We start from the raw sequence: 56,237 nt of genomic DNA, 5'->3' as shown, positions 1-56,237 counted from the left end.
CCGTGCGCAGCTCCGGGTCCGGGTCGTAGCCGTGGACCGAGCGTTCGAACATCATCGCGTAGCGGGCCGGGCTCTCCAGCGCGAACCGGCGGTAGGCCAGCGCGACCTCGAGGAGATCCGCGACGCCGTCGTCGGTCTCCGGCGGCACGTCGAGCAGCTCGTCGCGCAGGAGGTCGAACGCGCGCTCGTACAGCGCGTCGAGCAGACCGGTGCGGCCGCCGAAGCGCGTGTAGACGGTGATGGTGGACGCGCCGGCCGCCTCGGCCACCCCGCGCACGGTCAGGCCGCCGACGCCGCGGTCGGTGAGCACGGTCAAGGCGGCGTCGAGGAACCGGCTCCGGTTGTGCTGGTCGGCAGGCTGCGTCGACAGATGGCGGGTGGCCACGACCGTTCCCCCCTTCGCCCGTGCCGCGCAGGACAGATCCGCGTCTCGCCTGCCGAAGATACGATATTCACGCTCGCTTGGGAACTTCGCCATGCGGCCGGATCTGTGGGATCTTCGTCCTGTGGACCTCGCCACGGCGTGGCACCACTTCGTCCACAAGCGACGTTCGGTTAGGTGGAGCGGCGCGGTGGCGCCGTCGAGAACCCCGAGCAGGAGGAGACCGGATGACTGAGCCGGAACCGGGCACTGTTGTCGTCAGCGAAGCAGGCGAAGGCCGCTTCACCCAGCACGTGACCGCGGGCGGTTTCGAGCTCGTCGTGGACGAGCCCAAGTCGGTCGGCGGCGACGGCACCGGCCCGACTCCGTACGACCTGCTCCTGGGCGCCCTCGGCTCCTGCACGGCGATCACGCTGCGGATGTACGCGGACCGCAAGAACATCCCGCTGGCGAACGTGAGCATCCGGCTGCGTCACGACCGCATCCACGCTCGTGACTGCGAGCGCTGTGAGACCGAGGTCGGCATGGTCAGCCGCATCACCCGCGAGATCGAGCTCGAGGGCGACCTCGACGACGAGCAGCGCGCGCGGTTGCTCGAGATCGCGGACAAGTGCCCCGTGCACCGCACGCTGGAGCACGAGATCGACGTCCAGACCAAGCTGGTCTGAGGAACGGGGTGCGCGCCATGGAGCGGAGCGAGCGGGTCGTCGTGGTCGTCTACGACGCGGTGCGGCTCCTGGACGTGACCGGGCCGCTCGAGGTGTTCGGGATGGCCAACGAGCACGGCGCGCGGTACGAGCTGCTCACCGCGTCGCCGGGCGGCACCGACGTGCGCACCACCACCGGCACGCGCCTCGGTGCCGACGTGGCGCTCGAGGACGTTGACGTCGAGGGCGGCACGCTCGTGGTGCCGGGCAGCCCGAACTGGCAGATCACCGTGACCGACGAGCACCTGCTCGACGAGGTCCGCCGCCTGTCCCGCCAGGCGCGGCGCACCGCGTCGGTGTGCGCGGGCGCCTTTACGCTCGCGGCCGCGGGCCTGCTGGAGGGTCGCCGCGCGGCCACCCACTGGGAGCTCGCTGACCAGCTCGCGCGTCGCTACCCGGGCGTCGAGGTGGACTGCGAAGCGATCTTCGTGCGCGACGGTCCGGTGATCACCTCGGCCGGCGTCACCTCCGGCATCGACCTGTCGCTCGCCCTCGTGGAGGAGGACCTCGGCTCCGAGGCCGCGCGGCTCGTCGCGAAGCACCTCGTGGTGTTCCTGCAGCGGCCCGGCGGGCAGTCGCAGTTCAGCGTGCGCCTGGCCGCCCAGCCCGCCCGCAACGACCTGCTGCGCGGGATCATGGACCGCATCACCGCCGACCCTTCGGCCGACCACAGCCTGTCGCTGCTGGCCGACGACGCGGGCGTCAGCGTCCGCCATCTCACGCGGCTGTTCCGCGACCAGATGGGCACCTCGGTCGCCCGGTTCGTGGAGAGCACGCGCCTGGAGGCGGCGCAGCAGCTGCTGGAGACGGGCACGGACCCGCTCGACGTGGTCGCGCGCCGCACGGGCTTCGGCTCGGCGGAGACGCTGCGCCGGGTGTTCACGCGTGAGCTGGGGGTGCCGCCGAGCGCCTACCGCGCGCGCTTCCGCACCACGGGCACACCGGCGCTGGCCGGTGCGGGTCGGTAGGTCAGGCGGGCACCGCTCAAGACGTCGAGACGACCGGAACCCAGATGCGTTCCAGAGCCGCGGCGCGGGCGCGGCGGCGGAGGCCGGCGAAGCTGTGCTGGGCGGGGACGAGCAGGGCGCTGAGCCACGTTCGCCGGTATTCGGCGAGGGCTTCCGCCACGGGGCGGTAGCCGACGCAGTGCACCAGTCCCGGCGTTCCGAGCCGGTGCTTCCCGACGTGCTTTTCCGCCATCGTTCCTCCGTGTGGGCGACCCTTCCGCCGCGCACGGTACGCAATCGCGCCGGTAAATCCGCGGAGCCGCCCGGCGTGTCACCCGGATCAGTCAGCGAGTTCCGGACAATGTTCTTGATTTTCGACTGGGGGTGTGCGTGTACCCGTGCGAGTGCACGTGCAGGGCTCTGACGTCCCCTGATCGGGTGGCGCCCGGGTCTGGCTAGGGTGAGGTCATGCTGCGAGTGGGTCTGACGGGCGGGATCGGCGCGGGGAAATCGACGGTGGCGAACCGGTTCGCGGAACACGGCGCCGTGCTGGTGGACTCCGACCGGATCGCGCGCGAGGTGGTGGAGCCGGGCACGCCCGGGCTGGCGGCCTTGGCGGAGGCGTTCGGCGAGGACATCCTCGCCGCCGACGGGTCGCTCGACCGGCCGGCGCTGGCCGCGAGGGCGTTCGCCGACGACGAGTCGCGCAAGCGCCTCAACGGGATCGTGCACCCGCTGGTCGGCAGGCGGACGGCCGAGCTGATGGCCGAGGCCGCCGACGACGCGGTGATCATCCACGACATCCCGCTGCTCGTGGAGGGCAACCTGGCGCCGGCGTACCACCTCGTGGTGATCGTCGACGCGCCCGTGGAGGTCCGCGTGCGCCGGCTCGTGGAGGTGCGCGGCATGGCGGAGGCCGACGCACGGGCGCGGATCCGCGCGCAGGCCAGCGACGAGCAGCGCCGCGCGGTCGCCGACGTCTGGCTCGACAACGGCGGCGCGCAGGACGCCGTGCTCGCCGAGGTCGACGCGCTGTGGGCCGACCGGCTCGTGCCGTACGAGGCCAACCTGCGGCTGCGCAAGCCGCGTCCGCCGATGTCGCCGATGATCGCGCCGTCCGACCCGACGTGGCCGCTGCAGGCCGAACGCCGGCTCGCGCGCCTGCGGCAGATCGCGGGGGAGCGCCTGCTGCGCGCCGACCACATCGGCTCCACCGCCGTACCCGGGCTGCCCGCCAAGGACGTCCTCGACCTGCAGCTCACGGTCCCCACGCTGGCCGACGCCGACGCGCTCGCCGAGCCTCTGGCCGACGCCGGCTTCCCTCGTCTGGAGGGCGACTGGTGGGACGACCCGCAGGACGGCTCGGCGTCACCGTGGCCGAAGCGCTTGCACGTGGGCGCCGACCCGAAGCGCCCGGTGAACCTGCACGTCCGCACGCCCGAGACGCCGGCGTGGCGCCTCGCGCTGCTGTTCCGCGACTGGATCCGCGCGAACCCGGCCGAGCGCGACGCGTACGCGGCGGTGAAGGAGCAGCTCGCGCGCGAGCACGCGGCCGACGGCACCGTCGCGCCGTACGCCGACGCCAAGCAGGGCTGGGTCAACGACGCGTTCACCCGCGCGGAGGTCTGGGCCGGGCAGACGTCGTGGCAGCCGTGAAAACCGGGTGCGCGGCCGGTGGCGGCGCTGTTAGCGTCGCCGGCATGCAGCGCTCGGCCAGCACGACGACGCCGGACACCGTCCCGGCGCGCTGAAACCTGAGCGAACCAAGCCCCGGGGTGGTCACCCCGGGGCTTCGTCGTGTCCCCGGGTGCCCGCCTCGGCCGTCCACGAGGAGACCCCGATGCCCGACCACCGCAGGATCGGCCGTGAGCTCGGCCTGTTCGGCACCGACCCGCTGCTCGGCGCCGGTCTGCCCTACCTGCTGCCCGACGGTGCCGTGATCCGGCACGAGCTGGAGGAGTACGTCCGCGACGTCGAGCGCCGCGCGGGCTACCGCCACGTGTACTCGCCGGTGCTCGGCAAACGCGAGCTGTACGAGATCTCCGGGCACTGGGCGCACTACCGCGACGACATGTTCCCGCCGCTGGACGTGGGCGGCGAGCAGCTCGTGCTGCGGCCCAGCCTGTGCCCGCACCACGCGCTGATCTACCGCTCCCGGTCACGCAGTCACCGCGAGCTGCCGCTGCGGATCGCCGAGCTGGGCGGGATGTACCGGGCGGAGCTGTCCGGGGTGCTCAGTGGGCTCGGCCGCGTGCGCGCCATCCAGCTCAACGACGCCCACCTGTTCTGCTGCCTCGACCAGGTCGCCGACGAGGCCCGCGGCGCGCTGGAGCTCATCCGCCGCGTCCACGCGGACCTCGGGCTGCGTCCGGCGCGCTACCGGCTCTCGCTCGCCGGCGGCTCGGGGGACTACGTGGGTTCCGCCCAACACTGGGCGCGTGCCGAAGCGCTGCTCGTCGAGGCGCTGGACGGCTTCGACTACGACGTGGCGCCGGGCGAAGCGGCGTTCTACGGCCCGAAGATCGACGTCCAGGTCATCGACAGCGCCGGGCGCTCGGCCACCCTCTCCACCGTCCAGGTCGACTTCCACCAGCCCGAGCGGTTCGACCTCGGCTACGTCGGCCCCGACGGCGCCGTCCACCGGCCCGTGCTGGTGCACCGCAGCCTGCTCGGCAGCCTGGAACGCGCGATGGCTCAGCTGCTCGAAGAGCACGGCGGCGCCTTGCCGCCGTGGCTCGCGCCGGTGCAGGTGGTGGTGCTGCCGGTGTCCGACGCCGAGCTCTCGCAGGCCGACGCGCTCGTGCGGCGCGGTCAAGCAGCCGGTCTTCGGGTGGAGCTCGCCGCACCCGATCGCGGAAGCCTCGGTGCCCGGGTCCGGGACCACCGGCTCGTGCCGTACCAGGCGGTGATCGGCGCCCGGGAGGCTGAGTCCGACCTCGTCGCACCCCGGCTGCGTGATGCCCGGCGCCTGGATCCCTTGCCCGCGGCGGAGTTCGTGGCCGCGGTCGCGGAGCGAGTCGCGGCCCGTGGCGCGGTGCTCTGGCCCTGACGCCTCAGCCGAGCGGGTTCGCCGCGATCCGGCCCTCGATGCCGTGTGCGACGGCCCCGCCGGCGGCGCTGTCCGGCTTGCGCGCCGCCTGGTCTTCGAAGCACGCCAGGAACTCCGGGCCGAAGTCCAGCCGCGGGTAGCGGGTGAGGGCCTCCGCCCGCACCTCGAGCGGGAACTCCTCCGGGCGGCTGCCGGAGACGTCCCAGCTCGTGGCGACCTGGAGCAGGTGGGATTCGGGGTCGGCACTCGCGGGCACGTCGGCGCGCATGTGCAGCACGATGATCTCCTCGACGCGTGCGGCGCGGTCCACCGACCATCCCGCGGCGGCCCCGAACACCCACGCCAGGTGGCCGCCCGCGTCCTCGAACGGGAGGCGGTGGTTGTCGAACTCGGCGGTGAGCCCGAGGTCGTGCAGCAGCGCCGACACGTAGTAGAGCTCGTCGTCGAACGCGATCCCGTGGGCCGCCGCGTAGTGCGCGCCCCAGAGGTACGAGCGGACGGAGTGGTTGAGCAGGGCGGGCGAGCAGAACCGCGTGGCCACGGCCAGCGCGGCCGCGGCGGCGGGCGTCTCCGGGAACATGGGCTCAGCTTCGCACAGGAATCAGCTGCCGAGCAGGCCTCGTTCGAAGGCCACGGCGACCGCGGCGGCGCGGTCTTTCACGCCGAGCTTGGCGTACGCGTGGATCAGGTGCGTCTTCACCGTCGCCTCGCTGATGAAGAGCTTCTTCGCCGCGTCCTTGTTCGTGGAGCCGCGCGCGACGAGCGTGAGCACCTCGATCTCGCGCTGCGACAACGGTTCCTTCGCCGGCGCGCGCATCTGGCCCATGAGCCGGCTCGCGACGGCGGGGGAGAGCACGGCCTCGCCGCGGGCGGCCGCGCGCACGGCGCGGAAGAGCTCTTCGCGCGGCGCGTCCTTGAGCAGGTAGCCCGTGGCGCCGGCCTCGATGGCGGGCAGGACGTCCGAGTCGGTGTCGTACGTGGTCAGGACCAGCACGTGCGCCGGGTTGCCGAGGCGGGCGAGCTCGGTGATGGCGGAGACGCCGTCGGTGCCCGGCATGCGCAGGTCCATCAGCACGACGTCGGGTTTGAGCGACGCCGCGAGCGTCACGGCCTCGGCGCCGTTCGCGGCTTCGCCGAGCACCTCGAAACCGTGCTCGCCGGTGAAGATGCCGCGCAGGCCGTCGCGGACGATGGGGTGGTCGTCGGCGATGAGCAGCGTGACGGTCATGCTGACGCCCCCTGGTGGTCGATCCCGCCGTCTTTCAGCCCGCCCAGTGTGGCAGCCGGGACGGCGGGCAGGTTCACCGAGATCGCCGTGCCGCCACCGGGTTCCGACTCCACGTGCAGCGTGCCCGCGAGCCGTTGCACGCGGCTTCGCATCCCGGGCAGCCCGAAGCCGCCTTCGCTCGGGGGCGGGTTGTCGGGGTCGAAGCCGACGCCGTCGTCGACCACATCGAGCGTGACCTCGTCGCCCATGTACGACAGCGTGAGCCCCACCCGGCCGGCCTCGGCGTGTTTGGCCACATTGGACAGTGCCTCCTGCGTGATCCGCAGCAGTGTCGCCTCGATCTCGGGGTGCAGCGCCTCGGCCGTGCCCGTGGTCGAGAACCCGGCGGGCACCGCCGTGCGCTCGCTCCACAGCCGCGCCACCTCGGCGAGCGCGTCGGGCAGCGTCGCCGACTCCAGCGGCTCCGGCCGCAGCGCGTGCACGGACCGCCGCGCCGCCGTCAGGTTCTCGCGCGCGAGCGCCTTCGCGGTGTCGAGGTGCCGTTGCCACTCGGCGGGGTTTTCCCGGGCCTGCGCGGCGGCTTCGAGCTGCGTGATGATCCCGGTGAAGCCCTGGGCGAGCGTGTCGTGGATTTCCTGGCTCAGCCGCTGCCGCTCGTCGAGCACCCCGGCCTCGCGCGCCTGGATGAGCAATTGCCGTTGCAGGCCCCGGTTTTCGGCCTCGGCGGCGGCGAGCTGGTCGAGTGCCCGCTTGCGTTCCGCACTCTGCCGGCCGACGGCCGCGAACACCGCGCCGCCACCGCCGATCGCGGCCGTCTGCACGATCACCAGCGTCACCCAGATCGCCGGGGCCGTGGCCAGCGCCTCGATCGGGCCGCCGTTGGCGACGGTGTTGATGAGCAGCGACGTGATGGCCACGCCGAGGATCGACATCACCAACGGCCGCATCCGCATGGCCGCGAAGAAGCCGTGCACCATGAAGATGAGGAAGTACGTCTCGCGCGCTTCGAGCGCGGAACCGAAACTCACGACGCCCGCGAAGCTCAGCGCCGCGAAGGCAGCGTTCTCGCGTAGCTTGTCGCCGGGCAGCTTGTGGGTCAGCAGGAGCCACACCGCGGCGCCGGCGGCGATCGCGAGCGTGGTGAGCCGGTGGGCGCCCGTCTGGTCGATGCGCAGCAGGCTCAGCACGGTGGGGATCGCCAGCAGCACGAACGGGGCGGTCGTCTCGGCGCGGTTGAACCACGAATGCCACCGCAGCGGCGGATCCCCTTCGCGCGGTGACAGGGGCGCCAGGAGCGAGCCCCGCCAGTCGAGCTTCACGTCCCGCACGTCCTCCGGCTTCATGCCTTCAGATCTTTCACCTGAGGCCAGATCACCGGCCAGCTTTCGGTGCGACCGGTGAGCAGCCAGATCGGCAGGTGCTCGCTCGCGTTGAGCACGCCCAGGCGGTTCTGCACCGAGCCCACGACGCGGGCGTCGCGGAAGTGCGGCGCGAGCTTCGCCGGGTCGGCGCCGACGAACAGCACCGTGTCGGCGTCGACCGAGTTCTCGCCCGGCCGCCCGAAGTACCAGAAGCCGCGGCTGCCGCTGTACGCCTGGGGCAGACCGGCTTCCGGGCCGTAGCGGTCGAGCGCGCCGGCCTGCCAGTAGCCCGCGGTCACGAGCGCGGTGTGGGCGCGCTGCTCGGGCGGCAGCAGCCGGTAGACGTCCGCGACGGAGCCGGCCAGGTCCGGCCAGCCGACCTCTTCGGTCGCGTACGCGGGATGCGGTGCGTCGGGGTGCTCCACGAGCCACTGCACCGGCCACACCGGCAGCGCGTACGGGAGGCTGTAGAGCGCGGAAAGCACGAAGACCGGCCACGTCGGCACCCACCGCCACCACAGCGCGGGGCGGCGGTCCTGCAGGTGCACGGCCGCGGCGGCCCACAGGATCGGGAACATGCCGGCGGCGTAGTAGAACCGGCCGTTGGCCACGAGGAACACCGCGACCACGCCGATCGCCGTCCAGCCGAGGAACCGGTACGGCCGCAGGCTTCGCGCGGCGAGCAGCACACCGAGGCCGTAGCAGACGCCGAGGGCGCCGATGACGAGCCCGGCGCCGGCGAGCAGGCCCGGCAGGAACTCGGTGCGGCCGCCGCCTTCGGTGACTTCGCGCGAGACCGCGTCGCCCATGCCCAGCTGCGGCCAGCCGTTGAGCGACTGCCACAGCAACGTCGGCACGCAGGCGAGCGCCGCGATCCCCGCTCCTGCCCAGAGTTTGGGCCGGCGCAGCAGGTCGCGCGGGCCGAAGACGAGCGCCGTCACGGCGGTGATCGCCCAGAACGCGCCGATGAGGAACTTGACGTTCAGCGCGACCGCGGTGACCAGGCCCAGCCACAGCAGGAGGTTGTCGTCTCGGGTGCGCAGCCAGCGCACGAGCAGCCACAGCACGAGCGTCCACAGCAGCGGGTCGACGGTCGACGTGGCGAGGTAGTGGCCGCTGCCCACGAACTGGCCGCAGATCGCGAACGCGGCCGCGGCTCGGGTCTGCGCCTTGCGGCGGCCGCCGAGCTCGCGCGCGATCAGAGCGGTCACCACGACCCCGGCGGCGGTGGCGAGGATCGCCGGGATCCGGAACACGACGAGCGAGCCCGGCGCGATCGCGTTCATCAGTGCGGCGAGCAGGGGCAGAACCGGCGGCTGGTCGGCGTACCCGAACGACAGGTGCTTGCCGGCGGCGAGGAAGTACAGCTCGTCGCCGAAGTAGCCGTAGCGGCCAGCCGTGGCCAGCAGGACCGCCGCGGTCCCGGCCGCGAGCAGCGTCACCGGACGCCGCGCGAACTCGGCGACGGCCACGTCCGGCCTGGTGGGCGCGCCTGCCGTGGTCACGGCTTCCATCGTGCTCCCTGTCCTCGGTCGGGCAAGTCATCGGTCGGGCAAGTCGGTCGGGCACCGTCACTTGGTCGGGCACAGTCGCCGGGTCGGGCCTGTTGCGCGGCACCCTACGGGCCGGGGCCCGGCGCCACCGGCTGGTGTGTGGCGCCGGGCACACCCCGGGGTCAGTTGTGCGTGTTCACCAGGTGCGGCCAGATCTGCTGCCACGGCTGCAGGCGCCCGGTGGCGAGCCACAGCGGCGTGTCGTCGGCGACGCTCGGCAGGGCCGTGCCGGTGTCGACCTTCCCGATCCGGTGCAGGTCGGCGAAGTGGCCGAGCAGCGGCTGCGGGTCCGCGCCGATGAACAGCACGCTGGTGTCGGAGTCCGGCGGCACGACGAGCGTCGCGTAGCCGCGGTTCGGGCTGGCGGGCTCGGGCAGGCCGAGCGGGCGGCCGTAGTGGTCGAGCGCGCCGGCCGACCAGTAGGACTCGCCGACGAGGGCCGTGTGCGCCGGGTCGGGCAGCTTCGCGAACTGGTTCGCCACCGAGCGCGTGGCCTCCGGCCAGCCGATCTCGGCGAACGCGAACGTCGGCGAGGGCAGGTTCGGGTTCGCCACGAGCCACGGTTGCGGCCACACCGGCAGGGAGATCGGCAGGGCCAGCAGTGCCGCGACGGCGTACACCGGCCAGGTCGCGAGCCAGCGCCACCAGCGCGAGGCCCGGCCGGTCTCCAGCTCGACGGCGGCCGCCGCCCAGCACGGGGCGAACATGCCGGCGATGTAGTAGGAGCGGCCGTTGACCGCGATGAACACCACGGCCAGGCCGAGCGTGGTCCACGCCAGGAAGCGGTACGGCCGCAGCTGCGGCGAGCGCAGCAGGCGCCACACGCCGTAGCAGAGCAGCGCGATCCCGATCGGGAACCCGGCGGTGAGCAGCGCCGAAGGCAGCCACAGCAGGCGCCCGCCCCAGGTCTGCTGCACCTCGGCCGAGATCGCCTCGCCCATGCCGAGCTGCGGCCAGCCGTGCGTGGCCTGCCAGATCAGCGTCGGGACCAGCGCCGCCACCGAGATGGCCGCGCCGACCCACAGCTTCGGCCGGCGCAGCAGCTCGCGCGGCCCGAAGACCAGCAGGGCGACGATCGCGACGGCCCAGAAGCCGCCGATCAGGAACTTCACGTACAGCGCCACCGCCGTGACCACGCCGGCCCACAACAGCAGGTTGTCGCCGCGGGTGCGGATCCAGCGGATGAGCAGCCAGATCACCACGGTCCACAGGAACGGGTCCAGCGTCGAGGTGGCCAGGTAGTGGCCCGAAGCGATGAACTGCGTACTGACCGCGCACGTCGCCGCGGTCAGCGTCTGGGCCTTCGCGCGGCCGCCCAGCTCGCGGGCGATGAGCGCGGCGAACACCACCGACGCGACCATCGCGAGCATCGCCGGGAGCCGCAGCACGAACACCGAACCCGGGGCGATCGTGTCCATGGCGCGCGCGATCAGGGGCAGCATCGGCGGCTGGTCCACATAACCCCAGGCCAGGTGCCTGCCGGCGGCGAGGAAGTAGAGCTCGTCGCCCATGTAGCCGTAGCGGCTCGCGGTGAGCAGCAGCGCCACGCCGAGCAAGCCGGCGAGCACGAACACCGGGACCCGGGCGAACGGGGCGGCCACGCGCTGGGCGGCCGGCAGCGTCGTCACGGACATGGTCACTCCCACCGGAAGGTGCGGGCCGCGATCGCCGAGCAGACCACGGCGAAGGCGACGAGCGAACCGAGCTGCAGCAGCTCGGGCGAGTTCCCCGCGGCCGCTTCGCGCAGGCCGTTGATCGTCGCGCCGAGCGGGAGGACGTCGGCCACGTGCTGCAGCACCGGAGGCAGCTGCTCCTTCGGCACCCAGACGCCCCCGAGCGCGAGCATCGGGAAGAACGCCGCGGCACCGATGCCGCTGGCCGCGCGGTTGGTGGGCGCGAGCGCCGCGATCAGCGTGCCGACGGAGAACAACGCCAGCGCGCCGAGCACCATCACGAGCAGGAACCCGCCGAGGTTCTCCGGCAGCGCCATCCCGAGCGCGATCCTGCCCACCCCGAGGACGAGCAGGATCGCGACCGCGGCGGCGGCGAGGTTCACCAGCAGCTGCGCGGCGAGCAGCCGTCGGGGTGGCACCGGGCTCGCGGACAGGCGCTTGAGCACGCCCTTCTCGCGGTAAGTGGCCACGGCGGCCGGGAACATCATCACCGCGAGCATCGCGATGAGGATCGCCACGGCCATCGGCGCGATCAGGGTCGGCAGCGGCGCGTGCCCGCCGAACTCGGCGCTGGGCTTGCCCGAACCCGGCATCAGGCCGAACACGAGCAGCAGTGCGAGCGGGATGCCGACCACGGTGACGGGTGCCGCCGGGTCACGCAGGAACAGCTTCGCCTCGACGGTGGTCATCTTCGTGAGCATGGCTTCGAGTCCCCTCAGTCCAGTTTCCGGCCGGTCAGCGCGACGAACGCGTCGTCGAGGTTCGCCTGCTCCACGCGCAGGTCGCCCGCGAGCACCTGCTTGCGGGCGAGGAACGACGTCACGGTCTGCAGCGCGCTGGCGCGCCCCGTGACCACGAGCTGCGAGCCGTGGCGCTCGACCTCGAGCACGTCGGGCAGCGCCTTCAGCTGTGCGAGCTCGACCGGCGCCGACGGGCGGAACCGGATGCGCTGCTCGTCGCCGACCTGGCGGACCAGCCCGGCGGGCGTGTCGATGGCGACCACCCGGCCCGAGTCGATCACGGCGATGCGGTCGCAGAGGCGCTCGGCCTCGTCCATGAAGTGGGTGACGAGCACGACCGTCACGCCCTCGTCGCGCACCGCCTCGACCAGGTCCCAGGTGTCACGGCGGGCCTGCGGGTCGAGGCCCGTGGTGAGCTCGTCGAGCACCGCGATCTCGGGGCTGCCGACGAGCGCGAGCGCGATCGACAAACGCTGCTGCTGCCCGCCCGAGAGCTTCTTGTAGGCGGTGTCGCGCTGGTGCGTGAGCCCGAGCAGGCCGAGCAGCCGCTCGGTGTCGGCCGGCTTGCGGTAGAAGGACGAGTAAAGCTCCAGCGCCTCGCTCACGCGCAGCCGTTCGGGCAGCCGGCTCTCCTGCAGCTGCACGCCCAGGCGCTGGCGCAGCTCGTGGCGCTCGCGCCGCGGGTCGAGCCCGAGCACCGACAGCGTGCCGCCGTCGGGCGTGCGCAGGCCTTCCAGGCACTCGACCGTGGTGGTCTTGCCCGCGCCGTTCGGGCCGAGGATCCCGAAGATCTCGCCCGGCTCGACGGTGAACGACACGTCGTCCACCGCCACCTTGTCCCCGTAGGTCTTGTGGAGGTGCTGGACCTCGATCACCGGCATGTCCGCCGTCCCCTCTCGAGCTCTTCTTCCGTCGTGAAAAAGAGTCCCGTGGGGAAGGGGTGCGGCGGATCGCCGGAACGGCCAGATCCGGCATCCACCGCCAGGCGGCGGGCATCCACCGATCGGTGGACCCGGTGGCCCTTAGGGGTGCCGGCGCCAGGTCGCGGTGATGTCCTTTGTGGACAGCCAGGCCGCGAGGTCGTAGCCGTGCGCGGCCAGCCCTTCCACGGTGGCGTAGGCGGTTTCGAGCGCGTACTCGCCTTCGGTCTGGGGCAGCAGGCCTGCCGAGACGGCGGCGAGCAGCTCGTCGGAGTCGATCACCCGCACGGAGACCTTGTCCTTGAGCACGAGGTCGAGGTAGAGGTCCGTGGACAACCACCGGGTGCCCTCGCGGCGCACGCGCACCACGTCGAGGTAGAACGTCTGGTCGCGTTCGTGGCCGGGGTTGAACCAGAAGTCGGTGATCCGCAGGCCGAGGTCGGGCAACAGCCAGGACTCCAGGTAGCGGAACTGGGCGCGCCCCGGCGTCGGGCGCGCGAGGTACAGCCCGAACGGCTCGGTCCGGAACTCCTCCACCTGCCGCTCGATGCCCTTGGGGTCCACGTTGACGCCGGCGGCCGGGTCGAAGCTCTCCACCTTCGGCGGGTGCACGTCGGTCATCCGCCCATCCTGCCGGGCGCGGGGCGATCCGAGCGGTTCGCCGGGGCCGGTGTCCGCGAAATCCACCCGGTTGCCGGGGGCGGTCACGGCTCGGCCACTTCCGCACCGGATGTCCGGTTCGCCGGTTGCGTTGACCCGGACCTGGGGAGGGATCGTGTTCGGAATCATCCGGCCGTGCCGGCACCGGCTGTCCGCGCGGCTGCACGCCGACTGGTTCGCGCACCTGTGCGGGCTGTGCCTCGCGTTGCGACGAGCACGGGCACCTCGCGCGGGTCGTGACGAACTACGACTCGCTGGTGATCTCCGCTCTCGTGGAGGCGCAGGCCGCGGGCCGGCGCCGGCCCGCGGGGCCGTGTGCGTTACGCGGGATGCGTTCGGCGTCCGTAGCGCGAGGCGAAGGGGCGCAGCTCGCCGCGGCCGTGTCGCTGGTGCTGGCCTCGGCCAAGGTCGAGGACCACGTGGCCGACGGCGACGGTGCCCTCGGCCGAGGTGCGTTGCGGACACCGGCGAAGAAGCTCGCGGCCCGGTGGTCCGCGCAGGGCGCCCGCACCGGCGCGCGCATCGGCTTCGACACGTCGGTCCTGGTGGCCGCGGTTTCGCGGCAGAGCGCACTGGAGGACGAGGTGACCGCGGGCGACTCGCTGCTGCTGGTCACCGGGCCGGCCGAGGCGGCCGCGTCGGCGGCGTTCGCGCAGACGGCGGTGCTGGCGGGGCGCCCCGGCAACGTGGCGCCGCTCGCCGAGGCCGGACGCCTGTTCGGGCGGGTAGCGCACCTGCTCGACGCGGTGGAGGACCAGCCCGCGGACGACGCGGCGGGGAGCTGGAACCCGTTGACGGTCACGGGAACGGCGCTCGCCGAGGCGCGGCGGCTCGCCGTGGACGCGGTGCTCGGAGTCGAGCTCGCGGTGCGGGAGGCGTCGTTCGCGCAGCCGGAGCTGGTCCACGCGTTGCTGGTGCACGAGTTGCGCCAGGCCGTGAACCGGGCGTTCGGGCACCGGCAGGAGCCGCCGCCCGGATGGCTCGGGCCGGGACCGGTGCCGCCCGGGGTGCCGCCCGCTCCGGCCGGTCACCCCGCGTGGGGGCCGCACTCGTCGGTGCCTCCGCCGCCGCCTCCGCCGAAGCCTCCGAAGAAGAAGCGCAAGCCGGGGGAAGGGCCCGAGGACGGCGACGGCGGTGGCTGCTGGGTGCCGAGGTTTGCCGTGCCGCCCCGGCCGCGCGGGTTCTTCGAGGGCTGCGCGGTCGCGACCTACATGTGCTGCAGCTGCCAGTTCTGCTGCCGGGACCCGTTCCCGGGCCCGTGGAGCGGCAAGGTGCGGCAGAACCACTGCGATTGCGACCCGTGCGTGCTGCTCTGCGCCTGCTGCGACGGTTGCTGAACGGGGTTCCGGCCCAGGTCAGCGGGCCTGTGGTGGCGCCTCGGCTGAAAACTGTCGGTGGGTCGGCCTACTCTGGTGGACGTGGCTTTCGCAACCGAACACCCCGTCCTCGCGCAGTCCGACTTCCGGCCGGTTTCCGACGTCCCCCGTTCCGGCGGCCGGTTCGAAGTGATCAGCGAGTACACGCCCGCCGGCGACCAGCCGGCGGCCATCGACGAGCTCGAACGCCGGGTCAAGGCGGGCGAGAAGGACGTCGTGCTGCTGGGCGCCACCGGTACGGGCAAGTCGGCCACCACCGCGTGGCTGATCGAGCGCGTGCAGCGGCCCACGCTGGTCATGGCGCCGAACAAGACCCTGGCCGCGCAGCTGGCCAACGAGCTGCGGGAACTCTTCCCGAACAACGCGGTCGAGTACTTCGTCAGCTACTACGACTACTACCAGCCCGAGGCGTACATCGCGCAGACGGACACCTACATCGAGAAGGACTCGTCGATCAACGACGACGTCGAGCGGCTGCGCCACTCGGCCACGATGAACCTGCTCTCGCGCCGCGACGTGATCGTGGTGGCCAGTGTGTCCTGCATCTACGGCCTGGGCACCCCGCAGTCCTACCTCGACCGCTCGACCAAGCTCGCGGTCGGTGCGCAGGTGGACCGCGACGTGCTGCTGCGCGCGCTGGTCGACGTGCAGTACACGCGCAACGACATCGCGTTCGCGCGCGGCACCTTCCGCGCGCGGGGCGACACGGTGGAGATCATCCCGGCGTACGAGGAGCTGGCGATCCGCGTCGAGTTCTTCGGCGACGAGATCGAGAAGCTCTACTACCTGCACCCGCTGACCGGCGACATCGTGCGTGAGGTCGACGAGGTGCGGATCTTCCCGGCCACGCACTACGTCGCGGGGCCGGAGCGCATGGAGAAGGCGATCAAGGGCATCGAGGCGGAGCTGGAACAGCGCCTCGCCGAGCTGGAGAAGCAGGGCAAGCTGCTGGAGGCGCAGCGGCTGCGCATGCGCACGGCCTACGACATCGAGATGATGCGCCAGGTCGGGTTCTGCTCCGGCATCGAGAACTACTCGCGCCACATCGACGGCCGCGAGGCCGGGTCCGCGCCCGCGACGCTGATCGACTACTTCCCGGACGACTTCCTGCTCGTGATCGACGAGTCGCACCAGACCGTGCCGCAGATCGGCGGCATGTTCGAGGGCGACATGTCGCGCAAGCGCAACCTCGTCGACTACGGGTTCCGGCTGCCGAGCGCGGTCGACAACCGGCCGCTGACGTGGGAGGAGTTCTCCGACCGCATCGGGCAGACGGTGTACCTGTCGGCCACGCCGGGCCCGTACGAGATGGGCCAGACCGGCGGCGAGTTCGTCGAGCAGGTCATCCGCCCGACCGGCCTGGTCGACCCGAAGGTCGTCGTGAAGCCCACCGAGGGCCAGATCGACGACCTGGTGCACGAGATCCGCGAGCGCGCCGAGAAGGACGAGCGGGTGCTGGTCACCACGCTCACCAAGAAGATGGCCGAGGACCTCACCGACTACCTGCTGGAGCTCGGCATCCGCGTGCGGTACCTGCACTCGGAGGTCGACACGCTGCGCCGCGTCGAGCTGCTGCGCCAGCTGCGCGCGGGCGACTTCGACGTGCTGGTCGGCATCAACCTGCTGCGCGAGGGCCTCGACCTGCCGGAGGTGTCGCTGGTGGCGATCCTCGACGCGGACAAGGAAGGCTTCCTGCGCAGTGGCACTTCGCTGATCCAGACGATCGGCCGCGCGGCGCGAAACGTCTCCGGTGAGGTCCACATGTACGCGGACAAGATCACCGACTCGATGCAGCACGCCATCGACGAGACCGACCGCCGCCGCGCCAAGCAGGTCGAATACAACGAGGAACGCGGCGTCGACCCGCAGCCGCTGCGCAAGAAGATCGCCGACATCCTCGACCGCGTCTACAGCGAAGCCGACGACTCCGACCAGGCCGTCGCCGTCGGCGGCTCGGGTCGCAACACCTCGCGCGGCAAGAAACCCGAACAGGGCGACCGCGTCCGCAGCTCCGGCATGCTCGTGGACAAGGACGTGTCGGGCATGCCGCGCGCCGAGCTGGCCGACCTCATCCAGCAGATGACCGACCAGATGATGCAGGCCGCCCGCGACCTGCAGTTCGAACTCGCCGCCCGCCTGCGCGACGAGGTGTCGGACCTGAAGAAGGAACTCCGCGGCATGGACGCGGCCGGCATCCGCTGACGCCTTCCGGCGGTCCGCTGCCCTTCGGGTGCGGCGGGCCGCGGGGAAGGCCGCCCCGGGCCGCGGGCGGAGGCGCGACTGCTTCGGTCGGGTCTCGCCGGGGTTGGACGGAGGTGAGCGGCGTGCGGGTCGACGAGGTGATCGAGCACTGCCTGGGCAAGCCGGGGGCCGTGGAGACCTATCCGTTCGGGGAGCACGTGCTCGTGGTGAAGGTCGTGGGCAGGGCGTTCGCGTTCATCGGGCTGGAGCGGCCCGGCTCGGTGGGGCTCAAGGGCGGCGCGAACCGGGAGGAGGCGGCCGAGCTGCGGGAGCGTTATCCGGAGTCGGTGGCTGTACTCGACTATCTCGGGCGGTACGGCTGGAATCGCGTGGACCTGGGTGCGAGCCCAGCCGCTGCGGTGCCCGACGAGGAGCTCAAGGAGCTGCTCGACGCGTCCTACGAGGCGGTGCGGGCGAAGCTGCCCAAGGCGCGTCGGCCGTGAGCGGTCAGGAGACAGGGCGATCCGGAGCCGGAGCGTTCTCGTCCGGCTGAAGGACGCCGAAGATGTTCCCCTCCGTGTCCTTGCAGTACGCGAGCCAGCCGACGCCCGGGACGGGGTCCTTGGCCAGCGCCATGGTGCCGCCGGCTTGGGCGACGGCGTCGATGGTGGCGTCGACGTCGGTGACCTCGATCGTGTTGATGAAGCCGGAGACCGGGGCGTCCTCGGCGGGTGCGGGGCCGCGGCGGGGGAGGAGGCCGCCGTCGATGCCTTCGCCGTCGCCGGTGGAGACGACCCAGTACGGGACCTCGCCCCACTGTTCGATGTGCCAGCCGAACACGGCGGTGTAGAAGGCGACCGCGCGCTGCGGGTCGCCGGCGTGGATTTCGAAGTGGACGGGCCGGGGCATGGTTGCCTCCTCACACCGGGCCGACAGGGCGCGCCCGAGACTACGCGCCCCCGCCGGTCCTCACCCGGCGAGCGAGCCGGCCAAGATCCACAAAGGACTCACAGGCGAGGGCGGTCCGCCAGAACCTGGTTCGCGTCGAAGTCCGGGAACCCCGCCGGCTCCGTGGCCGCAGCCAGCGATCGCGACGAAGCGGCCGGCAGACCGGCCCAGCGGCGGATCGTCGCGGTCGCCTCCGCGGCCTGCGCGGCGGGCAGCTGCGCGATCGTCGAACCGTGGTTGCCGCCCGGCACGAAGTAGCGGTACGAGTCGCGCGAGCCGTACCCGAGCTCGAACGGCTCCGCGCCCCACGGGTCGTTCGAGCCGTACACGAACAGCAGCTGCCGGCCGTGCGCCTTCACCCAGAAGTCGACGTCCGGCATCGCCAGGAAGTCGAAGCGCGGCAGCTTCACCGACGCGGGCACGAACGTCGAAGGCACGTCCGTGCCCGGGTAGCGCAGCAGGTCGCGCAGGTAGCTGTCGTACGCCTCGGGCGAGCCGAGCTGCACCGCGGCCTGGTAGTAGTACGGCACGAACGGCTCGAGCTCCTGGTCGGAGTACGTGTTGAGGCTCTCCACCTGCTCGAACCACGCCCACACGTCGGAGGCAGCCGCACCCGCGCGGGGGATCGACGCGCACGCCGACGCCGGCTGGTACTGCCAGAACGCGAAGTACGAGTCGATCACCGAGATCTCGAGCGACTCGTCGATCGACCCCACGGTGGTGAACGTGTAGCCCTTGTGCGCGGCGTCGTCCTTGGCCAGCGCACCCAGCTCGTCACGCCGTTTCAGCGCGTCGCGCTGGATCGCCCTCAACGATGCGCGGCACGCGGGGTCGCCGACGTTCGCGAGGAACCGGTTGTACTTGTCGATCGGGTCGATCACGTCGTTGGGCGCGACGTAGGGGATCGTGCCGTTGACGTCGTCCGGGAAGAAGCGGCGGAAGTACGTGGCGGTCATCCCGCCCTTGCTGCCGCCGGTCGCGAGCCACTTGCCCGGGTAGATCTTCTTGAACGCCTGCACGGCCGCGTGCTCGTCGGCCGCGGCCTGCCAGATCGTGAGGTCACGTGACCAGTTCGCCGGCTGCGGCCGCGAAGGCGTGAAGTAGCGGTACTCCATCGAAAGCTGGTTGCCGTCCACGATCCGCGTCGGCTCGGAGCGGTTCGGGGACAGGGACACGTTGTACCCGCTGGTGAACGCGACCGTCGGCGCGGAGAAGTCGCGGTGCAGCAGCGTGTACCGCTGCTCGAACTTCGGCCCGTCGGGCCGGCGGTGGTCGGCCGGCTGCGTGAACGTCAGCTCGAAGAACCGGTACCCCGCCGGTGCCGGGTCCTCCTTCACCACCGTCAGGCCCGGGATCGTGGCCAGCGCGGCCGCGATGTCCTCCTCGCCGGCCGCGCTCGCGACCGGCGTGAGCCCCACAGCAGCCAGCACGACGGTGGACAGGACGGTGAGCAGCCTGCGCACGTGGTTCCCCCTCGACGGCCCCGAGATCAACTTCCGGATCCTCACAGACCCGGCCGCGCCCGGCAAGGCGCGCCATCCGGTCGGGCGCCGACTTCCGTAGGGTCCGCGGCTAGCGCGTCAGCACACGGTCCACATAGGACTTGATGCGCGCCAGCGACTCCGCCGAACGCCACATCCGGTCCACGTGCACGTCGTCGGCGGCGCGGTTCTCCGCGATCCGTTCGTGGTAGGGCTGGCGCAGCTGCGCCTTGGTGTGGGCGAACGCCTCCGCCGGCAGCTCGCCGAGTCGGGCGGCGAGCTCACGCGCCCGGCCGAGCACCTCCTCCGGCGCCGCCACCTCGTCGACCAGGCCGCGGGCGAGCGCGTCGTCGATGGTCAGCGTGGCGCCGCTGTACATGAGCGCGGCGAGCGGGTTCGTGCCGTAGGCGCAGCGCAGGATCTCCGTCGCGGCCAGCGGGAACGGCACGCCCACGAGCAGCTCGGTCACGCCGACGCGCCCGGGGCCGGCGGCGGCCACCCGGTGGTCGCACCCGGCGGCCAGCACCATCCCGCCCGCGATCGCGTGGCCGTTGACCGCGGCGACGAGCGGGTGCGGGAAGCCGAAGACCGCCAGCAGCGCGTCGGAGAGCGCGGGCAGGAACCCGCCGACGTAGCTCGCACCACCCGCATCGAGGCTGAGCAGGTCGACGCCGGCGGAGAACATGTCGCCCGACCCGGTCAGCACCGCGGCTTTCGTGCCGTCGGCCGCCTCCTCGAGCTTGAGCACGAGCTCCCGGCAGGTGGCGGTGTCGAGGGTGTTGCCGCGGCCGTGCTCCAGCGTGAGCACGGCGACGCCGTCTTCGACTGCGAGGTGGATGGTCACGCGAGGAGACGTTACCGGCGTCCGGCCGCCCGTGCGGGACGGCCGGACGCCGGGCGGGTCAGCTCGTGATGTCCCGCGTGGCGAACCGGCGACCGGCCAGCAGCAGGAACACCGTGGTGTAGATGAGCGACGAGAGCACCCCACTGGCCATGTTCGACCAGTCGATGTCGGTGGAGATCAGGTCGATCCAGGCGAACGAGTAGTGCGTGGGCAGGTAGTTGCGCAGCCCTTCGAGCGCCGTGATCTGGTCGAGGATCTGCGACAGGATCGCCACCAGCACCGTGCCGCCCACCGCGCCGAGCGGGGCGTCGGTGGAGACGCTGAGCAGCAGCGCCAGCCCGGCCACCCACGCCAGCTGGATGATGATGTACACAGTGGACAGCACGAGCGCGATCATGCTGTCGCCGAAGGTGACCGCGTCGCCCGTGGGGCTGATCGCGTCGCCCGCGCCGTACCAGATCACGCCCACCAGCAGCGACACCAGCGGCAGCAGCACCAGCGCCGCGGCGGACAGCAGGCCCGACACGATCGCCTTCTGCCGCAGCAGCCGGTGGCGCGGCACCGGGATCGCCAGCAGGTACTTCAGGCTCGACCACGACGACTCGCTCGCGATCGTGTCGCCGAAGAACAACGCCACGATCATCGGCAGCAGGAACGTGCCGGACACGAACAGGGCGAGCACCACGAAGTTCGGCGCGCTCGCCGTCGCGAGGTCCACGAACCCGCCCGAGCGGCGGTTCGGGTTCGACTGCCCGACCTCGAACGCCACCACGAGGATGAACGGCAGGATCGCCACGAACCCCAGCACCAGCTGGGTGCGCCGCCGCTTGAACTGCCGCTTCAGCTCCACGCCGAGGCGCAGCGTCCGCTCGGCGCGGTAGCCGGCGACGGCGCCGTCCGGGCCGACTTCGGCCTGCTCGGCCTTCGCCAGCTCGCTCAGCTCCCGCAGGGCGGCGGGGTCGGTGTGGACCCCGCCCGAACCGTTGGTGTTGCTCATGAGTTGTCTCCGACCAGCTGCAGGAACGCGTCTTCCAGCCGGCGCCGGGGCCCGGCCTGCTCCACCGCGACACCCGCGCGCACGAGTGCCGCCACCACGTCGGCGCGCGGCATCCCGTCGAGGTTCGCGTGCACGAGGTCACCCTCGACGTCGATGTCCGTGACGCCGCTGAGGCCCTTGAGCGCCGCCGAGGCCGCCGCCGGGTCGCCGACGCGGAACGTCGCCTCGCCGCTCGCGGCCGCCAGCTCGCCGACCTCGCCCGAGGCCACGAGCGTCCCGCGGTGCATCACGACCACGTGCGAACAGGTCTGCTCGACCTCGGCCAGCAGGTGGCTCGAGACGACGACCGTGCGCCCGGTGGCGGCGTAGCGCTGCAGGACCTCGCGCATCTGGTGGATCTGGGGCGGGTCGAGCCCGTTGGTGGGTTCGTCGAGCACCATGAGCTCCGGCAGCCCGAGCATCGCCTGCGCGATCGCGAGGCGCTGGCGCATGCCCTGGCTGTAGTTCTTCACGCGGCGGTTCACCGCGTCGCCCAGGCCCGCGATCTCGAGCGCTTCCGAGAAGTGGGCCTTCTCGGTGGGCCGCCCGGTCGCCGCCCAGTACAGCTCGAGGTTCGCCTTGCCCGACAGGTGCGGCAGGAAGCCGGAACCCTCCACGAAGGACCCGATGCGCGACAGCACGGGCGCGCCGGGCGAGATCTTGTGGCCGAACACGCGGATCTCGCCCGCGGTCGGCGTGATCAGGCCCATCAGCATGCGCAGCGTCGTCGTCTTTCCCGCGCCGTTCGGGCCGAGCAGGCCGAGCACCTGGCCCGGCTCCACGCGGAAGGACAGGTCCTTCACGGCCACGAACCCGCCCGCGTACTGCTTGCGCAGCCCCTTGATCACGAGCGGCGTGTCCGCCAGGTCCGGGTCGACGTCGTGCGCGCGCCGGCGGCGGATCGCGGCGAACACGAGCGCGATGATGCCGACGAGCAGCGTCACGCCGATGCCGATCAGCTGGCCCTTCGGCGCCGGCGTGCCCACCGACGTGCCGGGCACGACCGGCACGGCGAGCGCCGAGCCCGAAGCCAACGCGATGCGGAACACGCCCGGCGCGGTCGGCGTCGAGAACGACTGGTCGGTGGTGCCGACCACGAGCCGCAGCGAGTGCCCGGCCTCGATCGGGCGCACGATGCCCGGCAGCGTCACCGTCACGTCCACCGGGGTGCCGTTCGCCGGCAGGTTCGCCACGCGGAACGGTGCCACGGCGTTGGCCGGCAGCACGCGGGTGCCGTCGGGACCCACGTCGTAGAGCTTCGCGAACAGCACCGCCTCCGGCAGCGGGTGCGCTGGATCGGTGGCGACCTGCAGCCGCACGGTGCTGGAACCCGCGATCAGGACCTGACTGTCGAACGGCGCGCTGCGGAACTGCGCGGCCTGGCCCGGCGGGTCGGTGCTGAACAACGGCGCCAGGCGTGACGAACCCGCCGCCAGCCCGTTGAGACCGGGGATGCCGCTCACGGCCGCGGGGTTGGCGCCCGCGGGCCGCACGGCCGGCTGCGGCGGACCGGCGAGCGCGATCTGGCGGCGTTCGGTGCCCGCGCCCGCGAGGCCCGGGTACGCGTCGGTGCTGACCGTGCGCACGGACGGCGCGCCGTTGGCCCGCAAGGTGCCCTGCACGTCGTAGCTGAAGCCGGTGCCCGGGTCGCCGTCGCCGGTCAGCGCCGACCACAGGAAGTCACCGATCTTCGCCCGCAGCTGCGGGCCGGGGACGCCGCCGTCGTGGCCGCCGGTGTACCAGATGGTGCGGACCTTGCCGCCGGCCGCGGAGATCTGGCGCGCGGTGGCGTCGGACTGGTCCAGGCCGAACAGCGTGTCGCTCTCACCCTGCACCAGCAGCGTCGGCACCGTGATCTTGTCCGTGACCGACGCGGGTGAGACGCGGTGCAGCAGCGCGACGGTCTGCGCGCTCACCTTCCCGGTGGTCGCCAGCTCCGTGTACGCCTGGCAGACCTGCGCGGTGAAGCGGCCGCACGGGTCGGCGGCCGGCGCCTGGCCCGGCTGGGCCTGGCCGGGGACCGGGGCGAGGGCGGCCTGCGCGTCGCCGCCGCCGCCGGTGCCTCCGGTGCCGCCGACCGAGCCGCCGTTGTCGTCGGTCTCCTGCCCGGCCTCGGGTGCCTCGGCCGAAGAGGATGCTCCCGCGCTCGGCGCGCCCGAGCCGGAGGAGAAGAAGATGCCCGCCCAGCTCTTCTTGAACACGCCGTCGGGCGCGAACTCGCCCGCCGCCGGGGTCTTCGCTGCGGGCGGCGTGGTGGCGCCGGCGTTGGGGATCAGGCCCTGGGCCAGGTCGTTGTAGGTGATCACCGGGGCGACGGCGGCCACGCGTTTGTCGGTGCCGGCGAGCAGCAGCGACAGCGCGCCGCCGTAGGACGCGCCGGTGATGGCGATCTCTGGCGCACCGCCCGCGCGGGTGGCGACTTCGTGGCTCGCGACGAGGTGGTCGATGAGCCGGCTCGCGTCGGCGACCTCCGCGTCGGGGTCGTTGAGGCCGATCTTGCCGGTGCTGCGGCCGAAACCGCGCGCCGACCAGGTCAGCACGACGAACCCGCGCTGGGCGAGCTCGCGGGCCTGGGGGTCCACGCTGGACTTGTCGCCGCCGAAACCGTGGGCCAGCAGCACGGCGGGGGCGGGCGTTTTCTCGGGGTAGTAGGTGGTGGTGTCGATGCGGACCTGCTCGGCCGAGCCGGGCGCGGCCGGCATCGCCAGGAAGGCGTCCTGGGTCCGGACGGGAGCGGGCTGCGAGCCGCTCGTGGTCCAGACGGCCACGACGGCGGCGACGACCACCACGACCGCGGCCAGCGCGGCCAGCCGGGCACCGCGCGTGCGCGGCAACGGGATTCGGGGCACGTGCTGACGTTATTTGAGCTTCGCTGAGAGCCGCGCGCGGGGCTCACACGGATCAGACATCTTCTTGCCAATCCGACCAATGCAGGCCGCCCCCACGCAGCACGTAACCGTTGCCACGAAGCCATTCGGCCGTGACGGTGGTCGGATTGGCAACGATCGGCACAGTTCACGCGAGCACGGGCGTTTTTCGGCCTCGGTGACGGAGGTAACACCACCGGTTCGGTGACGAGGGCAACCTCCGCTGGCGTTCGCGCGCCGTAACCGGCAAACTGGACGCGCTGTGAGGGGAGTATTCCTTCGCGGCGGTGTCGTCAGCACGGTGGCGTGGCCCCCGGCACCGTCGGCCGGTAGAAAGGAACCGGCGGAAGAGACCTCCGGTTAGTTGCTGCTACGCGCTACCCGGAGGTAATTGCTGTGATGACTGTCCCCCTGTGGTTGTGGATCGCCACGGTCGGCGGCCTGCTGGCCCTGATCGCACTCGATCTGGTGATCGTCGACCACAAGCCCCACGCGATCAAACCGGCCGAGGCCGCGCGGTGGGTGATCTTCTACATCGCCTGCGCCGTCGTGTTCGGGATCGGCGTGTGGGTCTTCGCCGGGCACGACCCGGGCGTCGAGTTCTTCACCGGGTACATCACCGAGTACTCGCTGAGCGTCGACAACCTGTTCATCTTCATGATCATCATGGCGTCGTTCAAGGTGCCGGCGATCCACCAGCACCGCGTGCTGCTCGTGGGCATCCTGCTCGCGCTCGCGATGCGCAGTGTGTTCATCGCGGTGGGCGCGGCGCTGATCGCGCAGTTCGTGTGGGTGTTCTTCCTCTTTGGCGCGGTGCTGATCTGGACCGCGATCAGCATGCTGCGCAAGAAGGACGAGGAAGAGGAGTACCACGAGAACGCGGTGACCCGGTGGGTCCGCAAGGTCGCCCCGGTGACCGACGACTTCCACGACCACAAGTACACGGTCAAGGTCAACGGCAAGCGGATGATCACGCCGATGCTCGTGGTGATCGTCGCCATCGGCTCGGCCGACCTGCTGTTCGCGGTGGACTCGATCCCGGCCATCTTCGGGATCACCCAGGAGGCCTTCCTGGTGTTCACCGCCAACGCGTTCGCGCTGATGGGCCTGCGCCAGCTGTACTTCCTGCTCGGCGGTCTCGTCGAGAAGCTGGTGTACCTGTCCTACGGCCTCGCGGTGATCCTCGCGTTCATCGGCGCGAAGCTCGTGGTGCACGCGCTGCACGAGTACCACGTGGCGCCCGACTGGCTGGACATCAACAACTGGGTGTCCCTCGGCGTGATCGTGGTCGTGCTGGCGATCACCACGGTGGCGAGCCTGGCCAAGGCGAAAAAGGACGAACGGGCGCGCGTCCCGGCGGAATAAGTCTTTCGCTTTGCTAATGATCCGGTACGGTCGTCGGCATGCGACCAGCCGACATCGAAGCCCTCGTCGTCCCCGGCCGCCCCGCACTCCGGGGTGACCTGCTCCTGACCGCGGTCAAGCACCCCGACCTCGAGTCCAATGCCAACCACAGCGCGTTGCGCCGGGTGGGACTCGGGGGAGGGGACACCGCTTGGACGCAAGGTCCGCACGACGCGGCCCCGGCGATCTCGCCCGACGGGCGCTGGGTCGCGTTCCTGCGGGCGGGCGAGGGAGAAGGCGCCGACGGCAGTGCGCAGGTGCACGTGATGCCGGCCGCGGGCGGCGAAGCGAAGCGGCTGACGTCGCTGCACCTGGGCGCCGACGCGCCGGTGTGGGCGCCGGACTCGCGGCGGCTCGCGTTCACCGCGCGCGTGCCGGAGGCGGGCCGCTACGGCACCGAGGACGCAGACGGTGAGAAGCCGGAGCCGCCCGCCGAGGCGCCGCGCCGGATCACCCGCTTCGACTACCGCATCGACGACGTCGGGTTCCTGCGTGACCGGATGAAACGGCTGTTCGTGCTCGACGCGGTCAGCGCGTTGGACGCCGCCGCGCTGCCCGAGTTCGAGCCGATCTCGCCGGTCGCCTACGACGTCGACGATCCCGCGTGGACGCCCGACGGCGAGCGCGTGGTCGTCACCGTGGCGCAGGACTGGGACCGCGTGGAGACCGACTACCGCGACCTGGTCGCGTTCCCGGCCGGTGGCGGGGAGCCCGAGCTGCTCGTGGCGTGCCACGGCTACGCGGAGCAGCCCGTGTTCGGTCCCGACGGCACCCTGTTCTTCTACGGTTCGTCCTACGAGGACGGTCACCGCGAGGCCTGCAACACCGGCCTCTACGCCGCCACGATCGGCACCGGCGGTCCGGCGAAGGCGCGGCGGATGACCGACATCGAGACCGTCGACGTGGAGAGCGGCTCCGGCCCCGCGATTCCCGTGAACGGCGAGGTGCTCGTGGCCGTGCGCAACCGCGGCGCGGTGGAGCTGCGCGCGGTCCCGGCTTCGGCCGACGCCGCCGTGCTGGCCGACTTGCGCGTGCTGCACGACGGCCACGTGGTGGTGCGCGGCTTCGCGGCCGACGGCGACACGATCGTCGCGGTGGTCGCCACGCCGGAGACCTCGGGTGACGTCGTCGTGCTCGACGCCGGCGGCCCGCGGGTGCTCACCGACTACTCGAAGCCGTTGCGGGACAAGGGGCTGCGGCCTGTCGAGGAGCTCACCACGACCTCGCCCGACGGCTACCCCGTGCACGGCTGGCTCGTGCTGCCCGAGGGCGAAGGCCCGCACCCGGTGCTGCGGGTCGTGCACGGCGGGCCGTTCGCGCAGCAGGACTGGGCCGTGTTCGACGAGGCCCAGGTCTACGCCGCGGCCGGCTACGCCGTGGTGCTCGGCAACCCGCGCGGTTCGGCGGGCTACGGGCAGGGCCACGGCCGCGCGATCACGTTCGGCTTCGGCACCGTCGACGTCGACGACGTGCTCGCGCTGCTGGACAAGGCGCTCGAACGCCCCGACCTCGACTCCTCGCGCGTCGGCATCATGGGTGGCTCGTACGGCGGGTTCATGACCAGCTGGGTCGCCTCCCACCACCCGGAGCGGTTCAAGGCGGCGTGGAGCGAGCGCGCGGTGAACGCGTGGGACTCGATGGTCGGCAGCTCCGACATCGGCTACTTCTTCGTCGACTCCTACATCGGCACCGACCCGGAGGTGCTGCGCGACCGCAGCCCGCTGACCTACGCGGCCGACATCACCATCCCGTTCGCGGTCGTCCACTCCGAACAGGACTGGCGCTGTCCGCTGGAGCAGGCGCAGCGCATGTTCGTGGCGCTGCGCCGCGCGGGTGCCGACGCGGAGTTCCTGCTGTTCCCGGGCGAAGGCCACGAGCTGTCGCGCGCGGGGCGCCCGCGTCACCGCGTGCAGCGCTTCGACGCGGTGCTGGAGTGGTGGTCGCGCCACCTGGGCTGAGCGCTCAGTTGAGGAGCGTGTAGTTCAGCTCTTCGCAGACCCGGCCGAGCGGGACGTCGAGCCCCGGGTGGTCCAGCGGCAGCAGGACATCCGGGGCGATCGGCAGCGCGGCGCCCGCCGGCGGGTCCCACAGGCACACGGACGGGTCGCCGGAGTCCATCGACGAGCGGTACCAGAGCCCGTCGAGGTCGGGCAGCGCGCTGCGGATCGCGCGCGCCCAGGCCTGGGTGATCTTCTTCGGCCCGCTGGAAATTTCCTGCGACGCGCCCACGCGCGTGGGCCACAGGCCGGTGAGGTCGAGCAACCTCAACGGCCGGACGGGGCGCACGACCACGAGCCGCGGCCCGCGTGTCTTGCGGTCGACCGTCGAGCTCGTCTGGAACACCTCGGCGACGCTCGTGCGCACGGTGAGGCCGAAGTACAGCACGCCGTTGCCCGGGTCGGTCACGGGCTGGCCGCCGCGGCCGGGCGGCTGCTGGTCGAACCGGCCGTGCGGGAGCGGGCCGGTGTAGCGGAACGAGTTCCACTGCTGCGGGTGGTTGCCGTGCGCGGTGAAGATGCGGACCAGCCTGGTCTCGGGCTGTACCGCCACCACGTCGTGGGCGCGGTCCAGCTCCTTGACCAGCACGGATCGCGCGGGCGGCAGGGGGAGCCGGGCCATGCGTCGGGGGTCGTCCGTCCTGTGTCGGTGATCTTGGGCGTCGGGACAGCCTAGAACGGCGAGCCGAGCGTGGCGACGAGGCGCGCGACCTGCTCGGGATCACCGCCCGAGAGGAGCCACTGGCGCGGCGTGGCCGGCCGGTCGCTGATCACCAGATCGTCCTGCGGGGTGTTCATGAAGGCGGCGACGACGAGCGCGGGCTGGTCCTCGGGGATCGCGCGCAGCACCGCCTCGAGGCCGGGCAGCACGCCGGAACCGTTGAACTGCCACGACGGCAGCCGCCAGCCCTGGTCCTTCCAGCCCGTGAGCCGGCCTTCCTTGAGGCGGTGGCGGATGCGGCTGTCGTCGATCTTCAGCGCCTTCGCGGCCTGGGTGACGGTGAGCGCCGAGTCGGCGAGCACGGCGTGGGCGGCCACGGTGCGCGCGCGGAAGTCGGGTTCGTCGTCGCCGTGCGGCGTGAGGTCGAGCCCCACGTCCGCCAGCGCGGCCTGCTGGTCGGGCGAGAAGTAGTGCGACGGATCGGGGTTCGGCGGTGACAGCCTGCGCGCCGCGTCCTCGACGAGCGTGAGGAACTCCGTGGCGTCGGCCTTGAGCCCCGCCTTGGCGAGGACGTTCTCGAGCGCGACTGACATGCGCTCAGACTAGCCCGCGTGTGCGGGTTCGTGCGGTTGGTCACCGGATCTGTGGGTGAATTCACCAGAGATCGACACTCAGTGCACAGAACCCAACACGCGGCGTAGGCGATTTCGCGTCAGTCTGCCCGGCCGGTGGTGGTGCTGTCCAGGCTTTCGTGCCCTTGACACTCCGCCGTGGCCCCTTTACGTTCGGTTGGTAATCGATTTCCCGCCTCGTGCTGTTGCGGGCTCCGGCGGTCTCGGCCGCCGGTGCTGGGGGGACAGGGGGTGGGACGTGCCTGGTGCACCGGTACTGGCCGGTCCACCAGGCACGTCGTCTTTTTTCAGGGTTTCGGCCGCTCACGGGTTCACGGCCCGGGACCGCCAGAAACCCAGGTTGTGGCGGGCGGTCCGCGTGATGCGGTGGTCGGGTCCGCACGTCCGGCTCGCCTCCTCGAGCACCTGCCCGAGCTGGGCGGCCGCGTCGGCCGGGTAGCCGGCGATCCCGAGCCAGCACGCCAGGATGCGGCGGACGGACAGCTCGCCCTCCGCTTCACGGGACGCCGCTGCTTCGGGTGACTCCAGGATCTCCCGCCAGAACCGGGCCATCGCCAGGGCGTCGCCGGCGGAGGAGGCCGAGCTGACGGCCGCCTTCCGCTGCGACAGGTGCCAACCGGGACCCCAGATCCGTTCGAACTCGTCGAAGACTTCCCAGCAGGCGCTGTGCCGGCGTTCGTCGTGCAGGCGGCGGAGGCCTTCGAGGTCGCGGTCGTCCGGCGTGAACACCCTGACCGCGTCCCGGAGCACGCCCTCGAGCTGCGCCAGCGCGCCGACTTCGTCACCGGCTTCGGCCCACGTCGCGGCGAGGTTGCGCCGGACGGCCAAGGTCTCTCGGTGATCGGGGCCGAACGCCCTCGTGAAATCCGCGAGCACGGAGCCCAGTTCGTCCGCGCCGTCGAGCGGATCGTTGCCCGGAAGCCGGAGCACCGCGAGGTTGTGGCGCGTCACCAGTGTTTTTTCGCTGTCCCGGCCGAGCACCCGCCGCTGGTCCGCGATCAGTTCTTCCAGCGCACCGAGGACGCCGGTCTCCTCTTTCGCCGCGCGCGTCTCGAGGACCAGCTGCCGGGTGTACAGCGTGTACGGATGATCGTGCTTGAGCGCTCGCCGCTGGTCTTTCTCCAGCTTCTTGAGCTCGCGCAGCGCGCCATCGAGGTCGCCCGACCAGAAGCGCAGACAGCCGAGGAAGTAGCGGGTGAGGAGGGTGTCGGCGTCGGTGCGTCCCAGGATCCTGCGCTGGTCGTCGAGGACCTTCGCGAGTTCCTCCTCGCCGCCGCGATCACCCGGCGTGGTGGAGGCTTGGGCGAACGCGACTTTGCCGCGGGTGGACAGCGTCGCCCGGTTGAGGGGACCGAGCGTCCGGGTCTGCTCCGCCAGCAGCTCCCGCAACGGGTCGGCGTCGTCGTGCACCAGCAGGCCGCGCACGACGAGCAGGTGACCGCGGATCTCGTGGGTGTCCGGATGGTCCTGGCCGAGGCGGCGCACCGCCTTGCGATGGAGGTACTGGAAGTAGAGGGCCGCGGGCTGCGTCAGCCCGGCGTCCTTGAGGGCCGTGCCCGCCCGGATCAGGACCGGGTGGCATCGGCCCCGCCACAGCTCTTCCTCCGCCCACGAACGCAGTGCGCGGGCGGCGGAGAAGAACACCTGGTGCGGCCCGGCTTCGCCACGAGGCTCCGGCCACGCGTCCAGCAGGGCGTCGCCGGCCGCGCGTTCGCCCAAGGCGGGTGGGTCGGGCGCGCTCGCCGCTGCCAGCCAGGCCGCCGTCACGTCGTTGACGCCGGGTGGCGGTGACCACTGGTCCACCAGTGCTTCGCGGGCCTGTTCCCGGGCGAAGTACAGGTGCTCCAGGAGGATCCGGCGCACCCAGCCGTCGAGGCGGACCGAGCGCCGATCGTCGACGGTGACCAGCCCCAGGCGGGCCGCCTGGTTCACCGCGTGCCGGACGTCGTCGGTCGTCATGTCGCGGCCGGTGCTCGTGGCCAGGAACCGGGAAAGCGCCGGCGATTCGAAGAACGCCATCGGGACGGGACCGCCGGCCACCCGCGCGGCGAGGTCCAGCACCGGCCTGACGAGCCCGTCGGCCAGGTCGAGCATCAGCGCGCAGGTGGCGACCACGTCAAGGTGCACGGTCTCCGAAAAGCCGTTCTGCAACGGCATGTTCGTGTGCGCGAGCGCGCTGTGCACGGGGCGGAGCCGATCGCGGCGCGCCGACCACGCGTGCAGGAACTCGGCGTAGGTCGCATCGCGCAGCGCGACCCACGAGGCGGCGTGCGCGAGGGTTGGGGGAAACCCCAGCAGCGCGTTCGCGAGCTCGTCCGCGCCCGCGGCGCGGCCCGGGCTGCCGGCCTGTCTCGACCGCAGGTAGGCCACCGCTTCGGTCTCGTCGAACGGGTCCACCCGGATGCGCCGGACGCCGGGCGGGAAGACGGCGTCTTCTTCCCGCGTGGTGACGACGGTCTGCCCGGTCTTGTGCCGCGGTGGCCACAGCTCGCGCAGGTCCTCGACCTCCATCAGGCCATCGAGGACGACCAGCCAGCTTCGGCTCGTCTCGGCCAGCCACGTCAGGAACCGCCGGATCGCCTGTTCGCCAACGGCTTCCTCGCCGAACACGGCCGCGGCGGCCGCGAGGTAGCCGAGCTGCACCGCCTCGCGCGATTCGGCGGTGAGCCACACGAGCAGGTCGAGGTCGCCCCGTTCGAGCAGCTGCCCGGCGTGGCCCACGGCCAGCTGGGTTTTGCCCGCACCGCTCATCCCGGCGAGCACCACGGTCCCGCCGGCGCCGAGTTCGCCGGCGATCCCGCGGTATCGGAAACCCGCGGCGTGCGGGGGCACGAAGCCGACGAGTTTCGGCCACTCGTCCCGCGACTGCTCAGGAGCGGCGAACTGCTGGTTGACCGTGACGCTGATGTCGCGACCGGCCCGGACCTCGCGGAGCCCGAAGGAGGGCGTCGCCGGACCGGTCGCTCTCAAGGGCGGGCCGGGTTGTCACCTTCTTCGACCCGGATGCCCTCGATCACGATGCTGCCCTGGGCCTCGACGCGGCTGAGCTCGACGCCGGTGGCGTTGCCGCGAACGGAGACATTGCTGATCCTGATCAGCTGGGCCGCCACGTCGTCGAGGTCGACACCGACCGCGCGCGCGGCCGCGGCGTCGTGCTCCTGCACCGCGGTGACCACCCGCTGCGCCGCTTCGAGCACCTCCGCGTCCTCGGCGGCGCCGGCGTCGGCGAGATCCTCCTCGAGCGACTGCTGCTTCGCCGCGGATTCGGGCCGGCGCTCCACCGGAGTGACGTCGACCTTGTGGCGACCCGTGATCAACTGCTTCAGCGCACCGTAGGCGTCGCGCACGGCCGATTGCGCCTGCTCCTTCAGCCCGGCCGTCGCACCGGCGACCACTGCCGCGACGATCAGTGACACGGGTTCCATGTTCGGACGACCCCTCCCCGTTCGGCCAACGCGAAAAATCTATACCGAAGCGGCCGCGGCCGGGTGACCTCCGCGGAAGTCACCCCCGCCGGCGCGAGCTCTGCCGTTCGATGAGCCGCGCTTCCAGCGTCGTCGTGGTGGGGCGGCGGGTGCCGTCGGTGATGCGGGCGAGCAGAAGCTGCGCGGCGACGCGGCCGACCTCGTAGGCGGGCTGGGCGACGACCGTCAGCGGCGGGTCGATCAGGGTTGTCCAGGGGGCGTCGTCGAAGGAGACGATGCCGACGTCGCGACCGGGGCGCACGCCGCGGCTCGCGAGGGTCTCCAGGACGCCGATCGTCATGGTGCTGTTGGCCACCAGCAGCGCGTCCGGGGGATCCGGCAGTTCGAGCAGTTCGGTGGCGGCCACGCGCGCGCCCTCGGCGCGGTACTCGGCGCGGCGGAAGAGCGCGTTCTCCTCACCGACGGCGTCGAGGTAGCCGGAGAGGCGGTCGTCGGCCGTGCGGACGCCGGCGGGACCGGTCAGGCACGCGATGCGGCGGTAGCCGCCGGCCACGAGGTGGCGGGTCGCGTCGCGGGCGGCGCGGCGGGTGTCCACGAGGACCTGGTCGCCGTCCGGGCCGGTGAGCGGCCGGTCGACCGCGACCACCGGCGTGCCCTGGCGGCGCAGGCGGTCGACGTTGGTGGAGCGGCCCGTGGGGGAGAGCACCACGCCGGCGACGCGTTCCTGGAGCGCGACGTCGATGTAGCGGCGCTCCTTGTCCTCGTTCTCGTCGGAGTTGCACAGCACCACGGAGTAGCCCGAGATCTGCGCGAGATCCTCGACGCCGCGGGCGATCGCCGTGAAGAACGGGTTCTCGACGTCGGAGATGATCAGCGCCAGCACGGCCGTCTCCTGGCGGCGCAGGTTCCGGGCCAGGCCGTTGGGGTGGTAGCCCAGCTCCTCGGCCGCCACGAGCACCCGCGCCGCGAGCTCCGGGTCCACTGTGGACTTGCCGTTGAGGGCCCGGGACACCGTGGCGGTGGAGACGCCGGCGCGCGCGGCGACGTCGCTGATCGTGGCCACCGTGACCTCCTCCGGCTGTCCTTGACACCCTCGTCCCCCGAAGAATAGCGTCCCGGGTAATCGTTTACCGTCCGCATACGGGGAGTCGCGGTGGATCCGGGCCTGCTGCTCGGCATCGACATCGGCACGTCCAGCTCCAAAGGCGTCCTCGTCGGTGCCGACGGGACGATACTGGCGCGCGCCGGCCGCGCGCACACCACCTCCCGCCCGCGGCCCGGCTGGTTCGAGCACGACGCGGAAACGGTGTGGTGGGCCGACTTCACCGCGCTCGTGCGCGAGCTCACCGCGGCGGCCGGCGACCGGCCGCTCGCCGGGCTGGCCGTGAGCGGCATCGGGCCGGTACTGCTGCCCGCCGATGCCGACGGCCGGCCCCTGCGCCCGGCGATCCTCTACGGTGTGGACACGCGCGCGGGCGCGGAGATCGCCGAGCTCACGGCGGAGCTGGGCGAGGAGTCCATTGTGGAGCGTGGCGGCAGCGCGCTGTCCAGTCAGGCCGTGGGACCCAAGTGGCGCTGGCTGTTCCGGCACGAGCCCGAGGTGGCCGAGCGCGCGAAGCTGTTCCTCATGGCGAGCTCGTACCTCGTGCTGCGGCTGACCGGGGAGTACGTGCTCGACCACCACTCGGCGAGCCAGTGCGACCCGATGTACGACCTGCGCGCCGGCGCGTGGGCCGAGGACTGGGCCCGGCTGGTCGCGCCCGGCGTGGAGCTGCCGCGGCTGGCGTGGCCGACGGAAGTGGCCGGCACGGTTTCCGCCCCGGCGGCAGCGGCGACCGGGCTGCCCGCGGGCCTGCCCGTCACCTGCGGCACGGTCGACGCGTGGGCCGAGGCGGCGAGCGCCGGGGTGCGGGCGCCCGGCGACACGATGCTCATGTACGGCACCACGATGTTCCTCGTGCAGACCGCCGCCCAGCCGCGGCCGGTGACGGGCCTGTGGGCCACGCGCGGCGCGTTCGCGGGCACCTACTCGCTCGCCGCCGGGATGGCGACGTCCGGTGCGATCACCGACTGGCTGCGCGACCTCGTCGGCGGCGAGTTCGCCGACCTGGTCGCCGAGGCGGGCGAGGTGCCCGCCGGCAGCCGCGGGCTGCTGATGCTGCCGTACTTCGCCGGCGAACGCACGCCGGTGCCGGACCCGGCCGCGCGCGGGGTGCTTGCCGGGCTCACGCTGTCGCACACCAGGGCCGACCTCTACCGCGCCGCGCTGGAAGGCACCGCGTACGGCGTCCGGCACAACCTGGAGGCGATGGGCTCCGGAGAGGGCCGCCGTCTCGTCGCGGTCGGCGGCGGCACGCAGGGTCGCGTGTGGACGCAGATCGTGAGCGACGTGACGCGTGCGGAGCAGCACGTGCCCACCGAGACGATCGGCGCCGCCTTCGGGGACGCGCTGCTGGCCGCGTTCGCCGTGGGGCTGGAGCCCGACATCGACGCGTGGAACCCGGTCGCCACCGTCGTGCGGCCCGATCCGGCGCGCGCCGACGTCTACGACGAGTTCTACGCCCGCTACCGCGCCCTGTACCCGGCGACAGCCGACATCGCGCATTTCCTTGCCGCACAACAGGAACGCGCGGCCCAGGCTCAGACTCAGGAGAAGTAGGCCCTCGGCGTGAGCCCGGTCAGCGCCCGGCACTCCCGTGACAGATGGGCCTGGTCGGCGTACCCGGCACTGGCGGCGAGGTCGGCCAGCCCCGGCGCGCGCGGAGCGAGGGCGATGGCGCGTTGCAAGCGCAGCACGCGCAAGTAGGTCGCCGGTCCGTAGCCCACCGCCACGGTGAAGCGGCGCCGCAGCTGCCGTTCGCCCACGGCCGTCGCCGGGGCGCCCACACGGGCCGGCGCAGTGTGCAGGTGTGACAGCAGCTCGGCCACGGCCGGGTCGGGGTCGGCTTCCCGGCCGGCGACGACGTCGGTGAGGCTGCGCGCGCCGCTGAGCACCGCGTCGGTCAGCAGCTCGCCGCGGCGGCCCCACACCTCGGCCAGCGGGAGCCGCCGGTCGCGCAGCTCGTCGGCCGCGACGCCGAGCACCGCCGGCGCCGCGCCGGGGTGGAACCGCAGGCCGTTCAGCGTGGCGCCGGGTGAGGTGACCGACGACCACGCAGCGGTGTCCGGGCCCGCGACGAAGACCTCGCCGTCGCCGGCGACGAGATCCACGCAGCCGTCGGGCACGATCCGCTTCGGGCCCGCCTGGACCGACCGCCACAGGCAGCGGACCACGGCGCGCACCGGCTCGGGCGCGAGCGTCTCCGAGTACACGCCCCGATTCTCCCCTCCGGGTACGACAGAATGCGACCCATGACCCCGATCGACGCGCTGGCCTGGGTTCACGTCCGCGACCGGCGGCTGCTGTCGGTGCGCACGCGGGGCAAGGAGAAGTTCTACCTGCCCGGCGGCAAACGCGAGCCGGGCGAGGGCGACGTCGCGGGGCTGTGCCGCGAGATCCGCGAAGAGCTGGGCGTGGAGCTCGACCCGCTGACCTTCCGCTTCTTCGCGCTGCTCGACGAGCAGGCCGACGGGTTCGCCGACGGCCGCCGCGTGCGCATGACCTGCTACACGGCCGAACACACGGGCGAGCCGGCGCCGTCGGCCGAGATCGCCGAGGCGGCGTGGCTGGGCGCCGCCGACGCCGCGGTGTGCCCGCCCGCCGGGCAGCGCGTGCTGCGGATGCTGGCCGAACAGGGGGGCGTGGACTGACTCTCCGTGACCGGCTATCACGACGGTGTTATGGGCATCGTCCGTGGTGACCACATCGGTGACTGGTCCACCGGGGCACCCGTAAGGGTGAAGTTTCACCAACTTTGCGCGGTTGGCTAACGCCGAGTGACGTTCGGACGAGAACCAGGCATCGTACTCGTCAGAAGTGCGCTCGAACGAGAGAAGACCTCTCCATGAGTGTTCCTGCCGCGACCCCTCCGGCATCGCCGCCGGGTGCGGGTGGTCCGGGCCGGCTCAAGCCGCTCGGCAGCGTGGTCGTCGTGGTCGGCGTCATCGCCGTCGCGATCGCCGTGGCCTCGTACGTCACGCCCAAAGCGGCGCCGAGGGCCGGCGAACCCGGCCAGGCGTCCCCGACCGAGGTCGCGCAGGCCGAGCCCGTGGCCGTCCAGGACGTCACCCGCACCATCGTCTACGCGCTCGAAGGCGAAGGCGGCGCCCGCAATCTCACCTACGTGGCCGCCGACGCGGGCCTCGAGCAGCAGACCGAGGTCACCACGCCGTGGTCGGTCACCGTCACGCGCACCGCGCCCGCCGGCGAAGCCGAGTTCGCGAGCCTCGCCGCGCAGAGCGCCGGGCCGGGCGCGCTGACCTGCCGGATCACCGTGGACGGCGCCGTCGTCGCCGAGAAGTCCGTGTCGGGGGAGGGCGCGCAGCTCAGCTGCACCGCATGAGGTCCGGGTGAGCCTGCCTGGGGCAGGATCACGGGCGTGAACGGTGCGATCGGGTTCGGGCCCGCCCTGGTGATCGTCCTCGCGGTGCTCACGCTGGCCGGAGGCGCGGTGGTGCGCTTCGGCGGGCTGGGGCAGGGCCGGGCGGTGCTGGTGGCGGCGGTCCGCGCGATCGCGCAGCTCGCGCTCGTCTCCCTGGTGATCACGTTGATCCTGCGGTCGGGCTGGCTCACCGGCCTGTTCGTGCTGTTGATGTTCGCGATCGCCGTCGTCACGTCGGCCTCTCGCATCGGGGTGCCGCGCCGGATCGGCTGGGTCGCGCTGGCGCTGGCTTCGGGTGTCGCGCCCGTGCTGGCCCTGGTGCTCGCATCGGGAGTTGTGCCGCCGGAACCGATCACGGTCGTGCCGATCGCCGGCATCGTGATCGGCGGGACGATGACCGCCACGTCGCAGTCGGCGCGCCGCGCGCTCGACGAGCTCGCCCTGCGCCACGGCGAGTACGAAGCCGCGCTGGCGCTGGGTTTCCTGCCCCGGCTGGCCGCGCTGGAGATCTGCCGTCCGTCGGCCGGGCAGGCCCTGATCCCGGCGCTCGACCAGACGCGCACGGTCGGGCTGGTCACGCTGCCGGGCGCGTATGTCGGTCTGCTGCTCGGCGGCGCGGGCCCGATTCAGGCCGGCATCGCGCAGGCGCTCGTGCTGATCGGGCTGCTGGCCGCGGAATCCGTTGCCGTCCTGACGACCGTGCAGCTCGTCGCGGCGGGGTTCATCCGCCGCGACGAGCCGGTGCGCCGCCGGTGGACCTTCGCGTGGGTGCCCCGGCGTCAGCCGAGCGGCGCCGCCAGGTGAGCGGTGTCGTTGAAGCGCCGCACGAGCCACCGGTCGCCGTGCACCACGAGGTGGGAGATGGACCCGTTGTCCGCGCCCAGGAACGCGAAGCGGTCGACCGCGCGGCTCGCCTGCGCGAACACCTCGCCGATCACGCCGCCGTGGGTGAACACCGCGACGCGGCGGTCGGGGTTCGCCTCGGCGATCCGCGTGAGTGCCCGGCGGATGCGCAGGCCGAACGCCTCGTCGGACTCCGCGCCCGGGATCACTTCCCAGCGCTGCTCGGTCCAGAGCCGGTCGACGATCGGGTGCCCCTCGGTCGTGTACTGGCGGAAGAGCCCGTTCTCCCAGTCGCCGAGGTGGATTTCGCGCAGTTCGGGCACGACCTCGGGCGTGAGGCCGAGCTTCTCGGCGAGCGGCGCGGCGGTCTGCACGGTGCGCCGCAGCGTCGTGACGTAGAGCGCGTCGATGCGCTCGCCGACGAGCCGTTCGCCGATGCGGAGGGCGTGGTCGCGGCCTTCGGGTGCGAGGTCGGGGTCGGCCTGGCCGTCGACGAGGTCGAACGGTGCGCTGATCCGCGCGGGCGCGGATTCTCCGTGGCGCACCAGGAAGATCTCGGTCGCTCCCGGCGGGGGGCTGAACCGGTGCTGGCGGTATTCGACTTCCTGCTCGGGCGTGCTCATGGCCCCGACCCTATCCGGGCCGGGTTGCGAGCCGGGGTCCTCAGCCCAGCTGTTTGTCCACGAAACACCAGCGCCACGTCTCACCCGGTTCGAAGCTGCGCATCACCGGGTGGCGGCTGTCGTGGAAGTGCAGTGTCGCGTGCTTGCGCGGCGAGGAGTCGCAGCACGCGACATTGCCGCATTTGAGGCACATGCGCAGATGCACCCAGGTCGTGCCTTCCGCGATGCACGCGGCGCAGACGTCGGGAGAGCTCGGATCGACGTCGCGCCACGGGTGTGCCAGGTGCTTGCACGAGCGCGCCGTGACGGCCGGCGTGCTGAGCTCGCGCTCGACGACCGGTGCTTCCTCTTCGACGCGGTCGAGCAGCGACTCCTCGATGTCGAGCCGGGCCAGCACACGGCGCAGCACGGTGTCGTCGGCCGTGCCGTTGTCGCGCGCCAGCAGGAACTGCTCGCGGTCGACCTCCAGCAGCTGCAGGCGCAGCCGCCGGTAGGCGTCGCTCGGCGTCTCCGCGAGCGCGCTCTGGCGGCCGAGCTGCTCCCACGCCGAGTCGGCGCGGTACTGGAGGCGGTCGCGCAGCCGTTCGACGATGTCGGGCGGGTCGTCCGGGGTGCTGATCTCCTCGAGCTTCGCGAGCGCGGCCCGGGTCATGTCGTTGACCACGGCGGCTTCCTGCAGCGCGTCTTCCGCCGGGTCGGGCCGTGGCAGGCGCAGGCGCCGGATCAGCGTCGGCAGCGTCATGCCTTGCACCACGAGCGTGCCGGCCACGACCACGAACGCGGCCAGCACCAGCACGGCGCGCTGCGGGGTGTCGGCCGGGAGCACGAACGCCGCGGCGAGCGTGACCACACCGCGCATGCCGGCCCAGGCGATCACGGCGGAGTAGCGCCAGGGCCAGATCTTCGGCTTCTTGACGAAGCGGGCGGTGAGGCGCTTCTGCACGCCGATGCCGATCAGCCACAGCACGCGCGTGAGGATCACCGTGCCGAGCACCGCCGCGCAGATGCCGAGGAGCTCCCACACCGACAGGCCCGTCTTGGAGACGTCGATGAGGATCCCGCGCAGCTGCAGGCCGATCAGCAGGAAAACCATGTTCTCCAGCAGGAACTGCACGGTCTGCCAGTTGAGCCGCGACGCCAGCCGGGTGGAGCCCGAGAGAATGCGCGGCGATTCGTGGCCGAGCATGAGGCCGCAGACGACCACCGCGAGCACCCCGGAGCCGTGCGCGACCTCGGCCAGCAGGTACGCGACGAACGGCACGGCGAACGACAGCGCCGTGTCCGTGACCGGTTCCTCCAGGCGCTTGCGCAGCTGGGTCGCGACGAAGCCGACCAGGAGGCCGACCACGATCCCGCCGACCGCGGCGAGCAGGAAGTCGAGCCCGACCTGCCACAGGCTGATCGACCCGGCGATGGCCGCGATCGCGGTGCGCAGGGTGACCAGCGCGGCCGCGTCGTTGAACAGGCTCTCGCCCTCCAGCAGCCGCACGAGCTTGCGCGGCATGCCGACGCGGCGCGCGACCACGCTCGCCGCCACCGCGTCGGGCGGCGCGACCACCGCGCCGAGCGCGATCCCGGCGGCGAGCGGCAGGCCCGGCACCACGGCCCAGGCGACCACTCCGACGCCGAACGCCGTGAACACGACGAGACCCACCGACAGCACGAGGATCGGCCCGCGCAGCTTGTTGAACGCCACCAGCGACGTCTGGATCGACGCCGAGTACAGCAGCGGGGGCAGCAGCCCGATCAGCACGACCTCGGGGTCGAGCTGGTAGTCGGGCAGGCTCGGGATGAACGACGCCGCGACCCCCACCGCGACCAGACACAGGGGCGCCGACCAGTCCAGACGCCTCGCGATGACCGTGACGACCAGGACCGTCACGACCAGCGCCACCAATTCCGCCGCGATGTGCACGGGGTAATCATGACCCGCGCGCGGCCGCGGGTGCTCGCGGGACACGGAACTCGCCACCTGCGTGATCAGTAGGCTGGCTCGCGTGACGACGGTGGAGACGCGAGCCGGTGCGGTGCGTGGCGAAGTGCGCGACGGAGTCGGGTATTTCCTGGGCGTGCCCTACGCCGAGCCGCCCGTGGGCCCGCTGCGGTTCCGGCCGCCGCGACCGGCCGGCAGCTGGGCCGGCGTTCGCGACGCGACGCGGTTCGCCGCGCGGGCGCCGCAGCCGGAGGTGACCGGGCGCGGGTTCACCGGTGAGGAGGACTGCCTCCACGTCAACGTCTACGCGCCGGCCTCACCCGGGCCGTACCCGGTGCTGGTGTGGATCCACGGTGGTGGCGGGGTGATGGGCTCGCCGCATCAGTTCGACGCGTCGGCGTACGCGCGCCGAGGCATCGTGGTGGTGACCGTCGGCTATCGCCTCGGGGTGCTGGGCATGCTGCGGCTGCCCGGGGTGTCCGAGGGGAATCGTTCGCTGCACGACCAGGTGCTCGCGCTGGAGTGGGTGCGCGACAACGTGGCGGCGTTCGGCGGCGACCCGGAGCGGGTGACGCTCGCCGGGCAGTCGAACGGCGGGCGCACCGTCGGCACGCTGCTGGCCGTGCCGCGGACGCGGGGGCTCTTCCGCCAGGCGATCGTGCAGAGCGGCACGGGCGTCGGCTCGGTCGTGCACACGCCGGCCGAGGGCGAGGCCGTGGCGGCGGCGCTGCTGGCCGACCTCGGCGTGGCCGCGGACGAGCTCGCGACGCTGCCGGTGCCGCGGATCCTCCAGGCGCAGCAACGGGTCGCGGCCGCTTCGGGAAAGCTCGTGACCTACCGCGTGATCGTCGACGGCGACCTGCTGCCGCGGTACCCGGGTGAAGCCGTGGCCGACGGCGCGGCGCGCGACGTACGGATCCTCACCGGCACGACGGCCGACGAGCAGGACCTGTTCTCCTGGCTGCAGACCGGCCGCGCGAAGCTGCTGGGCACCGGCTCGACGATGCTCGACGACGAGACGATCGCCAAGGGCGTCGCCGCGTACCGCGAGCTGCTGCCCGGCTGGCCCGAGGACCAGCTGCGCAACCGCGTGCGGACGGCCGGCGACTGGTGGCTGCCCGCCATCCGGCTGGCCGAGGCGCAGCACGCCGCCGGCGGCACCGCGTGGATGTACCGGCTCGACTGGCGGATCGCGCCGCGCGGCAAGGGGCTCGGCGCGGTGCACGGGCTCGACCTGCCGTTGATGTTCGACGACATCGGCAACAAGAACTGGCGCTTCCTGTTCGCGCTGGCGAAACCGGATCCGGCTCGGCTGCAGGCGATGGCGACGCAGATGTTCGACGTGTGGGTCCGCTTCGTCGCGACGGGCGACCCGGGCTGGGCTCCGTACGAGCCCGGCGCGCGGATCACACGGCTGTTCGACGACGTGAGCACGACCGTGTCCGATCCGGACGCCGGGCAACGCCGGCTGTGGGATTCCCTGTGAGCGCCGTTTCGCAGGACAGGTTCAGAGTGCGCTGACGTAGAACCACTGGCCGGCTTCGCGGACGAAGCGGCTGTTCTCGTGCAGCGTGTCTTCGTTGCCGCGGAAGCGGTAGTGCGCGCGGAACTCGACGGTGCCTTCGTTCTGCAGCAGCCCGCCGCCCGTGCCGCCGAGGATGTCGAGGCCGGTCCACTCCTGGCCGTCGTCGAGGCGCAGCCGCTTCGGGCGGGTGTCCGGGTGCCACGTCGCCAGCAGGTACGCGGGATCGGCGACCGCGAACGCGCTGTAGCGCGAGCGCATGAGCAGCTCGGCGGTGGGCGCGGCCTGGCGGCCGTCGTGGAAGCGGCCGCAGCACTCGGCGTAGGGCTGGGGCAGGCCGCAGGGACAGCGTGGGTCAGGCGCGGGCACGCTTGACCCCGGCCTGGGCGGACTCCTGCGCACCCTTCACGGCCAGCCGGTCGGCGCGCTCGTTCTCGGGCAGGCCGGCGTGGCCCTTGACCCACAGCCACTCGACCTCGTGGCGCTCGCCCGCGGCGTCGAGGCGCTGCCACAGGTCAGCGTTCTTCACGGGCTGCTTCGCCGCAGTCTGCCAACCGTTCTTCTTCCACCGCGGCATCCACTGCGTCACGCCGTTGCGGACGTAGGTGCTGTCGGTGTAGATGCGCACGACCGAGGGCCGCGTGAGGCTTTCCAGCGCGCGGATCGGCGCCATCAGCTCCATGCGGTTGTTGGTGGTCACGGTGTCCTCGCCGCCGTAGAGCTCGCGCTCGTGGCGGCCGTAGCGCAGGAAAGCGCCCCAGCCGCCCGGGCCGGGGTTGCCGCTGCACGCTCCGTCGGTGTAGATCTCCACGGCCTCATCGCTCACGCAGCGACCCTACCGAGCGCGTCAGGAGAAGTGGCGGAGGCTCGGCCAGAGTGCCGACCACGCGGCCGTGGTCCCGGTGCACAGGGCGACGGGCGTGCCCTGCTCGTCGTTGTCGATCCCGGCGTCCTGCACGGCGACCTCGCGGCAGCCGGTGAACGCGCGGGCCGGGCGGTCGAACGAGCCGACGAGCACCACGGCCCCGTCCATCCGGTCGGGCGGCGGGCCCCAGTCCGCGTAGGACATGTGGCCGGAGTACGGCGCGGGCAGGTCGTGGGCCGGGCCGTAGTGCTCGATCGCGCCCGCTTCGCCGTAGTTGCTGGTGAAGACGACGGCGTTGGCCTTCTCGGGAATCTGCCGCCACGCGTCGGCGACGGTCGCGACGAACCCCGGCCAGCCGATCTGCTCGCCCTGTTCCTTGTTCAGCGCGAGCACCGGGCCCAGCGCTTGCGCGGGCACGATCGGCAGCCCGATGGCGAGGGAGACCGCCGCCCCGAACGCCGCGGCGACCAGCCACCACCGCCTCGCCCGGCGGCGCGCGAACCACTCCAGCGCGGGCTGCACGCCGGCCGCGGTGAGCAGCATCAGCAGCGGCAGCGAGTAGTACGGCTTGCCGCCGAGCGCGAGCAGGACGACGCACAGGATCGGGTACGCGAGGGACAGCGAGCGCAGCCGCGGCGTCTTCCACAGCCGCACGATCCCGGCGATCCACACGGGCACCAGCGCGGGGGAGAGGTACGCGATCTGCAGCGGCACGAACATCAGGCGGTTCTCGGCGCCGTCGTTTTCGCTGATGCCGCCGGCGAAGGCGACCATGGGCCAGCCGTTGCGAGCCTCCCAGACGAGCACGGGCGCGACCGCCGCGAGCGCGATGGCGACGCCCGCCGCCAGCCACCATGTCCGGAACACTTCGCGGGGTCCCGTGATGAACACGCTGACGGCCAGCGCGAGGAGCAGCAGGGGCACGAGCCACTTGTTGAGCAGCCCGACGCCGGTCGCCGCGCCGATGGCAAGCCACCAGCGGCCGTCACCGGTCTTGAGCAGCTTGACGGTGAACAGCCCCAGCACCGACCAGACGAGCATGTCGATCGTGGTGGTGGACAGCATGTGCGAGACGACGAGGACGTAGCCGGACAGCGCCGTGACCACGGCGGTGATCACCTGACCCGCGTGCCCGGCCCCGAACTCCCGCGCGGCCAGCGCCAGCACGAGCACGGTCGCCACCCCGGCCAGCGTCGCGACCACCCTCAGCGCGGGCGCCGTGTCCCCGAACAGGCTCGTCGCGAGCCTCGCCAACGCCGGCGTCAACGGCGGCTGGTCCACGTACCCCCACGCCAGCCGGTTCCCGGCGGCGACGTAGTAGAACTCGTCGCGGTGGAAGCCGTACCCGCCCGACAGCGCCGTGAGCACCGCGGCCTGCACCACCACCACGATCCCGACCCCGCCGGCCGCGAACGGCGCCCTGGTTCTCGCGGCCGTCTCCGAAGCGGTTTCCCCCATGGCTCCCCCTCACCCGGAGGGCGGATCGTAACGCCGTCGCGAGATCGACAGGGCCCCCGTTTCCGACCCGAGACTTGCCGGGCCCGGGTCAGCGCGGCGACACGTCCCGGATGGCCCGGACCACGGCGTCCGGCCGCAGCCAGGCGAGGCCCGAGTGCCCGGCGTCGTCCAGACGGCGGACTTCGGCCCGGGGGAGCGCGGCGGCCAGGTCGGTGTACAACCGGTGCTTGGCCTCGTTGGACTCCGCCGGCGATGCCCGCGCTTCGGGCGGCAGCAGCTCCTCGGCGAACCGGTCGATCCCCATGGCGGACACGAAGATCAGCGGCACATCGGGATCGGGCCCCGCGGCGCGGACCTCGTCGAACAGGCGCGGCAGGTTCATCGGCTCCCGCAGGGACTGCCGGTAGCGCTCACGGCTGAACCCCTGGTCCCGCAGTGGCTCGCGGATCTCGGCGGGCCAGCCGGCGAGCGCCCGGCCGAACGTGGCCCGGTACGCGGTGCGCATCGCGTCCAGCTGTTCGGGCGGGAACACGTCCTCGGTGCTGGAGTTCCGCAACAGCCGCGCCTTCTCCTCCGGCAGGTAGCCGACGATGTCCTCGTGCGTCGGGTCGAGCAGGACCAGGCCCGCGACCTCGCCGGGGAACCGCTTCGCGTAGAGCCGCGCGTAGAGGCCGCCGAGCGAATGTCCGACCAGCACGTACGGGCCGGGCACTTCGGCGGCGCGCAACAGTTCGCGCAGGTCGTCGGTGACCTGCGTGCCGCTGCGGGGGAGCTCCACCGGGTCGCTCCAGCCCGTGCCGAGCCGGTCGTAGAACACGCTCGTGGTGAACTCCGCGTCGAGGTCGTGCACGGTCCGGTAGTACAGGCCGAACATGCCGCCCCCGGCCAGGAACACCACGGGCGGCCCGCCGGTGCCGGAGCGGTGCAGCAGCATCGCCCCGCCCGAGACCTCGTAGCGAGTCCCCAGCGGGGCCTCGGTGTCGTCCGCCATGCCCGGTGCTCCCGTCGCCGTCGCCACTCGCCCGAAAGTATCCGCGCCCGCATGGTGGGACGTGGAACAACGCCCACGGTGAGGCGTTGTCTCCAGCACGGGTCGACGGAAGGGGCAGGCATGACGGCGAGCACCAGGGACTTCACCCAAGCCTGGCAGGACTGGAAGGTCCAGCGTGAGAAGGAGCTGGCCGAGCCCTACGGCTGGCTGGCGCTGGTCTCCCTCGACTGGCTGGGGAATGAGCCGCGCAGCTACGGAAATCTGCCCGGGAAGTGGTGGCAGGACGCGGAAGCCGCGTACGTCGACCCCGATGGTGCGGACCTCGTGCACGAGGGTGAGAAGATCACCGGCGTCAAACGGATCGAGCTGGTGAACAGCGGCGCCGGGACGCGGGTGGTGGCCGGGGCCGTAGAGGTGGAGATCGCGAGGCGGTCGGGGTACCTGATTCGCGTGCACGATCCCGAGGCGCCGGTGCTGAAGACGTTCCGGGGTGTGCCGGCGTACGAGCCCGACGAGAACTGGGCCGTCGAAGCACAGTTCGAGTCGTTCGAGGAGCCGCGGCCGGTGACGGTGGGGGCGGTGGTCGAGGGGCTGTCGCACGTGTACACCGCGCCCGGCAAGGTCCGGTTCACCCGCGACGGCACCGAGTACACGCTCACCGCCTTCAACGGGCGCGAAGGCGGCTTCACGATCCTCTTCACCGACGCCACCAGCGGCGTCACCACCTACGCCGCCAACCGGTCGCTCGCGGTGGACAAGCCGGACGAGCAGGGCCGCGTCACGCTGGACTTCACGAGGGCCCGCAACCTGCCCTGCGCGTTCACCGACTTCGCGACGTGCCCGCTGCCGCCCGAGGGCAACCGGCTCCCGTTCGCCGTGGAGGCGGGGGAGAAGCTGCCCTACGAGCGGCAGTAGCCCTCACTCGCCGCGGAACTCGGGACGACGCTTGGCGCGGAAGGCGGCCAGGCCTTCGGCGAAGTCCTTGGTGGCGAACAACGACGACTGACCGGCCCGCTCCAGCTCGAACGCGCCGTCGAGCTGGGCCAGCGACGAAGCGGCCAACGCCCGCTTCGTCTGCGCGAACGAAGCCGTGGCGCCTTCGGCGAGCTGCCGGGTGATGCGCGCGACCTCCGCGTCGAAGTCGGCGTCCGCGACGACGTGCGAGATCATGCCCCACTCCAGGGCCTGCGGAGCCGGCACGCGCTCGGCCAGCATCGCCATGCGCGCCGCCCGCGCGCGGCCGATGGCGGCGGGCACCAGGGCGGTGGAGCCGCCGTCGGGCATCAGGCCGACGTTGGCGAAAGCCAGCAGGAAGTACGCCGACTCGCGCGCCACGCACAGGTCCGCGGCCAGCGCGAACGAGCAGCCCACGCCCACGGCCGGGCCGTTCACCGCGGCCACCACCGGCTTCGGGATGTCGCGGAACAGGCGGGTGAGCCGGTTGGCGGCGTCGATCGTGCCGGTGTCCGGGTCGGCCTCGATATCGGTGCCGGCGAGGTCGGCGCCGGCGCAGAAGGCCCGCCCGGCACCCGTCAGCACGACCACGCGCACGCTCGCGTCCGCCAGCGCCTCCTCCACGGCGTCGCCCGCGCGCACGAGCATCGCGGTGGTCACGGCGTTGAGCCGGTCGGGCCGGTCGAACTCGATGCGCAGCGCGGCACCGTCCTGCACGATCTTCACTGGCACATCAACTGGCGCGGTCAAGGAAGGCCCCTTTCAGGCGAGTCCGGCGTGGCGGCTGACGTACGCCCGGGCACGCGTCGGGTCGTAGGTGCGGGCGATCTGCAGTTTCTCCGCCTCCAGCGAACCTTCCGCGTGCGTGGCGAGCACGGCCTGGTAGCCACCGTAGTCGCGGGCGGTGAGGTCGGCGATGAGGTTCAGCAGCCGCAGGCGGGGCTCGGCCGGCACCGCGGCCGCGTAGTACTTCTCCAGCACCGCGCGGATCTCCGGGTTCGCCCAGTCCTCACCGCCGGGGCCGGTGGCGAGCAGACCGCCGGCGAGGTCCATGAGCTTCGCCGCCGCGTCGTGGAAACCGTGCGCGAAGGTGTACTTCGCCGTGTTCACCGCGACGGGGTCGGGCTGCTGGATGCCGTCCTGCCCGGGCCGCGACCGCAGCGCGGCCAGCTCCGCGAGCCCGCGCACGGTCTCGGCGTACGCGATCAGCTGCGTGATCTTGTCCTTCACGTGCCCGGCGCGCGCGATGCCGTTGTACTCCGCGATCAGCGACGCCGAACCCACCAGCAGGTCGAGCAGCGGCAGCTTGTAGTTGATCGCGCTGAACCGGTGGTAGTCCACGAACGCGATCGCCAGCGGTCCCGCCAGCTCGGGGCGGCGGTTGAGGAACACGCGCTCCTTCGGCACCCGCACGTCGTCGAACACCGTGAGGCTCTCGAGCATCTTGTGCTTCGACGACAACGGAAACTCGAACTCGTTGCGCTCGCCGGCGAGGTAGGGCGAGACGTAGATGTTCAGGCCCGGAGTGTCGATCGGGATCGCGAACGACACCGCGTAGTCCGCGTCGTCGGGACCCATCGCGCGGGTCGGCAGCACGATCAGCTCGTCGGCGTTGGCCGAGTACGACGTGTGGCACTTCGCGCCGCGCACGGTGATCGAGTCGGCGTCCTCGTCGACGATCCGCAGGTACAGGTCCGGGTCGGCCTGCTGGTGCGGCGCGAGCGAACGGTCGCCCTTCACGTCCGTCTGCGCCACGGCCAGAGCCAGGTCGTCGCGGCACACGCGCTCGTGGAACGCCTTCGCGCGCTCCAGCTCTTCACCCTCCAGAGTGCGCAGCAACGCGAACATCGCGTCGCTGCCCACCTCCTTGAGCACGATGATCCCGCCGCCCAGCCGGGAGACGGTCTCGATCAGCTCGCCGCGGGACCGCAACTGCTCGGCCGAACGCGGCACCCGGTAGAACGCCGAGTAGCCGTCGGCGACGGCCAGCTCGGGGTGCGACTGCGAGATGTCGAAGCAGTGCGCGGAGTGGTCCACCGCGAGCGTCAGCTCCGGGTGGTCGCCCACGCTCGCCACCCGCTGCCCGCGGTAGAACACGCGACGGCCGTCGCGCAGCCCGTCCCGGTACTCCTTCGCCGTGCGCAAACCCATGTGTCGTCCGCTTTCTGTCTCGGTGGGGTGGTCAGTGGCCGGCGGCGAGATCACGGCCGATGATCTCCTTCATGATCTCGGTGGTGCCGCCGTAGATCGTCTGGATGCGGGAGTCCACAAAGGCCCGGGCGACGGGGTACTCCAGCATGTAGCCGTAGCCGCCGTGCAACTGCACGCAGCGATCGATCACGCGCTTCTGCAGCTCGCTGGCCCACCACTTGGCCTTCGCCGCGTCGACCGCGGTGAGCGAGCCGGCGTTGAGCTCGTGCACGCATGCATCGAGGTACGCGGCCGTCACGTCGCGTTCGGTGGCGATCTCTGCGAGCACGAAACGGGTGTTCTGGAAGTCGCCGATCGGCTTGCCGAACGCCTTGCGGCTGAAGCAGTATTCGCGCGTTTCGGCGAACACCGCGTCGACGCTCGCGAGGCTGCCGACGGCGATCGACATGCGCTCGCGCGGCAGCCGTTCCATCAGGTGCGCGAACCCGCGGCCCTCGGTGCCGAGCAGGTTCGCCGCCGGCACCCGCACGTCCTCGAAAAACAGCTCCGCGGTGTCCTGCGCGTGCAGGCCGACCTTGTCGAGCTTGCGCCCGCGCGTGAAACCGGGCGTGCCGTTCTCGACCACGATCAGGCTGAACCCGCGTGAGCCCGCCGCCGGGTCGGTGCGCGCCACCACGATCACGAAGTCGGCGTTGATGCCGCTGGTGATGAAGGTCTTCTGTCCATTGAGGACCCATTCGCCACTGTCGCGCACGGCCGTGGTGCGCACGCCCTGCAGATCGCTGCCCGCACCCGGCTCGGTCATCGCAATGGCGCCGATCAGCTCGCCCGAGGCCATGCCCGGCAGCCACTTCCGGCGCTGTTCGTCGGTGCCGAGGTCCTGCACGTACGGGATGATGATGTCGTCCTGCAGCCCGAAGCTCGAGTGCAGCGACGCCGCTCCGACGCGTGCCAGCTCCTCGGCGACGACCACGCGGTAGCGGTAGTCCGGCTGGCCGGCGCCGCCGTGCTCCTCCGGCACGGCCAGCCCGATCACGCCCTGCTTGCCCGCGGCGCGCCAGACCTCGCGGTCGATCAGCCGGTCGGCGTCCCAGCGGTCGAGGTTCGGCACGACCTCGCGCGCGGTGAACTCCCGCACCAGTTCGCGGTAGGCCTCGTGGTCGGCGGTGAAGAGCTGGCGCTGCACGGTGCCCCCTGCGTCGTCGAAAGTTATCTAACGATCGTTAAACACGCCCGCCGCTGTCAAGAGACCAGGGTCACTGTATATCTAACGATCGCTAAGTTACCTTCGGTGCGGAAACCGTGGGCCGAACAAGGGAGTCCGGATGCTGCGCACGCGCTTCTGCGAGGTTTTCGGGGTCGAGCACCCCATCGTCCAAGGCGGCATGCAGTGGGTGGGCCGCGCGGAGCTCGTGGCCGCCGTGGCCAACGCGGGCGCGCTCGGGTTCCTCACCGCGCTCACGCAGCCGACACCGGAGGACCTGGCGAAGGAGATCGTCCGCTGCCGGGAGCTCACGGACAAACCCTTCGGCGTGAACCTCACGATCCTGCCGTCGATCAACCCGCCGCCGTACGCCGAGTACCGCGACGTGATCACCAGCTCCGGCGTGCCGGTCGTCGAGACGGCCGGGTTCAACCCCGCCGAGCACCTGCCGGCGTTCCGCGCGGCCGGGGTGAAGGTGCTGCACAAGTGCACCAGTGTCCGTCATGCGGTGAAGGCGCAGGCCCTCGGCGTGGACGGGGTCTCGATCGACGGGTTCGAGTGCGCCGGGCACCCCGGTGAGGACGACGTCCCGGGGCTGGTGCTGATCCCCGCCGCGGCCGAGCAGGTGACGATCCCGATGATCGCCTCCGGCGGGTTCGCCGACGGCCGCGGCCTCGTCGCCGCCCTCGCGCTCGGCGCCGACGGCGTCAACATGGGCACCCGCTTCCTCGCCACGGCCGAGGCGCCGGTGCACGACAACGTGAAGCAGCGCCTCGTCGAGGCGACCGAGCGGGACACGGAGCTGATCTTCCGGTCGCTGCGCAACACCGCCCGGGTGGCGTCCAACGCCACGAGCCGCGAAGTGGTCGGCATCCTCGCCGGCGGCGGTGGCTTCGACGACGTGCGCGACCTGGTGGCGGGCAGCCGCGGCCGCAAGGTCTACGAGACCGGCGACATCGACCTCGGCATCTGGTCCGCGGGTGTGGTGCAGGGGCTCGTCCACGACGTGCCGACGGTGGCGGAGCTGGTCTCCCGCATCGTCGCGGAGGCACACGAGATCATCGCCGGCCGCCTGGCCGGCGTGCTGGCCTGAGGAGGACACGGATGGACATCGCGAACACGGTCGCGCTCGTGACCGGCGGGGCGTCGGGGCTGGGCCTGGCCACCGCGAAGGAGCTGCACAAGCGCGGCGCGAAGGTGGTCGTGGTCGATCTGCCCACTTCGGACGGTGCCGCGGTCGCCGCGGAGCTGGACGGTGTGTTCGCGCCGGCCGACGTGACGAGCGAGGCCGACGTGCGGGCCGCTGTCGACATGGCCGCGTCGCTGGGCGACCTGCGGGTGGTCGTGAACTGCGCGGGCATCGGCAACGCGGTGAAGACCGTCGGCAAGAAGGGCGCGTTCCCGCTGGACGCGTTCACGAAGGTGGTGTCGGTCAACCTGATCGGCACGTTCAACGTGCTCCGGCTGGCCGCCGAGCGCATCGCGCAGGTCGACCCGCTGGGGGAGGAGCGCGGGGTCATCGTGAACACCGCGTCCGTGGCGGCGTTCGACGGTCAGGTCGGGCAGGCCGCGTACTCGGCGTCGAAGGGCGGGATCGTCGGCATGACGCTGCCGATCGCGCGCGACCTGGCGAGCCTCCGGATCCGCGTGATGACCATCGCGCCCGGGCTGTTCCACACGCCGCTGTTCGCCACGCTGCCCGACGAGGCCGTCGAGTCGCTCGGGGCGCAGGTGCCGCACCCGTCCCGGCTGGGCGACCCGGCGGAGTACGCGGCGCTGGCCTGCCACATCGTGGAGAACCCGATGCTCAACGGCGAGACCATCCGGCTCGACGGCGCCATCCGCATGGCCCCGCGCTGAGCCTAGACTCGGCGGGGAAGCTTCCGGACTCGATGGGTGGAACATGGTGCGTGTGCGGGAGGCGGTGGCCCCGGCCTCCGCCTCGGTCTCGGTCGAGGTCGAGCCGGGGGCCGACTGGCGGCACTACGACGAGCTGGAGCTGACGCCCCTGCTCGCCGCCGCGCTCGACGCGTTCTACGAGCACGGTTTCCACGGCACCTCGGTGCGCGACATCGTCCGCCGGGTGGGGCAGACCGTGCCCTCGCTGTACTACCACCACGACAGCAAGGAAGGCGCCTTCGCCGCGTTGCTCGACCTGGGCACCGGCGAAGCCGTCAGCCGGGTCAACGCGGCGGCGGCCGACGCGGCCGGTCCGCGGGAGCAGCTGGTCAACGTCGTCGAGGCGGTGGTGCTGCACATGACGCACCGCACGCGGCTGGCCGCGCTGGACCTGGAGCTGCGGCACCTCTCGCCGGACTCGCGCAAGCGTTATGCCGCGCGCCGCAAGGAGATCGAGACCGTCCTGACCGGGATCATCGAGGACGGCGCGCGCGAGGGCGTGTTCACCGTGGCCCACCCCGAGGAGACGGTGCGGGCCGTGCTGGGCATGTGCCAGTCGATCGCGCGGTGGTACCAGCCCGGCGGCCCGCTGAAGCCCGAAGAGCTCGCCGGGCGGTACGTGGACCTCGCGCTGCGCACGGTCGGCGCGCGGCCGGTGAAGCGCAAGCGCTGAGGTGCGTCACGGACGCGGCGCCGGCTCCAGGTACAGGGTGCGCCAGATGACCTCGGTCATGGAGTCGGCCAGCGCGTCGTCCTCGGACTCCGGGGTGAAGCGCAGGGTCTGGTGGCAGGTGCGTTCGACCATCCAGGTGAGCGCGGAAGCCGTGGCGCGCACGGGCATCGGCGTGATCGTGCCGGCGGCCTGGCCGCGCTCGATGATCGCCGCGATGGCGTCGACGAGGCCCTCCATGATGCCGCGGTAGAGCTCGTCGACCTCGGAGTCGTACGCCGCCATCTCGATCACCGCGTAGAGCACCGAGCGGTGGTTGCGGTAGCGGGCGATGATCTCGCTCAGCGAGGCCCGCAGGTCCTCGGGGTCGCGCGCGTCGGCGCTGTTCCACCAGCGTTGCGCGGCTTCGGTGAGGTCGGCGAACACGTGCTGGGCGAACAGCCGCAGCAACTGGCCCTTGTCCTCGAAGTAGACGTAGAAGGTGGCGCGCGAGATGCCGCCTTCGGACGCCAGGCGGTCGACGCTCAGCTCGGTGAACGTGAGTCCCTCGCCCATGAGGCGCTCGGTGGCCTCCAGCAACTGGCGGCCGAGCGTCTCCCGGCGCTGCTGCTTGCGCGCGGTCTGGGGCTTGCGGGTCACCGACGGCATCCAGCCTCCTTGTCCTCGCTCTCACCCTACCGGCTCGCCGCTCGAATTGACTGGACAGAGAATCCAGACATACTGTCTTGACAACATGTGAGCTGGACCATACGCTCAACTTAACGAACGCTAGATAGCTCTCCCGAGGTCACAGCCGACCGGTTCGGGCGCCCGCGGCGCACCGGTCGGCTCCCCGTCCGGTTCCCCTGCCAGGAGCGCCCATGTACCCCGGTGTCCACGCCGAGCAGTTCCCCGACAAGCCCGCCGTCGTCGTGGCCGGCGACGAGGTGCTCACGTACGGGCAGCTGGAGGAGCGTTCGGCGCGGCTGGCGCGCTACCTGCATGACGCGGGGCTGCGCCGCGGCGACCACATCGCGCTCCTGTCCGGAAATGACCCGAAAGTGTTCGAGGTCTACTGGGCGGCGCTGCGTTCCGGGCTCTACATCACGGCCGTGAACCGGCACCTGTCGCCGGCCGAGGTCGCCTACATCGTCGACGACTGCGGCGCCGAGGCGCTGATCGTGTCGGCCGGGCTCGCCGGGGTGGCCGAGGCCGTCGTCGCGGACACGCCGAAGGTGCGCCTCCGCCTGGCGTACCGGGGAAGCGTGCCTGGCTACGAGTCCTATGAGGACGCGCTGGCGGGCACGTCGGCCGAGCCACTGGCGGAGCAGCCGCGCGGCATGGACATGCTCTACTCGTCCGGCACCACCGGCCGGCCTAAGGGCATCAAGCCGCCGCTGCCCGAGCGCCGGGTCGACGAGCCGGGCGATGTCTACACCGCGGTTTTCGGTCCCCTGTACGGGTTCGGCCCCGACACGGTCTACCTCTCGCCCGCGCCCGTCTACCACGCGGCGCCGCTGCGCTTCGGCGGCGTGGTGCAGGCGCTGGGCGGCACGGTGGTGCTGATGGAGCGGTTCGACGCGGAGCAAGCGCTTTCCGCGATCGAGACCTACGGCGTGACGCACAGCCAGTGGGTGCCGACGATGTTCGTCCGCATGCTCAAGCTGCCGGAAGCCACGCGGGTGAAGTACGACCTGTCGAGCCAGCGCGTGGCCGTCCACGCCGCGGCGCCGTGCCCGGTCGACGTCAAGCGCGCCATGATCGACTGGTGGGGCCCGGTCCTGCACGAGTACTACTCGTCCACCGAGGGCAGCGGCATCACGTTCATCGACAGCGAGCAGTGGCTGCGCAAGCCCGGTTCGGTCGGGCCGGCCGGTGTCGGCGTGATCCGGATCTGCGGCGAGGACGGCGAAGAGCTGCCGGCGGGCGGCATCGGCACCGTCTACTTCGAACGCGACGCGCTGCCGTTCGCCTACCACAACGACCCGGGCAAGACCGCCGAGGCGCAGCACCCGCGGCACCCGACGTGGACCACCACCGGCGACGTCGGGTACGTCGACGAGGACGGCTTCCTGTTCCTCACCGATCGCAAGGCCTTCATGATCATCTCCGGCGGGGTGAACATCTACCCGCAGGAGATCGAGAACGCGCTGACGCTGCACCCGAAGGTGCTCGACGTAGCCGTGGTCGGCGTGCCCGACCCGGAGATGGGCGAGGCGGTGCAGGCGTTCGTCGAACCCGTGGGCGAGGCCGGGCCGGGCCTCGGCGACGAGCTGCGCGAGTACCTGCGCGAGCGCATCGCGCACTACAAGGTCCCCCGGGCGTTCACCTTCGTCGACCGGCTGCCCCGCACGCCCACCGGGAAGCTCGTCAAGGGCGAGCTCACCCGCTGACCGACCACTTCGGACCCACCAGGAGCGAGAAGACCATGCAGATCAAGGCCGCGGTGCTGCGCGCCGCCGACGGGCCCTACCGGATCGAGGACGTCGAGCTGCCCGCGCCGGGCGCGGACCAGGTGCTGGTGCGCATCGCCGGCGCCGGGCTCTGCCACACCGACCTGCTGCCGCGTGCACCGGGGTTCCTGGCCGCGCCGCCGATCATCACCGGGCACGAGGGTTCGGGTGTCGTCGAGGCCGTGGGTGCCGACGTGACGAGCCTGGCGCCGGGCGACCACGTGGTGCTGTCGTTCGACTTCTGCGGCCACTGCGCCAACTGCGTCGCCGGGCACCCGTCGTACTGCGAGACCTTCTTCCCGCGCAACCTCACCGGCCACGACCCGGACGGCGAGCAGCCGGTGCTCGACGCCGCGGGCGAAGCCGTGGCCGCGCGCTGGTTCGGGCAGTCGTCGTTCGCCTCGCACTCGGTCGTCGCGGCGCGCAACGCGGTGAAGGTCGACCCGGAGCTGCCGCTGGAGCTGCTCGGCCCGCTCGGCTGCGGCATCCAGACCGGGGCGGCCTCGGTGTTCAGCGCGCTCGGCGTGGAGCCCGGCACGAGTTTCGTCGTGTTCGGCGCCGGTGGCGTGGGCCTGTCCGCGGTGATGGCGGCCCGGGTGGCCGGGGCCGCGCGGATCGTCGCCGTGGACCTCAACCCGCGCCGGCTGGAGCTGGCGAAGGAACTCGGTGCCACGCACACCGTCGACGGCGCCGCGCCCGACCTGGTCGAGCAGCTGCTCGCGGCCACGGGCGGCGCTCAGTACACCGTGGACACCACCGGCGTGCCGTCGGTGATCACCACCGCGATCGCGGTGCTGCGCCCCACCGGCACCTGCGGGCTCGTCGGCGTGCAGCAGGGCGACGTGGTGCTCGACCCGACGGCGCTCGCCGTGGGCCGCAACGTGATGGGAATCCTCGAAGGCGACGCCGTGCCGCAGGTGATGATCCCGCGGCTGATCGAGCTGTGGCGCCAGGGCCGGTTCCCGTTCGACCGGCTCGTGGAGACGTTCCCGTTCGAGGAGATCAACGAAGCCGAGCAGGCGAGCCTCAAGGGCGAGGTCGTGAAGCCCGTCCTGGTTCCCTCCGCGCGGAAGGAGTGAGCACGTGAAGATCGTCGTGGACCGCGCCCGCTGCACCGGGCTGGGCATCTGCGAGTCGTTCGCACCCGAGGTGTTCGAGGTGGACGACAACGGTGACCTGGTCCTGTCGTCGGAGACCGTGCCCGACGGGCTGGAGTCCGAAGTGGAGCAAGCCGTCACGGGCTGCCCGACCGAAGCCCTGAGGCTCGAGAAGTGACCCGTCTCGTCGTCGTCGGTGCCTCCCTGGCCGGGCTGCGGGCCGTGGAGGGCGCCCGCAAGGCCGGGTTCACCGGGTTAGTGACGCTCGTCGGCGCCGAGGAACACCTGCCCTACGACCGGCCGCCGCTGTCGAAGGCGTTCCTCGACGGGCCGGTCGCCGCGCCGGTGTTCCGCGAGGAGCAGGTGCTGCGCGACGAGCTCGGCGTCGAGCTCGTGCTCGGCACCCGGGCGCACGCGCTGGACCCGGCCGAGCGCGCGGTGCACGCGGGGGATCGCGAGATCCCGTACGACGGCCTCGTGATCGCCACCGGCGCGACCGCCCGGACGCTGCCCGGCACGAGCCACCTGGCCGGCGTGCACACGCTGCGCACCCTCGACGACGCGCTCGCCGTGCGCGCGGCCCTCGACGCCGGTGCCCGCACGGTGGTGATCGGCGCCGGGTTCATCGGCTCGGAAGTCGCGTCGGCAGCACGCAAACGCGGCCTGCCGGTGACCGTGGTGGAGGCCGCCCCGACGCCGCTCATGCGCGCGATCGGCGCCATGGGCGAACCCTGCTCGGCGCTGCACCGCGCGAACGGCACCGACCTGCGTTGCGGCGTCGCCGTGACCGGGGTCGAAGGCCACGACCGCGTCGAACGCGTGCGGCTGGCCGACGGGACCACGCTGGACGCGGACCTGGTCGTGGTCGGCGCCGGCGCGGTCCCGGCCACCGACTGGCTCGCGGGCAGCGGGCTCACGCTGGAGGACGGCGTGGTGTGCGACGCGACGCTCGCGACGGGGCTGCCCGGCGTGTACGCGGCGGGGGACGTCGCCCGGTGGGTCAACCCGGTGTTCGGCCGGGCCATGCGCCTGGAGCACTGGA

52 protein-coding genes and 1 pseudogene (2 of these 53 running past the window's edge) are annotated in these 56,237 nt (G+C 72.1%); 22 read left to right on the top strand and 31 right to left on the bottom strand.

Features of this window, described 5'->3' with window-relative positions; genetic code table 11:
• Positions 1-385, bottom strand: partial view of a TetR/AcrR family transcriptional regulator gene (locus ACQPXB_RS30205; RefSeq protein ID WP_432845275.1) — the 5' portion only. It extends 248 nt beyond the left edge of the window; 385 of the gene's 633 nt are visible here — the first part of the coding sequence; it begins with the start codon at positions 383-385; its stop codon lies off the left edge, out of view.
• A gap of 224 nt (positions 386-609) precedes the next feature.
• On the opposite strand from ACQPXB_RS30205, the gene ACQPXB_RS30200 reads away from it, so the two are divergent.
• Together ACQPXB_RS30200 and ACQPXB_RS30195 are read left to right on the top strand one after the other, a co-directional pair.
• Positions 610-1,050, top strand: a complete 441-nt coding sequence (locus ACQPXB_RS30200; RefSeq protein WP_366581478.1) for an OsmC family protein — start codon at positions 610-612, stop codon at positions 1,048-1,050.
• Positions 1,051-1,058: 8 nt separating this feature from the next.
• Positions 1,059-2,057, top strand: a complete 999-nt coding sequence (locus tag ACQPXB_RS30195; protein WP_432845274.1) for a GlxA family transcriptional regulator — start codon at positions 1,059-1,061, stop codon at positions 2,055-2,057.
• Positions 2,058-2,073: 16 nt separating this feature from the next.
• Here the strand turns inward: ACQPXB_RS30195 and ACQPXB_RS30190 are convergent, their stop codons facing one another.
• A complete protein-coding gene (locus ACQPXB_RS30190; RefSeq protein WP_220242033.1) occupies positions 2,074-2,289 on the bottom strand; it encodes a hypothetical protein in 216 nt (71 codons plus the stop codon).
• Positions 2,290-2,504: 215 nt separating this feature from the next.
• Here ACQPXB_RS30190 and coaE point away from each other — a divergent pair, with 215 nt between their 5' ends.
• Positions 2,505-3,692 (top strand): dephospho-CoA kinase, encoded by a 1,188-nt coding sequence (gene coaE / locus ACQPXB_RS30185; protein WP_432845273.1) that lies wholly within the window; start codon positions 2,505-2,507, stop codon positions 3,690-3,692.
• 151 nt (positions 3,693-3,843) lie between these two features.
• Positions 3,844-5,085: a threonine--tRNA ligase gene (gene thrS / locus ACQPXB_RS30180; protein WP_432845272.1), complete on the top strand. Its 1,242-nt coding sequence runs from the start codon at positions 3,844-3,846 to the stop codon at positions 5,083-5,085.
• Between the two features lie 4 nt (positions 5,086-5,089).
• Here the strand turns inward: thrS and ACQPXB_RS30175 are convergent, their stop codons facing one another.
• From ACQPXB_RS30175 to ACQPXB_RS30140, 8 genes are all read right to left on the bottom strand, one after another.
• Positions 5,090-5,665: an HD domain-containing protein gene (locus ACQPXB_RS30175; protein ID WP_386949639.1), complete on the bottom strand. Its 576-nt coding sequence runs from the start codon at positions 5,663-5,665 to the stop codon at positions 5,090-5,092.
• Between the two features lie 21 nt (positions 5,666-5,686).
• Positions 5,687-6,313: a response regulator gene (locus ACQPXB_RS30170; protein WP_432845271.1), complete on the bottom strand. Its 627-nt coding sequence runs from the start codon at positions 6,311-6,313 to the stop codon at positions 5,687-5,689.
• A complete protein-coding gene (locus tag ACQPXB_RS30165; RefSeq protein WP_432845270.1) occupies positions 6,310-7,656 on the bottom strand; it encodes a sensor histidine kinase in 1,347 nt (448 codons plus the stop codon). The genes ACQPXB_RS30170 and ACQPXB_RS30165 overlap by 4 nt, the downstream gene beginning before the upstream one ends.
• Positions 7,653-9,188: an ArnT family glycosyltransferase gene (locus tag ACQPXB_RS30160; RefSeq protein ID WP_432845269.1), complete on the bottom strand. Its 1,536-nt coding sequence runs from the start codon at positions 9,186-9,188 to the stop codon at positions 7,653-7,655. Before ACQPXB_RS30160 ends, ACQPXB_RS30165 begins: the two co-directional genes overlap by 4 nt.
• A gap of 161 nt (positions 9,189-9,349) precedes the next feature.
• Positions 9,350-10,861: a glycosyltransferase family 39 protein gene (locus ACQPXB_RS30155; RefSeq protein ID WP_386949630.1), complete on the bottom strand. Its 1,512-nt coding sequence runs from the start codon at positions 10,859-10,861 to the stop codon at positions 9,350-9,352.
• Positions 10,862-10,863: 2 nt separating this feature from the next.
• Positions 10,864-11,589, bottom strand: coding sequence for an ABC transporter permease (locus ACQPXB_RS30150; protein WP_386949627.1), 726 nt, complete (start codon positions 11,587-11,589; stop codon positions 10,864-10,866).
• 26 nt (positions 11,590-11,615) lie between these two features.
• The gene (locus ACQPXB_RS30145; protein WP_432845268.1) at positions 11,616-12,521 is read right to left on the bottom strand and encodes an ABC transporter ATP-binding protein; all 906 of its coding nucleotides are present in this window, start codon (positions 12,519-12,521) and stop codon (positions 11,616-11,618) included.
• A gap of 141 nt (positions 12,522-12,662) precedes the next feature.
• Entirely contained in the window at positions 12,663-13,181 is a 519-nt protein-coding gene (locus ACQPXB_RS30140; protein WP_432845267.1) for a DUF402 domain-containing protein, read from the bottom strand.
• Between the two features lie 154 nt (positions 13,182-13,335).
• On the opposite strand from ACQPXB_RS30140, the pseudogene ACQPXB_RS30135 reads away from it, so the two are divergent.
• The 3 genes and pseudogenes from ACQPXB_RS30135 to ACQPXB_RS30125 all read left to right on the top strand — a co-directional run bounded on the left by ACQPXB_RS30135 (position 13,336) and on the right by ACQPXB_RS30125 (position 17,280).
• A pseudogene (locus ACQPXB_RS30135) lies at positions 13,336-14,557 on the top strand (DUF5685 family protein).
• A gap of 81 nt (positions 14,558-14,638) precedes the next feature.
• The gene (uvrB, locus tag ACQPXB_RS30130) at positions 14,639-16,798 is read left to right on the top strand and encodes an excinuclease ABC subunit UvrB (RefSeq protein ID WP_366581503.1); all 2,160 of its coding nucleotides are present in this window, start codon (positions 14,639-14,641) and stop codon (positions 16,796-16,798) included.
• 122 nt (positions 16,799-16,920) lie between these two features.
• Positions 16,921-17,280 (top strand): MmcQ/YjbR family DNA-binding protein, encoded by a 360-nt coding sequence (locus ACQPXB_RS30125; RefSeq protein ID WP_432845266.1) that lies wholly within the window; start codon positions 16,921-16,923, stop codon positions 17,278-17,280.
• Positions 17,281-17,284: 4 nt separating this feature from the next.
• Here ACQPXB_RS30125 and ACQPXB_RS30120 read toward each other — a convergent pair whose 3' ends face one another.
• The 5 genes from ACQPXB_RS30120 to ACQPXB_RS30100 all read right to left on the bottom strand — a co-directional run bounded on the left by ACQPXB_RS30120 (position 17,285) and on the right by ACQPXB_RS30100 (position 23,935).
• Positions 17,285-17,686 carry a VOC family protein gene (locus ACQPXB_RS30120; protein ID WP_366581506.1) on the bottom strand — a complete coding sequence of 134 codons (402 nt, stop codon included), beginning with the start codon at positions 17,684-17,686 and terminating at the stop codon, positions 17,285-17,287.
• A 98-nt stretch (positions 17,687-17,784) separates the two neighbouring features.
• Positions 17,785-19,188: a S28 family serine protease gene (locus ACQPXB_RS30115; RefSeq protein ID WP_432845265.1), complete on the bottom strand. Its 1,404-nt coding sequence runs from the start codon at positions 19,186-19,188 to the stop codon at positions 17,785-17,787.
• Between the two features lie 109 nt (positions 19,189-19,297).
• Positions 19,298-20,050: an enoyl-CoA hydratase/isomerase family protein gene (locus ACQPXB_RS30110; RefSeq protein WP_432845264.1), complete on the bottom strand. Its 753-nt coding sequence runs from the start codon at positions 20,048-20,050 to the stop codon at positions 19,298-19,300.
• A gap of 58 nt (positions 20,051-20,108) precedes the next feature.
• Positions 20,109-21,047, bottom strand: coding sequence for an ABC transporter permease (locus ACQPXB_RS30105; protein WP_432845263.1), 939 nt, complete (start codon positions 21,045-21,047; stop codon positions 20,109-20,111).
• Positions 21,044-23,935 (bottom strand): alpha/beta fold hydrolase, encoded by a 2,892-nt coding sequence (locus ACQPXB_RS30100; RefSeq protein WP_432845262.1) that lies wholly within the window; start codon positions 23,933-23,935, stop codon positions 21,044-21,046. Before ACQPXB_RS30100 ends, ACQPXB_RS30105 begins: the two co-directional genes overlap by 4 nt.
• A 417-nt stretch (positions 23,936-24,352) precedes the next feature.
• On the opposite strand from ACQPXB_RS30100, the gene ACQPXB_RS30095 reads away from it, so the two are divergent.
• Both ACQPXB_RS30095 and ACQPXB_RS30090 read left to right on the top strand, forming a co-directional pair.
• Positions 24,353-25,318, top strand: a complete 966-nt coding sequence (locus ACQPXB_RS30095; RefSeq protein WP_366581515.1) for a TerC family protein — start codon at positions 24,353-24,355, stop codon at positions 25,316-25,318.
• Between the two features lie 38 nt (positions 25,319-25,356).
• Entirely contained in the window at positions 25,357-27,315 is a 1,959-nt protein-coding gene (locus ACQPXB_RS30090; protein WP_432845261.1) for an alpha/beta fold hydrolase, read from the top strand.
• 4 nt (positions 27,316-27,319) lie between these two features.
• On the opposite strand, the gene ACQPXB_RS30085 is transcribed toward ACQPXB_RS30090, so the two are convergent.
• The 5 genes from ACQPXB_RS30085 to ACQPXB_RS30065 all read right to left on the bottom strand — a co-directional run bounded on the left by ACQPXB_RS30085 (position 27,320) and on the right by ACQPXB_RS30065 (position 33,135).
• Positions 27,320-27,976 (bottom strand): RES family NAD+ phosphorylase, encoded by a 657-nt coding sequence (locus ACQPXB_RS30085; RefSeq protein ID WP_366581519.1) that lies wholly within the window; start codon positions 27,974-27,976, stop codon positions 27,320-27,322.
• Between the two features lie 50 nt (positions 27,977-28,026).
• A complete protein-coding gene (locus ACQPXB_RS30080; protein ID WP_364185642.1) occupies positions 28,027-28,608 on the bottom strand; it encodes a DNA-binding protein in 582 nt (193 codons plus the stop codon).
• Positions 28,609-28,950: 342 nt separating this feature from the next.
• Positions 28,951-31,617 carry a hypothetical protein gene (locus ACQPXB_RS30075; RefSeq protein WP_432845260.1) on the bottom strand — a complete coding sequence of 889 codons (2,667 nt, stop codon included), beginning with the start codon at positions 31,615-31,617 and terminating at the stop codon, positions 28,951-28,953.
• On the bottom strand, positions 31,614-32,063 hold the full coding sequence (locus ACQPXB_RS30070) for a hypothetical protein (RefSeq protein WP_432845259.1): 450 nt from the start codon (positions 32,061-32,063) through the stop codon (positions 31,614-31,616). Before ACQPXB_RS30070 ends, ACQPXB_RS30075 begins: the two co-directional genes overlap by 4 nt.
• Positions 32,064-32,151: 88 nt before the next feature.
• Complete coding sequence (locus ACQPXB_RS30065) at positions 32,152-33,135, bottom strand: LacI family DNA-binding transcriptional regulator (protein WP_366581524.1); 984 nt, start codon at positions 33,133-33,135, stop codon at positions 32,152-32,154.
• A 90-nt stretch (positions 33,136-33,225) separates the two neighbouring features.
• Here ACQPXB_RS30065 and ACQPXB_RS30060 point away from each other — a divergent pair, with 90 nt between their 5' ends.
• A complete protein-coding gene (locus tag ACQPXB_RS30060; RefSeq protein WP_432845258.1) occupies positions 33,226-34,731 on the top strand; it encodes an FGGY-family carbohydrate kinase in 1,506 nt (501 codons plus the stop codon).
• Here ACQPXB_RS30060 and ACQPXB_RS30055 read toward each other — a convergent pair.
• On the bottom strand, positions 34,719-35,384 hold the full coding sequence (locus ACQPXB_RS30055) for a helix-turn-helix domain-containing protein (protein WP_432845257.1): 666 nt from the start codon (positions 35,382-35,384) through the stop codon (positions 34,719-34,721). The two genes, ACQPXB_RS30060 and ACQPXB_RS30055, sit on opposite strands and share 13 nt — an antisense overlap.
• Before the next feature lie 39 nt (positions 35,385-35,423).
• On the opposite strand from ACQPXB_RS30055, the gene ACQPXB_RS30050 reads away from it, so the two are divergent.
• The 3 genes from ACQPXB_RS30050 to ACQPXB_RS30040 all read left to right on the top strand — a co-directional run bounded on the left by ACQPXB_RS30050 (position 35,424) and on the right by ACQPXB_RS30040 (position 37,357).
• Positions 35,424-35,822, top strand: a complete 399-nt coding sequence (locus ACQPXB_RS30050) for an NUDIX hydrolase (RefSeq protein ID WP_432845256.1) — start codon at positions 35,424-35,426, stop codon at positions 35,820-35,822.
• A gap of 194 nt (positions 35,823-36,016) precedes the next feature.
• Positions 36,017-36,514, top strand: coding sequence for an MmpS family transport accessory protein (locus ACQPXB_RS30045; RefSeq protein WP_366581531.1), 498 nt, complete (start codon positions 36,017-36,019; stop codon positions 36,512-36,514).
• Between the two features lie 36 nt (positions 36,515-36,550).
• A complete protein-coding gene (locus ACQPXB_RS30040; RefSeq protein ID WP_366581533.1) occupies positions 36,551-37,357 on the top strand; it encodes an ABC transporter permease in 807 nt (268 codons plus the stop codon).
• Here the strand turns inward: ACQPXB_RS30040 and ACQPXB_RS30035 are convergent.
• Together ACQPXB_RS30035 and ACQPXB_RS30030 are read right to left on the bottom strand one after the other, a co-directional pair.
• A complete protein-coding gene (locus tag ACQPXB_RS30035; RefSeq protein ID WP_366581535.1) occupies positions 37,333-38,019 on the bottom strand; it encodes a histidine phosphatase family protein in 687 nt (228 codons plus the stop codon). The two genes, ACQPXB_RS30040 and ACQPXB_RS30035, sit on opposite strands and share 25 nt — an antisense overlap.
• Positions 38,020-38,059: 40 nt before the next feature.
• Positions 38,060-39,934, bottom strand: coding sequence for a Na+/H+ antiporter (locus tag ACQPXB_RS30030; protein WP_386949584.1), 1,875 nt, complete (start codon positions 39,932-39,934; stop codon positions 38,060-38,062).
• An 82-nt stretch (positions 39,935-40,016) separates the two neighbouring features.
• Here ACQPXB_RS30030 and ACQPXB_RS30025 point away from each other — a divergent pair, with 82 nt between their 5' ends.
• Positions 40,017-41,438 carry a carboxylesterase/lipase family protein gene (locus tag ACQPXB_RS30025; RefSeq protein ID WP_432845254.1) on the top strand — a complete coding sequence of 474 codons (1,422 nt, stop codon included), beginning with the start codon at positions 40,017-40,019 and terminating at the stop codon, positions 41,436-41,438.
• Between the two features lie 21 nt (positions 41,439-41,459).
• Here ACQPXB_RS30025 and ACQPXB_RS30020 read toward each other — a convergent pair whose 3' ends face one another.
• From ACQPXB_RS30020 to ACQPXB_RS30005, 4 genes are all read right to left on the bottom strand, one after another.
• On the bottom strand, positions 41,460-41,843 hold the full coding sequence (locus ACQPXB_RS30020; protein WP_386949578.1) for a YchJ family protein: 384 nt from the start codon (positions 41,841-41,843) through the stop codon (positions 41,460-41,462).
• Positions 41,830-42,300 (bottom strand): ribonuclease HI, encoded by a 471-nt coding sequence (rnhA, locus tag ACQPXB_RS30015; protein ID WP_386949575.1) that lies wholly within the window; start codon positions 42,298-42,300, stop codon positions 41,830-41,832. Before rnhA ends, ACQPXB_RS30020 begins: the two co-directional genes overlap by 14 nt.
• 21 nt (positions 42,301-42,321) lie before the next feature.
• Entirely contained in the window at positions 42,322-43,797 is a 1,476-nt protein-coding gene (locus ACQPXB_RS30010; protein ID WP_386949572.1) for a glycosyltransferase family 39 protein, read from the bottom strand.
• Positions 43,798-43,885: 88 nt separating this feature from the next.
• On the bottom strand, positions 43,886-44,788 hold the full coding sequence (locus ACQPXB_RS30005) for an alpha/beta fold hydrolase (protein WP_432845253.1): 903 nt from the start codon (positions 44,786-44,788) through the stop codon (positions 43,886-43,888).
• Positions 44,789-44,908: 120 nt separating this feature from the next.
• On the opposite strand from ACQPXB_RS30005, the gene ACQPXB_RS30000 reads away from it, so the two are divergent.
• Complete coding sequence (locus ACQPXB_RS30000) at positions 44,909-45,703, top strand: DUF1684 domain-containing protein (protein ID WP_432845251.1); 795 nt, start codon at positions 44,909-44,911, stop codon at positions 45,701-45,703.
• Between the two features lie 3 nt (positions 45,704-45,706).
• On the opposite strand, the gene ACQPXB_RS29995 is transcribed toward ACQPXB_RS30000, so the two are convergent.
• Genes ACQPXB_RS29995 through ACQPXB_RS29985 form a run of 3 tightly spaced genes read right to left on the bottom strand, consistent with a single transcriptional unit; the run spans position 45,707 to position 49,079 of the window.
• Positions 45,707-46,468, bottom strand: coding sequence for an enoyl-CoA hydratase-related protein (locus ACQPXB_RS29995; protein ID WP_386949565.1), 762 nt, complete (start codon positions 46,466-46,468; stop codon positions 45,707-45,709).
• A gap of 36 nt (positions 46,469-46,504) precedes the next feature.
• Positions 46,505-47,893: a 4-hydroxyphenylacetate 3-hydroxylase N-terminal domain-containing protein gene (locus ACQPXB_RS29990; protein WP_432845250.1), complete on the bottom strand. Its 1,389-nt coding sequence runs from the start codon at positions 47,891-47,893 to the stop codon at positions 46,505-46,507.
• 31 nt (positions 47,894-47,924) lie between these two features.
• Positions 47,925-49,079: an acyl-CoA dehydrogenase family protein gene (locus ACQPXB_RS29985; protein ID WP_432845249.1), complete on the bottom strand. Its 1,155-nt coding sequence runs from the start codon at positions 49,077-49,079 to the stop codon at positions 47,925-47,927.
• Positions 49,080-49,218: 139 nt separating this feature from the next.
• On the opposite strand from ACQPXB_RS29985, the gene ACQPXB_RS29980 reads away from it, so the two are divergent.
• Genes ACQPXB_RS29980 through ACQPXB_RS29970 form a run of 3 tightly spaced genes read left to right on the top strand, consistent with a single transcriptional unit; the run spans position 49,219 to position 51,669 of the window.
• Positions 49,219-50,190 carry an NAD(P)H-dependent flavin oxidoreductase gene (locus ACQPXB_RS29980; protein WP_366581556.1) on the top strand — a complete coding sequence of 324 codons (972 nt, stop codon included), beginning with the start codon at positions 49,219-49,221 and terminating at the stop codon, positions 50,188-50,190.
• 11 nt (positions 50,191-50,201) lie between these two features.
• Positions 50,202-50,957 carry a 3-hydroxyacyl-CoA dehydrogenase gene (locus ACQPXB_RS29975; protein WP_386949557.1) on the top strand — a complete coding sequence of 252 codons (756 nt, stop codon included), beginning with the start codon at positions 50,202-50,204 and terminating at the stop codon, positions 50,955-50,957.
• 43 nt (positions 50,958-51,000) lie between these two features.
• Positions 51,001-51,669, top strand: a complete 669-nt coding sequence (locus tag ACQPXB_RS29970; protein ID WP_386949555.1) for a TetR/AcrR family transcriptional regulator — start codon at positions 51,001-51,003, stop codon at positions 51,667-51,669.
• Positions 51,670-51,675: 6 nt separating this feature from the next.
• On the opposite strand, the gene ACQPXB_RS29965 is transcribed toward ACQPXB_RS29970, so the two are convergent.
• Positions 51,676-52,314, bottom strand: coding sequence for a TetR/AcrR family transcriptional regulator (locus ACQPXB_RS29965; RefSeq protein ID WP_366581561.1), 639 nt, complete (start codon positions 52,312-52,314; stop codon positions 51,676-51,678).
• A 212-nt stretch (positions 52,315-52,526) separates the two neighbouring features.
• On the opposite strand from ACQPXB_RS29965, the gene ACQPXB_RS29960 reads away from it, so the two are divergent.
• The 4 genes in view from ACQPXB_RS29960 to ACQPXB_RS29945 are tightly spaced (at most 35 nt apart) and all read left to right on the top strand, a layout consistent with a single transcriptional unit that may run on beyond the window.
• Positions 52,527-54,038, top strand: coding sequence for an acyl-CoA synthetase (locus tag ACQPXB_RS29960; protein WP_432845247.1), 1,512 nt, complete (start codon positions 52,527-52,529; stop codon positions 54,036-54,038).
• A gap of 35 nt (positions 54,039-54,073) precedes the next feature.
• Entirely contained in the window at positions 54,074-55,177 is a 1,104-nt protein-coding gene (locus tag ACQPXB_RS29955) for an NAD(P)-dependent alcohol dehydrogenase (RefSeq protein ID WP_432845246.1), read from the top strand.
• Positions 55,178-55,181: 4 nt separating this feature from the next.
• Entirely contained in the window at positions 55,182-55,373 is a 192-nt protein-coding gene (locus ACQPXB_RS29950; protein WP_220241991.1) for a ferredoxin, read from the top strand.
• Positions 55,370-56,237, top strand: partial view of an NAD(P)/FAD-dependent oxidoreductase gene (locus tag ACQPXB_RS29945; RefSeq protein WP_432845244.1) — the 5' portion only. It continues 347 nt past the right edge of the window; the window shows 868 of its 1,215 coding nt (coding positions 1-868); its start codon is at positions 55,370-55,372; the stop codon falls past the right edge of the window. Before ACQPXB_RS29950 ends, ACQPXB_RS29945 begins: the two co-directional genes overlap by 4 nt.

Origin of the sequence: Amycolatopsis sp. CA-161197 (assembly GCF_050942255.1) — a bacterium.
Classification (GTDB): domain Bacteria; phylum Actinomycetota; class Actinomycetes; order Mycobacteriales; family Pseudonocardiaceae; genus Amycolatopsis.
The sequence above is the reverse complement of the archived record's forward strand: the minus strand, read 5'-3'. Positions and strand labels throughout refer to the sequence as shown.

Excerpts from the sequence above, each read along its gene's own strand:
- coaE (WP_432845273.1), top strand. The coding sequence starts at position 2,505 with ATGCTGCGAGTGGGTCTGACGGGCGGGATCGGCGCGGGGAAATCGACG.
- ACQPXB_RS29960 (WP_432845247.1), top strand. The coding sequence starts at position 52,527 with ATGTACCCCGGTGTCCACGCCGAGCAGTTCCCCGACAAGCCCGCCGTC.
- ACQPXB_RS30160 (WP_432845269.1), bottom strand. The coding sequence starts at position 9,188 with ATGGAAGCCGTGACCACGGCAGGCGCGCCCACCAGGCCGGACGTGGCC.
- ACQPXB_RS29955 (WP_432845246.1), top strand. The coding sequence starts at position 54,074 with ATGCAGATCAAGGCCGCGGTGCTGCGCGCCGCCGACGGGCCCTACCGG.
- ACQPXB_RS29965 (WP_366581561.1), bottom strand. The coding sequence starts at position 52,314 with ATGCCGTCGGTGACCCGCAAGCCCCAGACCGCGCGCAAGCAGCAGCGC.
- ACQPXB_RS30190 (WP_220242033.1), bottom strand. The coding sequence starts at position 2,289 with ATGGCGGAAAAGCACGTCGGGAAGCACCGGCTCGGAACGCCGGGACTG.
- ACQPXB_RS30165 (WP_432845270.1), bottom strand. The coding sequence starts at position 7,656 with ATGAAGCCGGAGGACGTGCGGGACGTGAAGCTCGACTGGCGGGGCTCG.
- ACQPXB_RS30005 (WP_432845253.1), bottom strand. The coding sequence starts at position 44,788 with ATGGCGGACGACACCGAGGCCCCGCTGGGGACTCGCTACGAGGTCTCG.
- ACQPXB_RS30140 (WP_432845267.1), bottom strand. The coding sequence starts at position 13,181 with ATGACCGACGTGCACCCGCCGAAGGTGGAGAGCTTCGACCCGGCCGCC.
- ACQPXB_RS29970 (WP_386949555.1), top strand. The coding sequence starts at position 51,001 with ATGGTGCGTGTGCGGGAGGCGGTGGCCCCGGCCTCCGCCTCGGTCTCG.
- ACQPXB_RS30145 (WP_432845268.1), bottom strand. The coding sequence starts at position 12,521 with ATGCCGGTGATCGAGGTCCAGCACCTCCACAAGACCTACGGGGACAAG.
- ACQPXB_RS30200 (WP_366581478.1), top strand. The coding sequence starts at position 610 with ATGACTGAGCCGGAACCGGGCACTGTTGTCGTCAGCGAAGCAGGCGAA.
- ACQPXB_RS30170 (WP_432845271.1), bottom strand. The coding sequence starts at position 6,313 with ATGACCGTCACGCTGCTCATCGCCGACGACCACCCCATCGTCCGCGAC.
- ACQPXB_RS30175 (WP_386949639.1), bottom strand. The coding sequence starts at position 5,665 with ATGTTCCCGGAGACGCCCGCCGCCGCGGCCGCGCTGGCCGTGGCCACG.
- ACQPXB_RS30035 (WP_366581535.1), bottom strand. The coding sequence starts at position 38,019 with ATGAGCACGCCCGAGCAGGAAGTCGAATACCGCCAGCACCGGTTCAGC.
- ACQPXB_RS30000 (WP_432845251.1), top strand. The coding sequence starts at position 44,909 with ATGACGGCGAGCACCAGGGACTTCACCCAAGCCTGGCAGGACTGGAAG.
- ACQPXB_RS30155 (WP_386949630.1), bottom strand. The coding sequence starts at position 10,861 with ATGTCCGTGACGACGCTGCCGGCCGCCCAGCGCGTGGCCGCCCCGTTC.
- ACQPXB_RS30150 (WP_386949627.1), bottom strand. The coding sequence starts at position 11,589 with ATGACCACCGTCGAGGCGAAGCTGTTCCTGCGTGACCCGGCGGCACCC.
- ACQPXB_RS30045 (WP_366581531.1), top strand. The coding sequence starts at position 36,017 with ATGAGTGTTCCTGCCGCGACCCCTCCGGCATCGCCGCCGGGTGCGGGT.
- ACQPXB_RS29975 (WP_386949557.1), top strand. The coding sequence starts at position 50,202 with ATGGACATCGCGAACACGGTCGCGCTCGTGACCGGCGGGGCGTCGGGG.
- ACQPXB_RS30120 (WP_366581506.1), bottom strand. The coding sequence starts at position 17,686 with ATGCCCCGGCCCGTCCACTTCGAAATCCACGCCGGCGACCCGCAGCGC.
- ACQPXB_RS29990 (WP_432845250.1), bottom strand. The coding sequence starts at position 47,893 with ATGGGTTTGCGCACGGCGAAGGAGTACCGGGACGGGCTGCGCGACGGC.
- ACQPXB_RS30050 (WP_432845256.1), top strand. The coding sequence starts at position 35,424 with ATGACCCCGATCGACGCGCTGGCCTGGGTTCACGTCCGCGACCGGCGG.
- ACQPXB_RS30095 (WP_366581515.1), top strand. The coding sequence starts at position 24,353 with ATGACTGTCCCCCTGTGGTTGTGGATCGCCACGGTCGGCGGCCTGCTG.
- ACQPXB_RS30090 (WP_432845261.1), top strand. The coding sequence starts at position 25,357 with ATGCGACCAGCCGACATCGAAGCCCTCGTCGTCCCCGGCCGCCCCGCA.
- ACQPXB_RS29980 (WP_366581556.1), top strand. The coding sequence starts at position 49,219 with ATGCTGCGCACGCGCTTCTGCGAGGTTTTCGGGGTCGAGCACCCCATC.
- ACQPXB_RS30080 (WP_364185642.1), bottom strand. The coding sequence starts at position 28,608 with ATGTCAGTCGCGCTCGAGAACGTCCTCGCCAAGGCGGGGCTCAAGGCC.
- ACQPXB_RS30085 (WP_366581519.1), bottom strand. The coding sequence starts at position 27,976 with ATGGCCCGGCTCCCCCTGCCGCCCGCGCGATCCGTGCTGGTCAAGGAG.
- ACQPXB_RS30010 (WP_386949572.1), bottom strand. The coding sequence starts at position 43,797 with ATGGGGGAAACCGCTTCGGAGACGGCCGCGAGAACCAGGGCGCCGTTC.
- ACQPXB_RS30105 (WP_432845263.1), bottom strand. The coding sequence starts at position 21,047 with ATGAGCAACACCAACGGTTCGGGCGGGGTCCACACCGACCCCGCCGCC.